Annotated in this window: 59 protein-coding genes and 1 pseudogene (2 of these 60 running past the window's edge); 13 read left to right on the forward strand and 47 right to left on the reverse strand. The window is 47.2% G+C overall.

Annotation, left to right across the window (positions count from 1 at the left end; translation table 11 throughout):
* On the forward strand, positions 1-381 hold the 3' portion of the coding sequence (locus tag SD450_RS04530; protein ID WP_318343444.1) for a glycerate kinase. It extends 756 nt beyond the left edge of the window; the window shows 381 of its 1,137 coding nt (coding positions 757-1,137); the start codon falls outside the window, past its left edge; its stop codon occupies positions 379-381.
* 13 nt (positions 382-394) lie between these two features.
* Here the strand turns inward: SD450_RS04530 and SD450_RS04535 are convergent, their stop codons facing one another.
* The 4 genes from SD450_RS04535 to SD450_RS04550 form a co-directional block, all read right to left on the reverse strand.
* Complete coding sequence (locus SD450_RS04535) at positions 395-997, reverse strand: GNAT family N-acetyltransferase (protein ID WP_318343445.1); 603 nt, start codon at positions 995-997, stop codon at positions 395-397.
* A 111-nt stretch (positions 998-1,108) separates the two neighbouring features.
* The gene (locus SD450_RS04540) at positions 1,109-1,585 is read right to left on the reverse strand and encodes a hypothetical protein (RefSeq protein WP_318343446.1); all 477 of its coding nucleotides are present in this window, start codon (positions 1,583-1,585) and stop codon (positions 1,109-1,111) included.
* Between the two features lie 46 nt (positions 1,586-1,631).
* Positions 1,632-2,126, reverse strand: a complete 495-nt coding sequence (locus SD450_RS04545) for a Dps family protein (protein ID WP_318343447.1) — start codon at positions 2,124-2,126, stop codon at positions 1,632-1,634.
* 254 nt (positions 2,127-2,380) lie between these two features.
* A complete protein-coding gene (locus SD450_RS04550) occupies positions 2,381-2,605 on the reverse strand; it encodes a hypothetical protein (RefSeq protein WP_318343448.1) in 225 nt (74 codons plus the stop codon).
* Positions 2,606-2,816: 211 nt separating this feature from the next.
* Here SD450_RS04550 and SD450_RS04555 point away from each other — a divergent pair, with 211 nt between their 5' ends.
* On the forward strand, positions 2,817-3,149 hold the full coding sequence (locus tag SD450_RS04555; protein ID WP_318343449.1) for a single-stranded DNA-binding protein: 333 nt from the start codon (positions 2,817-2,819) through the stop codon (positions 3,147-3,149).
* A 146-nt stretch (positions 3,150-3,295) separates the two neighbouring features.
* Positions 3,296-3,739, forward strand: coding sequence for a hypothetical protein (locus SD450_RS04560; RefSeq protein WP_318343450.1), 444 nt, complete (start codon positions 3,296-3,298; stop codon positions 3,737-3,739).
* Between the two features lie 62 nt (positions 3,740-3,801).
* Here the strand turns inward: SD450_RS04560 and SD450_RS04565 are convergent, their stop codons facing one another.
* The 7 genes from SD450_RS04565 to SD450_RS04595 form a co-directional block, all read right to left on the reverse strand.
* A complete protein-coding gene (locus SD450_RS04565) occupies positions 3,802-5,355 on the reverse strand; it encodes a M20/M25/M40 family metallo-hydrolase (RefSeq protein ID WP_318343451.1) in 1,554 nt (517 codons plus the stop codon).
* A gap of 330 nt (positions 5,356-5,685) precedes the next feature.
* Positions 5,686-6,525 carry a phosphatase PAP2 family protein gene (locus SD450_RS04570; RefSeq protein ID WP_318343452.1) on the reverse strand — a complete coding sequence of 280 codons (840 nt, stop codon included), beginning with the start codon at positions 6,523-6,525 and terminating at the stop codon, positions 5,686-5,688.
* A gap of 29 nt (positions 6,526-6,554) precedes the next feature.
* Positions 6,555-7,457: a histone deacetylase family protein gene (locus SD450_RS04575; protein WP_318343453.1), complete on the reverse strand. Its 903-nt coding sequence runs from the start codon at positions 7,455-7,457 to the stop codon at positions 6,555-6,557.
* A 10-nt stretch (positions 7,458-7,467) separates the two neighbouring features.
* A complete protein-coding gene (locus SD450_RS04580) occupies positions 7,468-9,591 on the reverse strand; it encodes a Tex family protein (protein ID WP_318343454.1) in 2,124 nt (707 codons plus the stop codon).
* 131 nt (positions 9,592-9,722) lie between these two features.
* The gene (gene metG / locus SD450_RS04585) at positions 9,723-11,852 is read right to left on the reverse strand and encodes a methionine--tRNA ligase (RefSeq protein ID WP_318343455.1); all 2,130 of its coding nucleotides are present in this window, start codon (positions 11,850-11,852) and stop codon (positions 9,723-9,725) included.
* Between the two features lie 144 nt (positions 11,853-11,996).
* Positions 11,997-13,715, reverse strand: coding sequence for a DUF1501 domain-containing protein (locus SD450_RS04590; RefSeq protein WP_318343456.1), 1,719 nt, complete (start codon positions 13,713-13,715; stop codon positions 11,997-11,999).
* 11 nt (positions 13,716-13,726) lie between these two features.
* Positions 13,727-15,217: a DUF1800 domain-containing protein gene (locus SD450_RS04595; protein ID WP_318343457.1), complete on the reverse strand. Its 1,491-nt coding sequence runs from the start codon at positions 15,215-15,217 to the stop codon at positions 13,727-13,729.
* Positions 15,218-15,387: 170 nt separating this feature from the next.
* Here SD450_RS04595 and SD450_RS04600 point away from each other — a divergent pair, with 170 nt between their 5' ends.
* From SD450_RS04600 to SD450_RS04610, 3 genes are all read left to right on the forward strand, one after another.
* Positions 15,388-15,747, forward strand: a complete 360-nt coding sequence (locus SD450_RS04600) for a YraN family protein (RefSeq protein ID WP_318343458.1) — start codon at positions 15,388-15,390, stop codon at positions 15,745-15,747.
* A gap of 54 nt (positions 15,748-15,801) precedes the next feature.
* Positions 15,802-16,461, forward strand: coding sequence for an aspartate kinase (locus SD450_RS04605; protein ID WP_318343459.1), 660 nt, complete (start codon positions 15,802-15,804; stop codon positions 16,459-16,461).
* 74 nt (positions 16,462-16,535) lie between these two features.
* Positions 16,536-18,518 (forward strand): DUF3352 domain-containing protein, encoded by a 1,983-nt coding sequence (locus tag SD450_RS04610; protein WP_318343460.1) that lies wholly within the window; start codon positions 16,536-16,538, stop codon positions 18,516-18,518.
* Here SD450_RS04610 and SD450_RS04615 read toward each other — a convergent pair.
* A complete protein-coding gene (locus tag SD450_RS04615; protein ID WP_318343461.1) occupies positions 18,515-19,018 on the reverse strand; it encodes a VOC family protein in 504 nt (167 codons plus the stop codon). The two genes, SD450_RS04610 and SD450_RS04615, sit on opposite strands and share 4 nt — an antisense overlap.
* A gap of 89 nt (positions 19,019-19,107) precedes the next feature.
* On the opposite strand from SD450_RS04615, the gene SD450_RS04620 reads away from it, so the two are divergent.
* Positions 19,108-20,262, forward strand: a complete 1,155-nt coding sequence (locus SD450_RS04620; RefSeq protein WP_318343462.1) for a serine hydrolase domain-containing protein — start codon at positions 19,108-19,110, stop codon at positions 20,260-20,262.
* Positions 20,263-20,286: 24 nt separating this feature from the next.
* Here the strand turns inward: SD450_RS04620 and SD450_RS04625 are convergent, their stop codons facing one another.
* From SD450_RS04625 to SD450_RS04675, 12 genes and pseudogenes are all read right to left on the reverse strand, one after another.
* Positions 20,287-20,604 (reverse strand): VOC family protein, encoded by a 318-nt coding sequence (locus tag SD450_RS04625; protein ID WP_318343463.1) that lies wholly within the window; start codon positions 20,602-20,604, stop codon positions 20,287-20,289.
* A 39-nt stretch (positions 20,605-20,643) separates the two neighbouring features.
* Positions 20,644-20,718 (reverse strand): annotated as a pseudogene (locus SD450_RS19520) (glyoxalase/bleomycin resistance/extradiol dioxygenase family protein); the annotation flags it as partial.
* Between the two features lie 5 nt (positions 20,719-20,723).
* On the reverse strand, positions 20,724-21,116 hold the full coding sequence (locus SD450_RS04630) for a VOC family protein (RefSeq protein ID WP_318343464.1): 393 nt from the start codon (positions 21,114-21,116) through the stop codon (positions 20,724-20,726).
* 31 nt (positions 21,117-21,147) lie between these two features.
* Positions 21,148-21,573, reverse strand: a complete 426-nt coding sequence (locus SD450_RS04635; RefSeq protein WP_318343465.1) for a VOC family protein — start codon at positions 21,571-21,573, stop codon at positions 21,148-21,150.
* Positions 21,574-21,579: 6 nt separating this feature from the next.
* Entirely contained in the window at positions 21,580-21,936 is a 357-nt protein-coding gene (locus SD450_RS04640) for a nuclear transport factor 2 family protein (RefSeq protein ID WP_318343466.1), read from the reverse strand.
* Between the two features lie 133 nt (positions 21,937-22,069).
* A complete protein-coding gene (gene mfd, locus SD450_RS04645) occupies positions 22,070-25,555 on the reverse strand; it encodes a transcription-repair coupling factor (protein ID WP_318343467.1) in 3,486 nt (1,161 codons plus the stop codon).
* A 179-nt stretch (positions 25,556-25,734) separates the two neighbouring features.
* Entirely contained in the window at positions 25,735-26,367 is a 633-nt protein-coding gene (gene pdeM / locus SD450_RS04650; protein WP_318343468.1) for a ligase-associated DNA damage response endonuclease PdeM, read from the reverse strand.
* Positions 26,368-26,661: a type II toxin-antitoxin system RelE/ParE family toxin gene (locus SD450_RS04655; protein ID WP_318343469.1), complete on the reverse strand. Its 294-nt coding sequence runs from the start codon at positions 26,659-26,661 to the stop codon at positions 26,368-26,370.
* Positions 26,646-26,879 carry a hypothetical protein gene (locus SD450_RS04660; RefSeq protein WP_318343470.1) on the reverse strand — a complete coding sequence of 78 codons (234 nt, stop codon included), beginning with the start codon at positions 26,877-26,879 and terminating at the stop codon, positions 26,646-26,648. The genes SD450_RS04655 and SD450_RS04660 overlap by 16 nt, the downstream gene beginning before the upstream one ends.
* A 39-nt stretch (positions 26,880-26,918) precedes the next feature.
* The gene (locus SD450_RS04665) at positions 26,919-29,381 is read right to left on the reverse strand and encodes a ligase-associated DNA damage response DEXH box helicase (RefSeq protein ID WP_318343471.1); all 2,463 of its coding nucleotides are present in this window, start codon (positions 29,379-29,381) and stop codon (positions 26,919-26,921) included.
* Between the two features lie 3 nt (positions 29,382-29,384).
* The gene (locus SD450_RS04670; protein WP_318343472.1) at positions 29,385-31,037 is read right to left on the reverse strand and encodes an ATP-dependent DNA ligase; all 1,653 of its coding nucleotides are present in this window, start codon (positions 31,035-31,037) and stop codon (positions 29,385-29,387) included.
* Positions 31,034-32,062, reverse strand: a complete 1,029-nt coding sequence (locus SD450_RS04675; RefSeq protein ID WP_318343473.1) for a ligase-associated DNA damage response exonuclease — start codon at positions 32,060-32,062, stop codon at positions 31,034-31,036. The genes SD450_RS04670 and SD450_RS04675 overlap by 4 nt, the downstream gene beginning before the upstream one ends.
* 87 nt (positions 32,063-32,149) lie before the next feature.
* Here SD450_RS04675 and SD450_RS04680 point away from each other — a divergent pair, with 87 nt between their 5' ends.
* A complete protein-coding gene (locus SD450_RS04680; RefSeq protein ID WP_318343474.1) occupies positions 32,150-32,578 on the forward strand; it encodes a tellurite resistance TerB family protein in 429 nt (142 codons plus the stop codon).
* On the opposite strand, the gene fbp is transcribed toward SD450_RS04680, so the two are convergent.
* The gene (gene fbp / locus SD450_RS04685) at positions 32,575-33,582 is read right to left on the reverse strand and encodes a class 1 fructose-bisphosphatase (protein WP_318343475.1); all 1,008 of its coding nucleotides are present in this window, start codon (positions 33,580-33,582) and stop codon (positions 32,575-32,577) included. The genes SD450_RS04680 and fbp overlap by 4 nt on opposite strands.
* Before the next feature lie 112 nt (positions 33,583-33,694).
* Here fbp and SD450_RS04690 point away from each other — a divergent pair, with 112 nt between their 5' ends.
* From SD450_RS04690 to SD450_RS04700, 3 genes are all read left to right on the forward strand, one after another.
* Complete coding sequence (locus SD450_RS04690; RefSeq protein ID WP_318343476.1) at positions 33,695-34,177, forward strand: GNAT family N-acetyltransferase; 483 nt, start codon at positions 33,695-33,697, stop codon at positions 34,175-34,177.
* A gap of 26 nt (positions 34,178-34,203) precedes the next feature.
* On the forward strand, positions 34,204-35,454 hold the full coding sequence (locus SD450_RS04695; RefSeq protein ID WP_318343477.1) for an aspartate kinase: 1,251 nt from the start codon (positions 34,204-34,206) through the stop codon (positions 35,452-35,454).
* An 80-nt stretch (positions 35,455-35,534) separates the two neighbouring features.
* The gene (locus SD450_RS04700) at positions 35,535-37,355 is read left to right on the forward strand and encodes a lysophospholipid acyltransferase family protein (protein ID WP_318343478.1); all 1,821 of its coding nucleotides are present in this window, start codon (positions 35,535-35,537) and stop codon (positions 37,353-37,355) included.
* A gap of 18 nt (positions 37,356-37,373) precedes the next feature.
* On the opposite strand, the gene SD450_RS04705 is transcribed toward SD450_RS04700, so the two are convergent.
* The 20 genes from SD450_RS04705 to SD450_RS04800 all read right to left on the reverse strand — a co-directional run bounded on the left by SD450_RS04705 (position 37,374) and on the right by SD450_RS04800 (position 51,663).
* A complete protein-coding gene (locus SD450_RS04705; RefSeq protein ID WP_318343479.1) occupies positions 37,374-37,796 on the reverse strand; it encodes an arsenate reductase ArsC in 423 nt (140 codons plus the stop codon).
* Between the two features lie 11 nt (positions 37,797-37,807).
* Complete coding sequence (locus SD450_RS04710; protein ID WP_318343480.1) at positions 37,808-38,302, reverse strand: GNAT family N-acetyltransferase; 495 nt, start codon at positions 38,300-38,302, stop codon at positions 37,808-37,810.
* A gap of 11 nt (positions 38,303-38,313) precedes the next feature.
* A complete protein-coding gene (locus tag SD450_RS04715) occupies positions 38,314-38,802 on the reverse strand; it encodes a DUF6428 family protein (protein ID WP_318343481.1) in 489 nt (162 codons plus the stop codon).
* 2 nt (positions 38,803-38,804) lie between these two features.
* On the reverse strand, positions 38,805-39,128 hold the full coding sequence (locus SD450_RS04720) for an ArsR/SmtB family transcription factor (protein WP_318343482.1): 324 nt from the start codon (positions 39,126-39,128) through the stop codon (positions 38,805-38,807).
* Positions 39,129-39,219: 91 nt separating this feature from the next.
* The gene (locus tag SD450_RS04725) at positions 39,220-39,600 is read right to left on the reverse strand and encodes a TM2 domain-containing protein (protein ID WP_318343483.1); all 381 of its coding nucleotides are present in this window, start codon (positions 39,598-39,600) and stop codon (positions 39,220-39,222) included.
* A gap of 51 nt (positions 39,601-39,651) precedes the next feature.
* Entirely contained in the window at positions 39,652-40,038 is a 387-nt protein-coding gene (locus SD450_RS04730; protein ID WP_318343484.1) for a VOC family protein, read from the reverse strand.
* Positions 40,035-40,493, reverse strand: coding sequence for a DUF1801 domain-containing protein (locus SD450_RS04735; RefSeq protein ID WP_318343485.1), 459 nt, complete (start codon positions 40,491-40,493; stop codon positions 40,035-40,037). Before SD450_RS04735 ends, SD450_RS04730 begins: the two co-directional genes overlap by 4 nt.
* A 7-nt stretch (positions 40,494-40,500) precedes the next feature.
* Positions 40,501-41,007, reverse strand: coding sequence for a DUF4199 domain-containing protein (locus SD450_RS04740; protein WP_318343486.1), 507 nt, complete (start codon positions 41,005-41,007; stop codon positions 40,501-40,503).
* A gap of 98 nt (positions 41,008-41,105) precedes the next feature.
* Positions 41,106-41,522: a response regulator transcription factor gene (locus tag SD450_RS04745; protein ID WP_318343487.1), complete on the reverse strand. Its 417-nt coding sequence runs from the start codon at positions 41,520-41,522 to the stop codon at positions 41,106-41,108.
* Positions 41,523-41,531: 9 nt separating this feature from the next.
* Positions 41,532-42,464 (reverse strand): 2-hydroxyacid dehydrogenase, encoded by a 933-nt coding sequence (locus tag SD450_RS04750; RefSeq protein ID WP_318343488.1) that lies wholly within the window; start codon positions 42,462-42,464, stop codon positions 41,532-41,534.
* Between the two features lie 19 nt (positions 42,465-42,483).
* The gene (locus SD450_RS04755) at positions 42,484-42,849 is read right to left on the reverse strand and encodes a cupin domain-containing protein (RefSeq protein WP_318343489.1); all 366 of its coding nucleotides are present in this window, start codon (positions 42,847-42,849) and stop codon (positions 42,484-42,486) included.
* Positions 42,850-42,859: 10 nt separating this feature from the next.
* Entirely contained in the window at positions 42,860-43,219 is a 360-nt protein-coding gene (locus SD450_RS04760; RefSeq protein ID WP_318343490.1) for a nuclear transport factor 2 family protein, read from the reverse strand.
* Positions 43,220-43,230: 11 nt separating this feature from the next.
* The gene (gene mgtE / locus SD450_RS04765) at positions 43,231-44,586 is read right to left on the reverse strand and encodes a magnesium transporter (protein ID WP_318343491.1); all 1,356 of its coding nucleotides are present in this window, start codon (positions 44,584-44,586) and stop codon (positions 43,231-43,233) included.
* Positions 44,573-45,433 carry a 16S rRNA (adenine(1518)-N(6)/adenine(1519)-N(6))-dimethyltransferase RsmA gene (rsmA, locus tag SD450_RS04770; protein WP_318343492.1) on the reverse strand — a complete coding sequence of 287 codons (861 nt, stop codon included), beginning with the start codon at positions 45,431-45,433 and terminating at the stop codon, positions 44,573-44,575. Before rsmA ends, mgtE begins: the two co-directional genes overlap by 14 nt.
* A gap of 18 nt (positions 45,434-45,451) precedes the next feature.
* Positions 45,452-45,760, reverse strand: a complete 309-nt coding sequence (locus SD450_RS04775) for a gamma-glutamylcyclotransferase family protein (RefSeq protein WP_318343493.1) — start codon at positions 45,758-45,760, stop codon at positions 45,452-45,454.
* A 2-nt stretch (positions 45,761-45,762) separates the two neighbouring features.
* Positions 45,763-46,080: a DUF4286 family protein gene (locus SD450_RS04780; RefSeq protein ID WP_318343494.1), complete on the reverse strand. Its 318-nt coding sequence runs from the start codon at positions 46,078-46,080 to the stop codon at positions 45,763-45,765.
* A gap of 146 nt (positions 46,081-46,226) precedes the next feature.
* Entirely contained in the window at positions 46,227-47,963 is a 1,737-nt protein-coding gene (locus tag SD450_RS04785) for a tetratricopeptide repeat protein (RefSeq protein ID WP_318343543.1), read from the reverse strand.
* Positions 47,964-48,092: 129 nt separating this feature from the next.
* A complete protein-coding gene (gene serS / locus SD450_RS04790) occupies positions 48,093-49,364 on the reverse strand; it encodes a serine--tRNA ligase (RefSeq protein WP_318343495.1) in 1,272 nt (423 codons plus the stop codon).
* 52 nt (positions 49,365-49,416) lie between these two features.
* A complete protein-coding gene (locus SD450_RS04795; protein WP_318343496.1) occupies positions 49,417-50,733 on the reverse strand; it encodes an HTTM domain-containing protein in 1,317 nt (438 codons plus the stop codon).
* Positions 50,734-51,663, reverse strand: a complete 930-nt coding sequence (locus SD450_RS04800; protein ID WP_318343497.1) for a bifunctional riboflavin kinase/FAD synthetase — start codon at positions 51,661-51,663, stop codon at positions 50,734-50,736.
* A gap of 56 nt (positions 51,664-51,719) precedes the next feature.
* Here SD450_RS04800 and SD450_RS04805 point away from each other — a divergent pair, with 56 nt between their 5' ends.
* Positions 51,720-55,490, forward strand: a complete 3,771-nt coding sequence (locus SD450_RS04805; protein WP_318343498.1) for a zinc-dependent metalloprotease — start codon at positions 51,720-51,722, stop codon at positions 55,488-55,490.
* Positions 55,487-56,173, forward strand: coding sequence for a hypothetical protein (locus SD450_RS04810; protein ID WP_318343499.1), 687 nt, complete (start codon positions 55,487-55,489; stop codon positions 56,171-56,173). Before SD450_RS04805 ends, SD450_RS04810 begins: the two co-directional genes overlap by 4 nt.
* A gap of 1 nt (position 56,174) precedes the next feature.
* Here SD450_RS04810 and pth read toward each other — a convergent pair whose 3' ends face one another.
* Both pth and SD450_RS04820 read right to left on the reverse strand, forming a co-directional pair.
* Complete coding sequence (gene pth, locus SD450_RS04815; protein WP_318343500.1) at positions 56,175-56,804, reverse strand: aminoacyl-tRNA hydrolase; 630 nt, start codon at positions 56,802-56,804, stop codon at positions 56,175-56,177.
* 319 nt (positions 56,805-57,123) lie between these two features.
* A protein-coding gene (locus SD450_RS04820) for a 50S ribosomal protein L25/general stress protein Ctc (protein ID WP_318343501.1) crosses the window boundary here: on the reverse strand, positions 57,124-57,339 show its final stretch. Its footprint extends 429 nt past the window's final position; the window shows 216 of its 645 coding nt (coding positions 430-645); its start codon lies off the right edge, out of view; it ends in the stop codon at positions 57,124-57,126.

Here is a 57,339-nt window from a genome sequence, read left to right on the forward strand (position 1 = left end):
GTGGGTGGCGGTGCCGTTGTCTTTTTGAATGCCGATTTGGTGTCAGGGGTAGATCTGGTGATGCAGATGGCCAATTTTGAGGAAATGTTGGTGGATGCGGATTGGGTGATCACCGGGGAAGGCCAATTGGACGGGCAGACCTTTTCGGGCAAGACCATCAATGGAGTGATCCGTGTCGCGCAGCAAAGAAGTATTCCCGTGGCCGCTTTTTGCGGATCGGTGAACCTTTCCATTGGGCAGATGCAGCAAATGGGGCTGGCCTATGCCGTCTCCATCCTCAATGAAGTAGGAAACTTGGACGAGGCCAAAACCAAAAGTCGTCAGAATCTGGAATTGGCGAGCTACAACTTTGCCCATCTTTTGAAGCTAAGCAAAGCTTAGACCCAAAACAGGCCTATTTGGAAGCGCCTTGCTTCATCCTGAATTCCAAGGAAGTCTTTACCGTTTTCCATTCACTGTCCAGGATGGAAAACACCACCGTGTCCCGCAGATTGCCATTTTCATCGGTTCTGTGGTTCCTCAAGATACCATCCTGTTTCGCGCCCAAGCGCAAAATGGCATTTCGGGACGGATGGTTGTGGAAGTGCGTCCGAAATTCCACGGCAATGCACTTTAAGGTCTCAAAGGCATGTTTCAGCAACAGATACTTGCATTCGGTGTTGAGTCCGGTGCGCTGTACCCGTTTGGCATACCAGGTCGCTCCGATCTCGACCCTTTTGTTGACGGCATCCACGTTCAAAAAGCGGGTGGTGCCCACCACGGTATTTGTTTTTTTGTCGATCACCGCAAAGGGAAGGGACAACCCGGCACGTTGTTCGGAAAGGGCCTTGTCCAGGTACTGGTCCACAGTGGCAGGGGAGGGCACCACGGTGTACCACAGCTCCCAAAGTTTACCGTCCGAAGTGGCAAATGCGAGGTCCACTTTGTGGGATTTTTCCAAAGGAACGAGCTTCACCAGCTCCCCTTCCAGCACAACGGGATGTAACCAAGGCTCCATAAGTTGGGTTTTTGAAGCCAAAGATAGGTGTTAATCCATCCAAAACGACAAACAAAAAGGCCGGGAGTTTCCCCCCGACCTTCTTGTCAATCAAAAAAACAAAATTTGAAATCACCCAATTTCCCTGAATTCTTCCACAGAGAAAAAATCTTGGTCTTTGTTTTCGATAAAATAGATGCCTTGCTTTACATCATAGTTCAATGTCCGGTCATCTACCCTTACGGCAAATCCCTTATCGGTGGCGACCACCGAGAAGTCGTCCGTGACGGACCTTTCGTATTTCAGCACCATATAGTGTTCATATACCTTATCGTTGTTGGAATCCACTGCAATGAGCTTGGTCACCATTGCAGGTTTGGAATTCCGGTCCTGGTCCCTTTTTTTTCTGTCACTTTCATCAAAGGACATGGGGTAATTCCGATGTTCCATGATTTTGACGTTATAGGCTTTCTCCGTTCCGTTCTCTTCCAGGGAGAAAGTTTTATAGATGGTGGCGTTCATCATCCCTGGACCGGTTTTTTGACCATAACTGCTGATGACAAAACATAGGAGCATGGGTATGGATAATATTGTTGTGAGTGTTTTCATGGGTGTGTTTTTATAGTTATAGCATCTTTTTAGGAATGTTCCTGGATTATTTAAGGTATGAGGTGAACATCCAGTTCCTCTTTTCCAGATGGGTAAGGAAATCGGTAAGGATCTGTTCCGTTACCACGTCCCCGCTATCCAAAGCGGCATTCACGCCATCCAGCATGTTGTTGTGCAAAGTCTCGTAATCTTTGAGCAGTTCCCTTACCATCTCAATGGCGGTGAGCTCCTTGGTGGGCTCTTTGATCTGGGAAAGCTCCATGGTCTTTTTCAAGGTGAACTTCGTCTTTACCCCAAATGCGCGGATACGCTCGGCCACGATGTCTATGTTTTCCTTGGTGGTGTTGTACTCCTTTTCGAACTCTTCGTGCAGTTCAAAAAATTCCGGCCCCTCAATGTTCCAGTGAAAGTTTCTCAACTTGTTGTAGAACACTTGGTAGTTGGCCAAAAGCGTGTTCAACGTCACCACGATCTCTGCCGTTTCCAGATACGTGAATCCTAATTTCTTAAAAGTCTTGTTTTTACTGCTTACAGTTTCCATTTTGTTTTAATTTTTGATTTGACAATAATTATGTGCGCAGAAGCGTGCGGTCCAAAGGATCGGTTTGCTGTGCACTGGTTTTTCTTGGGAGATGGGAAGAAAAATTCCCATAGGGATGTTAGGTCGGTCTGCTTGACCTAGAACACAAATTTCTTGAAGTGATTTCTTGTGCAATCCATACTATCAATATAAAGATATTTGACAGAAAATCAAGTATTTAACAGGATTTAACACTTTTCGGGAAAGGGTGTTCCTCAAGAATTTTCCGCATTCTGGACAATGAACCCCTTGCAGAGGGACAGGTACATATCCGCCGAGATATCGGTCACATATTCCTTATCGGCACTGAAGACTTTTTGGGGCTCCCGGTTCATGGAGTCGTGCTCTTGGATATAGATGACGTCCAGTTTGTCGTACATCCGTTTTCCGAGACTGAACCTTCGTACCACAGTATATTTATTGATGCTGCGAATGGGCATACGGTTGTTGTTTGGGTCACTTCATAGGACACCAAAAAAGGGGAGCGGGTCACATTTTAGGTGTTTGTTATTGCTTCCAATCATTTACATCCGTTTACAAACGAAAGCAAACAATTCAATACCGATTGGGCCGTTTCCCTGCCCCTAAGTTTGCCTCGTCGGACAATGAAGTTCGATGGTATTGACTGTTTAACGCTTAAATCACATCAAAATGAATTCACTGAAAAACAAAGTACAGTTGATTGGACACTTGGGCAGCGACCCGGAAATCATCACCCTGGAGAATGGGGGCAAATTGGCCAAGTTTTCCCTGGCCACCAACGAGACCTATAAAAATGCGGAGGGCGAAAAGGTGACAGATACCCAATGGCACAACATCGTGGCCTGGGGAAAAATGGCGGAGATCGCTGAAAATTACCTCTCCAAGGGTAAGGAAATCATGGTGGAGGGCAAACTGATGTCCCGCTCCTACGAGACCAAGGAAGGCGAGAAGAGGTACATCACCGAGATCAAGTGCAACGAGCTCTTGATGCTGGGGAAATAATACGCACCGCAACCAACGGATAAAGGGGCATTTGTGCCCCTTTTTGTATGGCCCCAATTAGGGTAAATCCATTTTGTGTTGTTATAGAACTGAATGCCGACCTATCCCGTATATAGGATAAGGACACTGATTAAAACGTTTACGCTATGAAACACATCGGATTTTTTATAACACTTTTGGTCCTGACATTCTCAACCGCATTGACCGCCCAGGAAAAGGAAACGCAGAACCCGGAACTGGACAGGGACTCCTATTACGAACAACGGGCCAAGGAAGATGCCGAATACGAACAGGCACTGGCGATGCGCAATGAGGAGGATGAAAAGGATTTTTGGAAAGACCAGGACAAATACGAGAAAGACCTCAGAAAGCGTGATAAAAAAGCATACAAGGCCTATATGAAAGGAAAAAGGGATGCTTATGCAGAACACGCGGCCCATTGTGACCACCACTGCCACCACAGCGATCACTACCATCGTCAGGCCCAAATGTACTTTACTTATCACGAGTACCACTACCCCCAAAGGAGCACTGTTGTGCAGACCGGGGTGAGAGTGAGCACCCCAAGAGTTGGACTTAGTGTCTTTTAGTTGAATTAGTTGGTTAATAAAAAACGCCCCAATTTATTGGGGCGTTTTTGTTTTTGTAGAATTTAATCCAAACCTCCTTTTCGTTGTGGCGAACGGGGAGTGGGCCATTCCAACTGTTCCCCTGTCCGGTTGCTGATGGGCAGTACGGCCTTTGTGCGTGGGGTTTTCTCTGGGTGCTCGCTGGCCATATACGCAAGGATGGCCGTTAGAATGGCGTTGTTCCTCACATCGTCAAAAATGATCTTGTCATAGGTGTCACGATTGGTATGCCAAGTGTAGTTCCAGTAGGACCAGTTGAGTGAGCTCAAACTAAAGGCAGGAGCCCCTGCAGCTTGGAACGAAGCATAATCGGAACCGCCACGGGCAGGTGTGCCCGGGAACGTGGTCTCTATTTCATCCGTGATTTCCTCGGGAACGGCATATAGCCATTTGCCCAAATAGTCATAGGCATCCAAGAATCCACCTCCTGAAATGCTCACTACCCTTCCTGTACCGTTATCTTGGTTGAAAAGTGCCTGAACACCGTCCACAATCTCGGGATGGTCCTCCACAAAGGCCCTGGAGCCGTTGAGTCCCTGTTCCTCACTGCCCCAATGCCCCACCAAGATGGTCCGCTTGGGATTGGGATAGGCTTTTTTGAGGATGCGCATGGCCTCCATCATCACCAAAGTTCCTGTTCCATTATCGGTGGCACCTGTACCTCCGTCCCAAGAATCAAAGTGGGCGGATAAGATCACATATTCGTCGGGTTTTTCGGAACCTTTGATTTCGGCGATGGTATTGAAAGTGGTCATCACACCCAAATCCTTGGACTCGGCCACAATATGCAATTGCGGTTTTTGTCCGGACTCCACCAATCGGTAGAGCATGCCATAATCCTCCAACTCTAGGTCCACCGTTGGGATGGTCTTGGTATAGGCGCCAAAAATTTTGTTCACCCCAAAACCTTGTGACCAGTAGGAAGCCACAATGCCCGCAGCACCTGCTTCTTCCAATGTGCCGGGCAATGATCGGGTGTTGTGGCCCATATTCTTCATGTTATCGTTCCAAGCTTTGGTCTGTTCCTCACGTTCCTCTTTCATGCGCGCAAAGGACTTTTCGGTGGCAAATTCCTCCCAGTTGTAATCGGGTCTACCTGTGGGCTGCATCATGGAGACCATGACCAGTTTTCCCTTCACATTGGGCAACCATTTTACAAATTCCATGGAATCCTTCACCATGGGCAATACCACCAACTCGGCAGTGATGCCTTTTTTGGGTGTGGCAGGGCTCCAGGCCAATTGTGTACCACGAAGGCTCTGTACCCGTGGGGATACCATATCGATATGGGAAATTCCGCGTTCCCAACCTTTCCATTCGCCCCATTGTTCGTTGCGGGCCGAGATTCCCCAACCGGCATATTTGGCGACCGCCCAATCGTGGGCCTTTTTCATTTGGGGCGTTCCCACCAATCGGGGACCGATACCATCCATAAGTTCGTGGCCAAGTGCCTCGAGTTGTGAATTTTCATTGGCCTCTTTGATGATGGCCTGGACAACAGGATCTTGTTCCTGGGCCAAAAGAAATACGCTGTTGGCCAGCAGCAATGCAATGAGCAGAGCAGTTTTTCGTATCATAGTTGATTTAATTTGTCCTAAAAATAGAACAATAAAAGCAGCTTTGGAAACACTGGTGGAAGGGCAAGGGAAACAAATGAAGGAAAAGGGCTAGGCCACCTTTTTCAGAAGGTCAAAACAAGGGCATTTCTTGCAGCGCTTGCTTTCTTTTTTCTTGTATTTCTCACAGCATTTTGACTTTAGATTGCCATGGGAGGACAATTCTTTCAATAATGCCTTTTTGAGTTTCTTTTTTTCCTTCTTCTTTCCCATGATGACTATAGAGAAGGCAAAGCTAATTATTTTAATTAAATCTAAATAAGAAATTAACACTAAAGTGTTAAGGTTGAATCAGAAGTGGAGGGAGACCCCCAACGTATTTGGCCCAAATGAAAGGTTCCAACTCACTTGTTTCGGACTGTCATTGTACTTTTCATCATATTTGGAATCCAAGTATCGGTCGATGGACTCCACAATGAATATGCTCAGCACCGTACTGAAGGCCACATCGGAGACCCAATGGAAATCATCCATCACCCGCACAAAACCGGGCACCAGACCGATGGCATAGATACCTCCCTTAACCCAGGGGTTCTTGAACTGTTTGGCAATGGCATAGGCATTGCTGAAGGCCAACATGGCATGTCCGGAAGGAAAGGAGTCGTAATCATAGACGCGATCCAGATGCAGGGGATCAAAAGTATCCGAACTCTCCCCGCTTTTGGGTCTGGCCCTACCAATGATGCGTTTGCTCACTTGCTGAAGAAAGCCACCCGCGGTGGCTGATGAAATCAACAATACCCCAGTCCGTCTCAACTTTTCATTCTTGGTGAACAGGCCCGCCAAATAGACCCCGCCGGTTAGCATGTAGTTGTTCTCCGGACTGCCATATTCGTGTCCATAATCCATCACCACATCGGGAATATCCTGTCTGAAACCATTTTTCCAGTCGTTCAGTTCATCGTCCACCGTAAATAGGAGCAGGGTGCCCGCGGTCAAATAGCCAAAGTTGGCCCAATCGTTCCCTTTCCAATGCACTGGGCGGGAATAGGCATAACCCACACCTCCGAACATGTTGCCCACGTCATAGGTGAAGTGGTTCCACATATTTTTTTCTTTTTCCGGGGTCTCTTCCTGTCCAAAAACAGGACAGATGAATAGGGCTACAAATAGAAGAACAGTTGCTTTCATGAGGTTGAATAAAAGAACAGTCGGCAAAATTACGCATAAATATCCTGCGCCAAGCGAAATGTGTTCGCATGGGCCTCCACGATGATTTTGATATCGGGCGAATACCCACCTCCCATGCTGCATTGCACGGGAATGTTGGCGTCGTGACAGGTTCGGAGCACGAAACGGTCCCGCTCCCGGCAACCTTCCAACGTCATGGCCAAGGTACCCAGTTTGTCGGAAGCCAACACATCCACCCCGCAGAGATAAAAGATGAAATCCGGGCGCACCTTTTCCAGCAGTTCCAGTAAGGTGTTCTTCAAGATGGACAGATACTCTTGATCAGTAGTACCCTTTTCCAGAGGGATATCCAAATCGGAAGTTTCCTTTTTAAAAGGATAATTGCCCTTTCCATGCATGGAAAAGGTAAAAACAGAACGGTCAGTCTGAAAAATCTCCGCAGTCCCGTTCCCTTGGTGCACATCCAGATCCACGATCAAGATGTTGTTGGCCAGATGGTTGTCCAAAAGATAACGGGCGCCGATGGCCTGGTCGTTCAGCATACAAAAAGCTTCCCCACGATCGGAATAGGCGTGGTGGGTTCCCCCAGCAATGTTCATGGCGATGCCGTGTTCCAAGGCAAACTTACACCCTTTGATGGTACCGTCGGCTATGATGCGCTCCCTTGTGACCAACTCATCGCTCAATGGAAAACCGATTTTTCGGACGGCACTTTTGGAGAGCTCCAATCCTACCAAATCCCGATAATAACCTTCATCGTGGGCCGCCAAAATGTGTTTGTCATCAGGAATGGAGGGCTCGAAGAAATTTTCTTCGGAACAAGTGCCTTCATGGAGCAATTGTTGGGGCAGCAGCTCATACTTGATCATCGGGAAACGGTGCCCCTCCGGTAATGGATGTCTGTAGATGGGGTGATAGGCAATTTTGAGCATTTCAAAATCCTTATTTGTGCAGCGCCAACTGTATCCGTTTTCTCGGCACATCCACATCCAACACCTTTACGATCACTTGTTGGTGAAGGCTCACATGTTCGTTGACATCCTTTACAAAGGTATCGGACAGATTGGAAATATGGATCAGGCCACTTTCCTTGATCCCAACATCCACAAAACACCCAAAGTTGGTGATGTTGTTCACGATGCCGGGCAGCAATTGTCCTTGCCGAAGGTCGGTGATTTCTCGGATATTCTGGTCAAACGTAAACACCTTGGCTTTTTCCCTGAGGTCCAGACCCGGTTTTTCCAATTCCTTTACAATATCCTCCAAAGTGGGCATGCCAATGGTTTCCGTGCAATAGGATTTCAGGTCAATGCGCTGCAGGGCAGCCTTGTTCCCGACAATTTCCTCAAGCGGAATGTTTTGGTCCTTGGCCATTTTCGCCACCAATGGGTAACTTTCGGGGTGTACCGAGGAATCGTCCAAGGGATTGTCCCCATTTTTGATGCGCAAAAAGCCAGCACTTTGCTCAAACGCCTTTCCACCCAAACGGGCCACTTTTTTGATTTCTTCCCGGTTCTTGAAAGCCCCATTTTCATTTCGATAGGTCACAATGTTTTCGGCGAGTTTGGGTCCGATGCCGGAAACATAACTCAGCAAGGGAACACTGGCGGTATTGATGTTAACGCCTACGGCGTTCACACAACTTTCCACCACGGTGTCCAAAGAGGTTTTCAATTTGGTTTGGTCCACATCGTGCTGGTATTGTCCCACCCCGATGGATTTCGCATCAATCTTGACCAGTTCGGCCAACGGATCGGCCAATCGGCGACCAATGGAAACTGCTCCCCGAACCGTCACATCATAATTGGGAAACTCGTCGCGGGCAATCTTGGAGGCCGAATAGATGGAGGCCCCTGCTTCGCTCACTACAAATACTTCAATCGGTTTTTTAAAAGGAATGCGTTTGATCAATTGCTCGGTTTCGCGCGATGCGGTCCCGTTGCCAATGGCAATGGCCTCAATTTTATAGGCATCCACCAAAGAACTTATTTTCTTGATGGCCCCGTTTCTGTCATTCTGTGGCGCGTGGGGATAAATGGTTTCGTTGTGCTTTAAATCGCCCTGTTCATCCAAACAGACCACTTTACACCCCGTCCGGAACCCAGGGTCGATGGCGAGAATGCGTTTTTCGCCCAAGGGAGCGCCCAAGAGCAATTGCTTTAGATTTTTGGAGAACACTTGAATGGCTGCCAAATCCGCTTTTTCCTTGGCAATGTTCAACAATTCGTTGGAAAGGGAGGGAAACAACAGCCTTTTGTAGGCATCGGCAATGGCCATTTGGATGTGTTCGGCACAGGCATTGTTCGATTTGATCAAACGACGTTCCATGTTCTGAAGGGCACGCTCCTCGTCAATTTCGATCTTCACCCGGATGAATCCTTCCTTTTCTGCCCTCATGATGGCCAAAAACCGGTGCGAAGGGCAGCGGTCCAGCGGTTCGTTCCAATCAAAATAATCCTGGAATTTTTGGGCCTTTTCATCGTCTTTTTTGGTTTTGATCACTTGGGTGGTGATGATGGCATGGCGTTCCAATTGGCCGCGGAGCTGGTTTCGGATATCACTCCGTTCGTTGATCCATTCGGCAATGATGTGGCGGGCACCTTCCAAGGCTTCATCCTCATTTTGGACTTCCTTGTTGAGGTATTTGGAGGCAATGAACTCGATTTCATCGGCGTTTTGCGCCATGATGATCTTCGCCAAGGGTTCCAGGCCATTTTTACGGGCCGTCTCCGCTTTGGTCTTTTTACTCTTTTTGAAAGGAAGGTATAGGTCTTCCAAGCTGGTCAGGTCCATACAGCCCAAAAACTTGGCCTTGAGGTCAGGCGTGAGGGCTCCTTGCTCTTCCACCGCTTTGATGATGGCCGCCTTTCTTTTTTCGAGGGCCTCAAACTGGGTTTTGTATTGCACAATGGCCCCAATCTGGACTTCATCCAGATTTCCCGTGCGTTCCTTTCGGTATCGGGAAATAAAGGGAATGGTACAATCCTCGTTCAAAAGTGTGACGGTATTCTCGACACTTTTTTCGGATAATTGAGTGTGCTGAACGATATAGGGGATGAGTTGCATGATGTTTGTTTAGTAGTTGTCACTTCGAGCCTGCCTTTGTCGGCAGACAGGCGCAGTCGAGAAGTCTTACCATCGAATTTTTTAAAGCTGGTCTCGACTGCGCTCGACCGGACAGTTTCTTTGGATATGAGTTAACTTATACCTTCCCCATTTTTAACCCCATCCTCATCGGGATTCATAAAAACGAGTTTGCCCTCTTGGTTTTCGGTCATCAAGATCATGCCCTCGCTTTCCACACCACGTAGTTTTCGTGGGGCCAAGTTCACGAGAACGGTCACTTTTTTACCGATGATTTCTTCGGGTTTAAAACTTTCGGCAATTCCGGAAACAATGGTTCGGGTGTCGAGACCTGTATCGATTTTCAACATCAAGAGTTTGTCGGCCTTCGGCATTTTTTCCGCTTCCAAAATGGTGCCTACCCGCATGTCCAATTTGGCAAAATCATCGTACGTGATGGTTTCTTTTTGTGGCATGATTTCTTTTTCAGTTTCACCTGCGCTGAGCGTAGCCGAAGCGTTGGATTTTTTAGTGGCTTCCAGTTTGTCCAATTGTTTTTGGATCTCGTCATCCTCAATCTTTCGGAAGAGCAGTTCGCTTTTTCCTAATTGATGTGGTTCACTCAATAGAGGAATATTTCCAGCTACATCGTTCCAAGATAATTTATCGACTAATTGACTATTACGATAGGGATTATCATTTTTACTTGAAGCAATATTCAATATTTTTTTAAGTTTTGCAGAAGTAAAAGGCAGAAACGGCTCGCTCAATAGGGCAAGCCCGGCTGCGATCTGCAATGCCACATACATGATGGTGTTTACACGCTCTTCATCCGTTTTGATGAGTTTCCAAGGCTCTTCGTCGGCCAAATATTTGTTGCCCAATCGCGCGAGGTTCATCAATTCCTGACTGCCTTCACGGAAACGGTAACGCTCCAAGGAGTTGGACAGGATTTCAGGAAAACCTTTCAGGGCCTCCAAAGTCTCTTTGTCCACTTCTGAAAAAGCACCGGGGGTGGGGACCACTCCGTTGTAATATTTTTGGGTGAGGACGGCGACCCGGTTCACGAAATTGCCAAAAATGGCCACCAGTTCGTTGTTGTTGCGCGCCTGAAAATCCTTCCAGGTAAAGTCGTTGTCCTTGGTCTCTGGCGCATTGGCCGTCAAGGCATAACGTAGCACGTCCTGCATATCGGGGAATTCTTCCAAATACTCGTGCAACCAAACGGCCCAATTCTTTGAGGTGGACAGTTTGTTTCCTTCCAGGTTTAAAAACTCGTTGGCAGGCACGTTTTCGGGCAAAATGAAATCACCGTGGGCCTTCAGCATGCTGGGGAACACAATGCAGTGGAACACAATGTTGTCCTTGCCTATAAAGTGCACCAATTTGGTGCTTTGGTCCATCCAGTAGGGTTTCCAGTCCTTGCCCTCACGTTCGGCCCATTCCTTGGTGGACGAAATATACCCAATCGGCGCATCGAACCACACATAGAGCACCTTGCCTTCGCCCCCTTTCACGGGCACGGGGATGCCCCAATCGAGGTCACGTGTCACCGCGCGGGGTTTTAGGCCATCATCGATCCAGGATTTGCACTGGCCATACACGTTGGGTTTCCAATCGGATTTGTGCCCTTCCAAAATCCATTCTTTTAAAAAATCCTCATACCTGTCCAAAGGCAAAAACCAGTGTTTGGTGGTCTTCAGAATAGGGACTGCACCGGTAATGGTCGATTTTGGGTTGATGAGGTCGGTGGCGTTCAGGGAAGAGCCACAGCGCTCACATTGGTCGCCATAGGCCTCTCCGTTTCCACATTTGGGGCAGGTACCGATCACAAATCGGTCCGCCAGAAATTGTTTGGCCTCATCGTCGTACAATTGTTCGGTCTCCTCTTCGATAAAGTCGCCCTGATCATACATTTTTCGGAAAAAATCGGAAGCCGTTTTATGGTGTACCTCGGCCGAGGTCCTAGAATAGTTGTCAAAGGAAATCCCAAAATCCGCAAAGGACTTTTTGATGATCCCGTGGTACTTGTCAATGATTTCTTTGGGGGTAACCCCTTCCTTCTTGGCCTTCATTGGTATGGCCACCCCATGCTCGTCGCTACCGCAAATGAATGCCACATCGTTGCCCTTGAGCCTTAAATAGCGTGAATAGATGTCCGCAGGAACATAGACGCCGGCCAAATGCCCAATGTGGATGGGACCGTTGGTGTAGGGGAGTGCCGCAGTGATGGTATATCGTGAAGGATGGGTATTCTGGGTCATGAAAATTCTAAATTAGGCCCCAAAAATACTGATTTTAACGGGATCGGTCATAAAAAAGGAAACCCCCGAAGATGCGACCCAATTTGGGGTGTGGGGTACATCATCGAGGGAATCCCGAAATAGATAACAAAGTGTCCCGCTTCTTTAGGAAATCATAACTGATTTACTCATTTTTTTACCTCCGACCGAAATCCTATAAATATATTTTCCTGTGGAAAGGCTGTCCCGCATCTGTTCACGGATGTTGATCTCCATAGGGCCTTCCGGCATGATTTGATTCAAGAGTGTGCCGACCCGTTGTCCCAAAATATTGAACAGTTCTATATCCACGTGTGCCGTTGTGGGCATATTCAGGTAGATGTTTGGGTTTCGGGGGGATGTCACTGGATAAACTGCCGCATGTACGATACCGTCCAGAATATCCGGGCTCGGATTGTTCGGGTCTTGTCCCGGAGGGGTTTCCGGCAAGATGGGCGGATCGTTGTCCATGGCAATGTCCTCCAAGGTCTCCCCACTACAGTTAAAACCTAGGTCAATGGCCCGGTAGGGGTGGCCCAAAAGGTGCTGCTCCACGGAAGCCCTGGGCACGCACAGCCATTCGGCCAAAACGGTGCCATAAAGGTCCCTAAAGTCCATGGTGTACTCCAGGTTGCCCCTATTGTTCGGTTCGTCAAGGGACGGATGTTCGCCCACAAAGGCACTTCCACTCAGCCCGGATCCAAAGAACAGGGTTGGGGCGGCCTTACCGTGATCGGTACCGTTAGATCCGTTTTCAAAGATCCTACGGCCAAATTCAGAAAAGGTCATGCTCAATACCTTGTCGTCCTGTTGGGTGAAGGCAATATCCTCATAAAAATTGTTGATGGCTATGGACAGGTTGGACATCAATCGCTCGTGGACCAAAGGCTGGTTGCCATGGGTGTCAAACCCGCCCATGGAGATCATATAGACCTTGGTGCCCAAATTTCCTTTGATCAATCGGGCCAAAAGAGCCAATTGTCTGGCAAAGCCGTTGTCCTGATATTCCACTTGGTTCTGCCCACGCATGTATGCCTCATGGATTATCCCCGCATATTCGTAGGTGGTGTTGGCCACACCGCGAAGGAAACGGAGCTGATCGCCGTACATACAGTTGTCGAAAGGTGCGTTCTCAATTTCATAGAAGGCACCCGTTTGGGCAATCTGTTCCAACTGGTCCACATTGTTGGTCACAAAGGCATAGTTGGTTTCTTCGCCTTGAAAGACCAAGTTGGCCAAGTTCCCGATTTGGATGGCCGCAGGGGCCGCTGGCGGATTGATAAGGTAATCGGGGTAAAGCTCTTCAAAATGTCTGCCCATCCAACCCGTATTTTCCCCAGAAAATCCAGTGGTGGTGAGGTCGGTATTGGCAAAAATATCCGATCCCGTAAAGTGGGAAAGGCTTTGGTTCTGATAGCCTACTCCATGTACTGCTTTGAACTGCCCATCACCCCAAAGGGATTCCAGGGCACTCATATAGGTGGGCACGCCAAAATCGTCGGTAAGTTTCAGGACCTTGCTCTCAGGGATATAGATATTGGGCCTGGCATTGGCATAGGTGTCATATTGTTGGATGGGAATCACGGTACTGAGACCGTCATTTCCACCTGATAATCTGATCAAGATCAAAATATTGTCTGTTTCAGCAGCTGCAACTGCTGCTGTCAAAGGTGATGGAGCGGAGGCCGAGATCAAGTGGCTGCCGAGGAACATGGATCCGGAACCGGCTATACCTAGTGCCTGGAGGAACGAGCGTCTGCTCCATTTGGTGTGCTCCAGGTCATGGCCCTCATGCTCAAGGCCTTTGTATGGAGATGTATCGTGGGTGTGGTGGGTATCGCACATGGCTGTTGGGGTTATTTAAGTTGAAATTCAGGTTGCCGGACAATATTCAATAGCAATAAATACACCTGATAGTCAGCATCCTCTAAAGTCATGTTCCAACTGTTTGTCTCATAAACGTTGTTGTCTTTATAAGGTTCACGAAAAACGGTGAATGCTGCTGAATAATCATCTTCCGTCAATAATCCTTTGGGCAACATAAAGTCAATTATTGCCCTCGCAACTACATCGGGGTCACTGACAGTGGCCCCATTGGCGCCGGTAGCAGCGATTCCAAAATCTCGAAATTGTTCGGAGTCTGCTTGGAAGAAACGCTCCAAAAATACTTCGGTGGTCAACCAACGACCGATCATAAAATTGGTGTTGATCCATTGTCGGTCACGTTGCCAACCTTCCACTTCGGGTGGATTGAAGAGTTCTTGACCAATCAGCGATGCCGAATCGATCATGTTCAACACCGTGGTGTCGTCATAGGTGAACCCGGTTTCTTTCAATAGGTTGTAATACAGGTCAAAAGGACTCTTTATGATGACGCCAATGGCGGTTTCATCAAAAAAGTGCTGGCTTTTTAAAAGCTGGCGGATCACCGGGGCTATTTCAAACCCGCTGGAGATAAAAGTCTGCGCCATCCCATCGATGATCTGTGGGGCAATGCCATTGCCTTCCTCGTCCGTTGAATCAGGGTGCACAAAAAACTCATACAGTTTCTTGCAGATGAACCATGCCGTTTCGTTGGCCCTTTCATTGAAAAGGATGTCGATCACATCATCATAACCCCAATTCCCGGTCTGCCCGAAGACGGTCTTGTTATCGGTGTTGAACTCGGTAGGGTCAAAAGTGACCTGCGTACAGCCTTCTTCACCCCTTTCGGTATATCCGGAAAGCGCTTTGGCCGTCTCAATAATATCCTGTTCGGTATAATTGTTTCCTTCGCCCATGGTAAAGAGTTCATAGAGCTCACGGGCATAGTTTTCGTTGGGATTGTTCCCTCGGTTTCTGGCACCGTCCAAATAATACAGCATGGCACTGGTGAGGCCCACCTCACTGGTCAGTGTCTTGAAATTGCCCAACGCATTCCGTTGGAGACAATTGATGTAATAGTATAGGAACTGGTTACAGTTATAAACTTCCAGTTGGGTCACGAAGTGGTTGCTCCAAAAGAAGCTCATCCGGTCCAGAAGACCATTGTCCAACAAAGCGTTCCCGTAAGTGGTGGAATATTCCTGTAGTTGTGCCCTGCGCATCTGTCCGGCAAGATCATCGTCAGCAGGATAATTAGAATCGTTCCAATCCGCCCATGCGGGAGGAGGGATCAAAGGAGTGGCCAAGGCTTGGTCCACAAGATTGTCCACAAGGGAAACGGCTGATTGTCCGACCGCGGCATTCACGGTCTGTACGGAAGCACTGAAACCGAGCCTGCGGTACAAGTGGGCCGCACGAACCTCGTCCAATGGGGTAGTATAGGGCGCCAAAGTTGAGGTATTGCAATTGACGAAGTACTCCATAGCAATGTTTGGGGTTATTTAGTACATAGTTCGGGGTCAACTATATGTTTATGCTAATGTTGGGTGTGGTTCAATTGAGCCAGCAAATTACAATGATAACGTCAGTTTGTCCTTGAACTACCAATTTTTTCGATGAACTGCACACATTTTTTTGATATTTTTCCAACCGTATGGAATCAAGCAACGATTTTGGAAAGTTGGGGGAGCAAAAGGCCGTGGAGCATTTGTTGGGAAAAGGATATGCTATCTTGGAACGGAACTACCTATACCTCAAGGCAGAAATAGACATCATTGCCCGACATGGGGACACCTTGGCCATAGTGGAGGTAAAGTCAAGAAACACGGGCTTTTTGGAAGATATTATGGATACGGTGAATGCCAAAAAAGTGAAACTTTTGACCATGGCGGCCGACCACTACGTACAGAAAAATGAGCTTGATGTAGAGGTCAGGTTCGATGTGATCACCGTCATCAAAACAGGTCGTGAAATCCAGTTGGAGCATCTCGAAAATGCATTTTATCATTTTTAACCATTTGTTTGTTTTGTAACAATATGTTATTTTTGTTCAAAACCAGCCTTAGAAATGAAAACTATATCCGCCGTAGTTGAGCACTACATCAAGAAAAAGCCGTTTTTGCAAACCGCCTTGGCACAAGGGATTATCAACCTTACATCGCTTTCAAGACAAATAAAGCCCGAGATTGCCGACGAACTGGGCAAGGATGTGAAGGATGGTGCCATTGTGATGGCGCTCAAGCGACTTTCGGATGATCTTGAGTTCAGGGCCACACACAAAATTGTAAAGGTACTGAAGAACATCGGTGAGATCACCGTGCGGTCCAACCTCTCCGATTACACCTTCTTGGCCTCGGATACCATTTTGCAGCAACAGGCCAAACTGCTTGAGGAAGTGAACGAGAACCAGGATGTGTTCTACACCTCTTCCCGTGGGGTGAACGAGATCAATATCGTGATCAGCAACATCATGGACAAAGTGGTGGAAAAATATTTCAAACAGGAGCGGTGCACCCAAAAGGCGGAGGGCCTGTCGTCCATCACAGTAAAACTGCCCGCCGAGAACGTCTCCGTGCCTGGGATCTATTACTTTATTTTCCAGCGCTTGGCCTGGGAAGGGATTGTGCTCTATGAGGTCATCTCCACGACCAATGAGTTTACCATTGTGGTGAACGATGAGCAGGTGGATGTAGCCTTCAAGACCATCAAGGACCTCAAATTGTTATAAGAGCGGCTACTCTTTTCGTGGGTCTAAACTAAAATGCTGACTCTTTCGTTTTAGAAGGAGACACTTTCAGTAGAATGACCAAAAAAAGGATTCTTTACGGTTTTTTGGCCCTTTTTGCGCTCTATCTGTGCTATCTGGCCTATATTTTTCTGCTCTCCCCTAAGACCAATCTACAATCCATCTACCTGATTCCCAAGGATGCTGTTTTCATTGTGGAATCCGAACAGCCCGTGGAAAGTTGGAAAAAGGTAAGCGAGAGCGATGCTTGGCACCACCTCAGGAAGAACGATTACTTTTCCGAACTCACGGAGAACATTCAAAAGGTGGATACCGTCTTTAACAACAACCATAAGTTGTTCGAGTTTTTTGATGGACGGTCGTTGTTCATCTCCGTCCACATGATCTCCCCGAAGGACTATGGCATCTTTTACGTGCTCGACCTCAAGCGGATTGCCAAACTGCAACTGCTGAAGACCTACCTGAACACCTTGCTGAATGATGATTATGTGATGAGCAAGCGCATGTACCACAACCATGAGATCTTGGAGGTGCACGATCGCGAGAGCAAGGAAACCATGTACCTGGCCTTTATCAAAAACCAATTGGTGGCCTCTTACACGCATACTTTGGTGGAAGCTTCCATAGATCAGTACCAAGAGCCGGTGCTGGGCAGGAACCTCAATTTTATTGAGGTCAACCAAAAAGTTGGCCATGAGGACCTCTTCCGGATGTATGTCCAGTACCATTATTTTGATGACTACATAAAACGGTTTACCAACACCCCATCGGATTGGGTGCGACGGGTGAGCGAGAATTTTTTGTTTTCGGGCTTTTACTTTGACCTTGACAAGAACAGTACCTTGACGGCCAATGGGTTCACCAACATCAGCGGGACCAATGAGTATTATTTGGAGGCCCTGCAAAAATCGGGAACTGCCGAACGGACCATCCCGACCATTGTGCCCAAACGTACCGCGCTCTACATCAGTTATGGGTTCGATAGTTTTTCCGAGTTCTATAAGAATTTTGAAAAGGTACAGCAGAACGACCCCCAGCAGTTTGAAAGCTATCAAAACGGCATCGAAAAGGTGGAAAAGTTCCTGAAGATCGATGTGAAGGAGAACTTTGTGAGTTGGATTGATGATGAGATAGCCGTATTGCAGATCCAGTCGCGCATTTCCAAAGGAAAAAACGATATGGCGCTGGTACTGAAGGCCAATGATGCGGAAAAGGCCCGGACGAATCTAAACTTTGTGCTGGAGCAGATCCGGAGGAAAACCCCGGTCAAGTTCAAGACGGTGGAATACAAGAAATACGACATCAATTTCCTTTCCATTAAAGGTTTTTTCAAGATGTTGTTGGGCGGTCGATTCGATGAATTTGACAAGCCCTATTTTACACAGATCGATGAGTTTGTGATCTTCAGTGACAACCCCAACACGCTCAAAAGTATCATCGATGATGCTTTGGAAGGGGAGACGCTGGCCACTTCAAAGGAGTTCCGTGATTTTGACGACAAGTTTGAATCGGAATCCAGTGTGTTCGTGTACAGCAATGTGCCTCTGTTTTTTGACAATATGTATGCGTTGGCCGATGCAGACACCAAACAAAAAATGCGCAAGAACAAGGATTTCATCATCTGCTTTCCACAGTTCGGGATGCAATTGACGCCCGAGGACGACCTGTTCGAAAGTAGGTTGGTGATCAACTATCAAGATGTGCAAGAGGTGAAAAAGAATGCACAGTTTGAAGACAAGGCCCAAATCCCAAATTCCAAATCCCAAAGTTCCGACCCGATCGAGATCACGGAAGCCGTTTTCAACTTAAAACCTATCTACCCCACAGACCTCAATGCGAAAACTTTCAGCGTGAAATATCCCAACGGGACCATCAAGTTTGAAGTGGAACTGAAGGATGGCCTCAAGCACGGCCGCTATACGGAATACTATCCCGATGGCACCGAAAAAATGACAGGCCGTTTCCGAAAGGACCAGCAAGTGGGCACTTGGCGGTACTACGACAAACAAGGGGAACAGGTCGTTAAGAAACGGTTTTAGGCCGTTTGGAGTTCCCCTAAAAGATTGTTGAGGTCAAGCGGACGTGTGTACATTTCCAACGAACCATCCTCTTTTTGTGGCCAATCCGCTTTGGGACGGTCCCAGTAGAGTTCCACGCCATTCCCATCAGGATCGTCAAGATATAGGGCCTCGGAAACGCCATGGTCGGCGGCACCGGTCAAGTCATATTTTGCTTCCAACAATCGGTTCAGGATGGTGGCCAAGTCTTTTCGTGTAGGGTACAAAATGGCTGTATGGAAAAGCCCGGTCGTGTTCTTGGGTGCTGGCGGACCATTTTTGCTGTACCAGGTGTTCAGCCCGATATGGTGATGGTAACCACCCGCCGAAATGAAGGCCGCCTGGTCGCCGTAGGTTGTGGTGACCTCCAAGCCCAATAGGCCACAATAAAAATCCAAAGCTCGCTGCAGATCGGAAACTTTAAGGTGCACATGGCCGATTTTGGTCTGGGGAGGAGCAATATATTCAGGAGTTTTGTCCATGGTTTTAAAATTGAAATACAAAGGTAGCCATTGGAGCCGTTCCAAGAACAATCATTAACTTGAGGGAATTTTTAAACCAGACCCTCAACATGAAACCAACTTCACGATGGTATGTGCTCCTTTTTTGGGGCCTCCTGAACACCGTATCCGCCCAAGACCTTTATTTTCCCGAACGGAATGAAACATGGAAGTCCGCTGGGAAAAATCAATTCAAACATGATGCCCAACAATTGGCCGAAGCAGTGGATTTCGCCAAGGCACACGAATATTCCGGGTCCAGGGATTTGAGGATCGCCATTCTGGAAGGGTTCAAGCAAGAACCTTTTCATGACATATTGGGCCCGACCAGAAAAAGGGGAGGCCCTGCGGGCATAATCTTGAAAAACGGGTATGTGATGGCCTCTTGGGGCGATACCAAACGCGTGGATATGACCTTTAGCGTTACCAAAAGTTTTCTCTCCACTGTGGCCGGATTGGCCGAAGATGAAGGGTTAATCGTGGACACCCAGGACAAAGTGGGTGACTATGTTTGGGACGGCACATTTGATGGGGAACACAACGCCAAGATCACTTGGGAACATCTGTTGCAACAAAACTCCGATTGGTCGGGGGAACTTTGGGGCGGCAAGGATTGGGCGGATCGCCCACCACGGGAAGGCGGTCTGGACGACTGGAAATTCCGAAAGCTCAACGAACCCGGTACTGTGATGGAATACAACGATGTGCGCGTAAATGTACTGGCTTATTCCCTGACCCATGTGTGGCGAAAGCCCTTGCCCATGGTTCTAAAAGAGCAGATCATGGACAACATAGGTGCCACACCCACATGGCGCTGGTTTGGGTATGACCATGCGTGGACAGAGATTGATGGCATCCAAATGAAATCCGTGACGGGTGGGGGACACTCAGGAGCCGGATTGTTTATTTCCACGGAAGATATGGCCCGTTTTGGCTTGTTGTTCCTCAACAACGGAAAATGGAAGGACCAGCAATTGGTCAGTGAGCGGTGGATTACAAAAGCAACAACACCTTCGGTGCCCAATGTAAATTATGGGTATATGTGGTGGTTGAACCAAAAAGGCTCCCGCCATTGGGAGGGCGTGCCAGAGCATGTGTTTTACGCAGCCGGATTTGGCGGCAATTTTATTGTGGTGGACCAAAAGAGCGGATTGCTTATCGTGACCCGTTGGTTGGAACCCTCACAAATAGGAGCGTTTGTCAAACAGGTGTATGGAGCCTTCTAAATAGTTCCTTGGTTCCTTGCTTACCTATTGCAGGAGGGACTTGTTCTTATTTTTAAACTCAAGAAACTTTTCCATATCCAAATGGATGATACTCCACGAATGGCCATCTGGGTCTTCCATGGTTCTGATTTTCATGAAACCTTCATCACGAACTGGAATGGGCTCATTTCCACCGGCACGTATGCCTTTTTCAACCATGCGGTTCAATACTTCCATGCTATCCACAGGCAATGTAAAGGAGGCCGTTATGCTGTTTTTCGGGTTTGCAACGGACTTGTCACTCCCGGAATTGAAAAAAGCAAAGGATTGCAGCATCACATAAATAGTGTCTCCCCACTTCATGCATATTTGGTTTTCACCCGTAAACAAAGCATGTTCAGAAAATCCCAACTCCCGATAAAATGCTTGTGATGCACCAAGGTCTTTTGTGGGTAGGTTTATAAAAATCTGCTTCATATATGTTAAGCCAAGGAATGGAGACCGAACATATTTCCTTCGGTATCGGTTGCAAGGGCAATGAACCCATATTCCCCTATGGAAAATTTAGGCTTGAACACTTTTCCTCCAGCTTTTTCAATTCTGGCTTCCTCAATACTGCAATCCTTACTGCCAAAATAGACCAAGGTGCTGTTACCTCCTGCGGCAACACCTTCCATTTTGCAGAGTGCACCGCCAGCGCCAAAATTGTTCATGTCGTTCGGAAAGAATTTCATGGCCAACCCTTCTTCATTGGAAGGCATGGGAAGGTCATCAAATTTGATGTTGAGGACAGTTTCGTAGAACTTTTGCGCACGGGGCAAATCGTTCACATAAATTTCAAACCATACAGCGGGATTGAATTTTTGGTTTTCCATGTTTGAGTGTTTTTGGATTATAGTGTAACTTTTACTTTGGTAATTTGGACATGTCCATGTAAAGCATTCCCCAGCGGTGGCCATCCAGGTCGATAAAGCCCATGACATACATCCAACCATCCACTTCAGCTGGTGCTGCATATACGGTTCCGCCAGCATTCTTGACCATTTCAGCAAATTCATCCACATATTCCTTGTTAGGAGCGTCAAGGTTCAAGTACACTTCGGTTCCTTTGGAGGTATCTGCAATGGGGTTTCCGGCAAAGTGTGCAAAACGTTCTTCGGGAAAGAGCATCAACACCGTTTTGGTCTCATCCAGATAAAAACCGGCATATTCATTGTTTTTGGGTTGATTTTCGGTTTCTTGAAAGCCGAGTTTATTGAAAAATTCTTTCGATTTTTTCACGTCTTTTACGGGAAGATTCACCCAAAACGTCTTTACTTTATTTGTCTTCATCCTATTCTATTTAATCTTTGTTATATACGATTTCATTTCCTTGATCTTGGGATTTTTGAACCCGCTTAAGGTGTACACATCACAAAAAGCATAGGTGGCAGGATTCCCGTTTTGGTCATTGGCATGGATAACGCCATTCACCGCAGCAGTGTTTCCGTGGGTAATGATTTTATCCAGTTCCAGCCCCGATTCCGATTGCACCATCGACTCAATTTCTTTTTTGAATTCCTCCAAACCATGAACGGTTTTACCGCCAAACATGGTCCATTGTATATACTGGGTCACGCTTTCAGCAATAAATTGGGTGTCTGCTTTGGCGAAAGCCTCATTGAATTTTTTCAAAAACTTGCCCTTTTCTGTCATGGGATGAATGATTTACAGTTATTCAAATATACAGGAGACAAAAAAGTGTGGGCATGTGCAAAAACGACAATCCTGCGGGGCGATTCCGCCACATTTTATTTAAAACCGAACGAAGTGGGTGTGAGGAATCGATTTATTGGGACGGTGCCCATTCATAGGAAAAGGGTTTCAAAACCTTCAATGCCTTATCCACGCTGGTGATCTTTTCAAAAACCAATAACAAGCGCAATCCACTACGGGTCTGTTTTTCCTTGAGTCTGGCCTGTTGGGAATGGCTCTGCACATACTGCAATACTCGGGTGAACACTGGGGTCTGATAAAAATTGGACTGCTGGTCCGCAATAAAATATCCCATGAACTTGCCCTGTTTCATCACCACTTTTTCCAGCCCAATATGGGTGGCGATCCATTTGATGCGAACGGAATTCAATAAATCCTGTGCCTGATCGGGCAGTTCCCCAAAACGGTCCACCAAGTCGGCCTCAAATTTTTGGAGTCCTTCCTCATCCTTCACCTCATTGAGTTGGGTGTAGAGGTTCAGCCGTTCCGTAATGTTGTTGATGTAGTCATCGGGAAAGAGCAGTTCAAAATCGGTATCCAGTTGAATGTCTTTCACATAGACCTTCTCTTTGTGGCCTTCCACTTCTTCATATAGATCCTTGAACTCATTTTCCTTGAGCTCGTCAATGGCCTCCGTCAATATTTTTTGGTAGGTCTCAAACCCGATTTCGTTGATGAACCCACTCTGTTCCCCTCCCAAAAGGTCACCAGCACCTCGGATTTCGAGATCCTTCATGGCGATGTTGAACCCGCTGCCCAGGTCGGTGAACTGTTCCAAGGCCTCGATACGTTTCCGTGCATCGGGCGTCATCACTTCGTAGGGCGGGGTAATGAAAAAACAGAACGCTTTTTTGTTGCTTCGACCCACACGCCCACGCATCTGGTGGAGGTCGCTCAACCCAAAATTATTGGCGTTGTTGATGAAAATGGTGTTCGCATTGGTCACGTCCAGCCCACTTTCCACAATGGTGGTGGAGACGAGCACATCAAACTCCCCATTCATGAAGGCGAGCATGAGCTGTTCCAGTTTTTTGCCCTCCATTTGCCCATGGCCAATGCCAATCTTGGCATCTGGGACCAAGCGTTGGATCATTCCGGCCACTTCTTTGATGTTCTCGATGCGGTTATGGATAAAGAACACCTGTCCGCCCCGTTGGATTTCATACGAAACCGCATCCCGAATGATCTCCTCATTGAAGCGGATCACCTGACTCTCGATGGGGTAACGGTTGGGCGGTGGGGTGTTGATGACAGAAAGGTCCCTGGCTGCCATCAAACTAAATTGAAGTGTGCGCGGAATAGGTGTTGCCGTTAAGGTGAGCACATCCACATTTTCCTTGATGGAACGCAGTTTTTCTTTCACCGAGACACCAAATTTCTGCTCTTCGTCCACAATGAGCAATCCCATATCCTTGAACTGCACATTTTTGTTCACCAATTGGTGCGTGCCGATGATGATATCTATTTTGCCAGCGGCCAATCGTTCCAGGATGTCCTTTTTTTCCTTCGCTGTACGGAAGCGGTTGAGGTAATCCACCGTCACAGGCATATCCTTCAGTCGTTCCTTAAACGTGCGATTGTGTTGGAAGGCCAAAATGGTGGTAGGTACCAAAACGGCCACTTGTTTGCCATTGTCCACCGCCTTGAAAGCTGCACGGATGGCCACCTCGGTCTTTCCAAAACCAACATCGCCACAGATGAGTCGGTCCATCGGGCGTTCGCTCTCCATGTCCGTTTTCACATCTTGGGTCGATTTTTCCTGATCGGGAGTGTCCTCATATAGGAAGGATGCCTCCAATTCGTACTGCAAATAACTGTCCGGGGCATATTGGAAACCTTTTTCCAGACGCCGTTTCGCATACACTTGGATAAGATCAAAGGCAATCTGCTTGACCCGGCTCTTCGTCTTTTGTTTTAAATTTTTCCAAGCCGCGGAACCCAGTTTATAAATTTTGGGAGGGGCTCCGTCCTTGCCATTGTATTTCGATATTTTATGGAGCGAATGGATGCTGACGTACAGGATATCGCGGTCACCATAGATCAACTTGATGGCTTCCTGCTTTTTGCCCTCCACATCAATTTTTTGGAGTCCGCCAAATTTCCCAATGCCATGGTCAATGTGGGTGACATAATCGCCGATTTCAAGCTTGTTGAGTTCCTTTAAAGTGATGGTCTGTTTTTTGGCGTAGCCATTTTTTAAATGGAACTTGTGGTATCGCTCAAAGATTTGATGGTCGGTGTAGCAGGCCAGTTTTAAATCAGGGTCGATGAAACCTTGATAAAGCGGAAATACAATTATTTGGTAATGCACGCTTCGACTGCGCTCAGTGTCCTCGCTGCTTTCATTTTTTGGTTGGCTGAGCGTAGTCGAAGCCAAATCGTCAAAAATATCATGAAAACGCTTGGCCTGTTGCTCGGTAGAACAGAAAATATAGTTGGTGAAACCTGCTTCCCGGTTCTCGTTCAGGTTCTCGATGAGCAGGTCGAACTTTTTATTGAAGGAAGGTTGTGGTTTGGTGTTGAATTGAATGATGTCACTTCGACTCCGCTCAGTGACCATATTGCCTGAATTTTGGGGGCTGAGCGGAGTCGAAGCCACAATCTCCACACATAAAAAATCCTCCAACTGCTCTTTCAGCAAAGCTGAATCCGCAAAAAGCTCCTTGGGTTCGGCATGCTTGATTTCCTTGCCCAATTTGGCAAAACTTTCTTCCGCCTTGGCAAAAAAGGAATCGATGCGGTCGTAGATCAAAGCTGGGTTTTTGGCAAAGACCACTGTTTTTGGGGAGATATATTTAAGGAAACTTTCCCGTGATTCCTGTAAGAACTTGTTTTCCACATTGGGGATAATGGTGATTTTCTTCACCTTGTCCGTGGAAAGTTGGGTCTCCACGTCAAACGTTCGGATGCTATCCACTTCGTCCCCAAAAAATTCGATGCGATACGGTTCGTCATGCGAAAAGGAAAACACGTCCACAATACCCCCGCGAACGGAAAATTCGCCGGGCTCGGTGACAAAATCCACCCGTTTGAATTGGTATTCAAAAAGAACCTCGTTCAAAAAATCGAGGGAAAGGGTGTCCTCCAACTTTATTTTGAACGTGTTTTTGTCCAGTTCCTTTCGGGTGACCACTTTTTCAAACAGCGCATCAGGGTAAGTGACGATCACCGCAGGTTTTTTTCGGGAATTGATGCGGTTCAGTACTTCGGCACGAAGCAGTACATTGGCATTGTCGGTTTCTTCAATCTGATAGGGCCTCCGGTAACTTCCGGGATAGAACAACACATCGTTTTCCCCGATCAACTGTTCCAAATCGTTCAGGTGATAAGCAGCTTCCTCTTTATCGTTGAGAATCAATAGAAAAGGGGTGTCAGCTGATTGAAATACCTCAGAAACCACAAAGGAAAGGGAGGAACCCACCAATCCTTTTAGGTTGATTTTTTGGTTAGAGGGAGACTTCTCGACTGCGCTCGAAGTGACAAATTGGGCAATAGTGCCCCGCAGTTTCCCGAGTTGGGGAGACTGTGCAAAAAGCTGGGAAATTGGGGTTTTGGTCAATCCAAAAACTTTGCGGCAAAGATAAAATGAAATGTTTTTATGAAAAATGTTTTTTTAGTCTTTAGTCGTCATGTTGAAATTCCTGCCCGTCCAGCAGGCGGGGTTTCAGCATCTTACTCAAATGGGATTCCGTGTCGGAGCACGGAATGACAAGCACACCGCTGAGCGGAGCGAAGAATCTAAACTTTTACCACAACATCCTCCACAATGGCATAGACCTCATCATTTTTTGAAGGGTTCATGGTATAGGTTCCGGTAAACTCCCCAAAAGCGGGCAAGATCATCTGGTTCTTGCTTTTAAAAAAACAAGGAAGTTTAAGCTTTTGGCGCCCAAATCCATGCAATTTCACGGCAGGGTGAATGTGCCCGCAAAAGGTGAACAGCCCTTCGCGTTCTTCAGGGTGGTGGGTCAATAAAAAATCATCGATGATGAGTTCGGGAAAGATTTCAACGTTGAGCTGTCTGTATTTTTCCGGGGCGATGATGTCGTGGTTGCCCGACACCAGAATAATTTCTGCCGGGGTTTTGCCCACCCAGTTTTCGAACAATTCCCATTCTTTGTTCAAGGAGGAGTGGAACAAATCGCCCAAAAAACAAATTTGAAAAGGTTGAAAATCGGACACGATCTTATCCAGCAACACAAAATTCTTGTGGATGGCTTTTCTAGGGACAGCCGCCCCAAACTTTCTGAAGTGCGAAACCTTGCCCAAATGCACATCACTGATCAGCAACAACGATTTCTCTTTCCAGAAAAGGCCACCCAAAGGGTGGAGGTGGAACTCCTTGCCTTGTATGTGGATGTCCAAGGTCATTTACAAGCTTAGGTTTGAGGGGTCCTGCCTTGAATCCCAAACCAAATGGATCACAATTTCGGCGGTTCGTATTTCATAAAAAATCTTGAGATCGCCCTTGATGAGCACCCGAATGTTTTCCATGTCCGTCTTTAAACCGATAAGGGGGTATTTTGCCAATAGTTTTACAGTCTCGTAAATTTCCTTGTTGAGTTTTCTGCTATACGTATTGGAATGATTTCTTTGGCAGTAGAATTCAAGAATTTTGGTGAAGAGGTTGGTTGCTTTGGGAGTCCAGACTATTTTTTTAGCCATTCTTCATTTTTTTTGAAAACGGCATCATTGGAAATTATATGGTTGGATTTGTACTCCGAAATGCTCTCAGCTATAAAGTTTTGTTCAAATTTTGAAAGCTTGTACTCTTTTTTTACATCATGGGACGCGAGTATTTCCTTCAGAAGCAAAAGCGTTTCCTTGTCCTTAATTGACAACAAATTTTTGATGATATCCGTCTGAAGCTCAGCAATGCCCATACCTAGTTTTTATGTAAAGTTAATGATTTGATGGATTTATCACTTCATCAAAAGTTTTGTCATCCTTTTAATGCGGTCTGCCAATTTTTCATTGGACAATTTTTCCCGAAGTCTGTCCGTAATGATCGGAAAGGAAAACGGAGTGGCATTTTTGCATTGCTTCCAAACGATTTCCTGTTGGGCAATGCGTTCCAAGGCCAGTCGTAAACGACCTTCTTCCAATTGGTGCTCAAAAGTTTCGGTATAGGCTTGTTGGTACAATAGGTTGTCGTCCTCAAAATCCTTGAACACATCGAACAACAATTCAGAACTGCTTTGCAGGTGCTTCATTTTCACCCCTTTTTCGGGATAGCCGGTAAATACCATTCCACTGATCACGGCAATATCCCGAAACTTTCGGCGGGCCATTTCGTTGGAGTTCAAACTTTTTTGAAGGTCGGACAGCATATACTCCGCTGTGAACAGATTGTTGTCCAAAATTGACTGAATATCGATGGGTTTGTCGGACAACAGTTCAAAACCATAGTCATTAAAGGCTAGGGAGCAGGTAATGGGCGTCAACAAACTGATGCGATAGGCCAACAAGCTGCTCATGCCCTCGTGAATACTCCTTCCTTCAAATGGATAAAAAATGTGATGATACCCGTCCGAGGTCTTAAAGGTCTCGATCAAAAATTGATGAGGCAGTGGCACAATACTTTCTTCACGTTGTTTGGCGAACATGGGGGCCAACGATTGAATTTCCTTGGATTGTTCCGAAAAAGGGACCTCTGCTGTGTACAGTTCTTGCCGTAGCAGTTCTGACATCTTTGCAGAAAAACTCAAACGCCCGCCCATCCAACTAGGCACTTTATTGGTGCGTTTGGAAGAATTCCGAACGTGGGCCGCCATGCCCTTTATCCGAATGAATTCCAAATTCCGGCCTGCAAACGTAAACACATCCCCTGGACTCAATTTGGAAATGAAATACTCCTCAATGGAGCCAATGTACCCTCCTTTTTGGTAGCGCACATGAATGGTGGCATCGCCCACAATGGTCCCGATCTGGAATCGGTGCCGCATGGCAACTGCTCGGCTGTTCACTTTGAACCTGCCATCCGCTTCTACCTCCACTTTTTTGTACTCGTCATAACTTTTCAGGCTTTGGCTGCCCATCACCAAAAAATTGAGCAACCACTGCCATTGTTCATCGCTTATGGCCTGGTAACAGAAGGTCTGCTTGATTTCAGGATAAATTTCATCGGGATAAAACCCATCAGAAACCGCCAAAGTGGTCAAGTATTGAATGAGCACATCAAAACTGTTCAGGTAGGGGATGCGGTCCTCAACGGCACTGTTCAGAACCGCTTTTTGCATGGCCGAAGCTTCAATGAGTTCCATCGCATGCGTGGGCAAAAAGTAAATCACGCTTTCCTTGCCGGGACGATGCCCGCTACGCCCTGCCCGTTGTAAAAATCGGGCGACGCCTTTGGGTCCCCCGATCTGGACCACGGTTTCCACTGGGGCAAAATCCACGCCCAAATCCAAACTGGAAGTACAGACCACGGCCTTTAAGCTTTCATTTCTAATCGCCTGCTCCACCCACAATCGGGTTTCTTTGTTGATGCTGCCGTGGTGCATGGCGATTTCACCCGCAAACTCAGGGTATTTTTCCAATATTTTTTGGAACCATATTTCGCACTGGCTTCGGGTGTTGGTAAAAAGCAAAGTGGTCTTGCTGTTGTGGATAATGGGCACCACGTCGTCCAATAAATGCAATCCCAAATGGCCGCGCCAGGGAAAGGTCTCCATTTCTTTGGGGATGATACTTTTGACGGTGATGATTTTGTTGAGATTGGCCTTCACCAAAACCGAGTTTTCCAATGCTGCGGAAAAGGGTCCGAGCAAGACCTCACGTGCCTGTTCCAAATTGCCAATGGTGGCCGAGATGCCCCAAATCCGAAGATTTTTACATACGGATTTCAATCGGGATAGCCCCAGCTCCATTTGAACGCCACGCTTGGTGCCCAATAATTCATGCCACTCGTCCACCACAATGGCGGAGCAATCCTTAAAAATTTTGGCGTACCCTTTTGAGGAAAGCAACAATTGCAGACTTTCCGGGGTGGTGATCAAAAGATCGGGCATGGTGTTCTTTTGTCTTGCCCGTTCCTTGGTTGAAGTGTCGCCAGTACGAATGCCCACCGTCATTTGCGTCTCCAAATCTTGGGTGATTCGCTCTGCGGATTGTTTGATTTCTTGGGAAAGGGCCCGAAGTGGTGTGATCCAAATGGCCTTTAATCCTTTCTTGTGCTTGCTTTTATAATCCGGATGGTTTTTGATGTAGTTCAACACAATGGGAAACCAGAGCGCATAGGTTTTTCCGCTGCCGGTGGGAGCATTCAACAGCCCGTGTTTTCCATCCAAAAAGGCATGCCAAGTCTCCTTTTGAAAGGGAAAGGGTTCCCAGTTTTGTTGGTGGAACCAAGTTTCAGCAATATGGAAAAGCTCCTTGTTGTTCATTTTTTACACAATCAAGCCCTTAAGATCGTCCAAAGAATTGGCTTCTTCTATTGTTTTATCCTTTCGCCACCTTAAAATTCTGGGAAAGCGTGTTGCAATACCACTTTTATGCCGTTTTGATGGGGCAATTCCTTCAAAGGCGATTTCAAAAACATGGTGTGGGGTCACGCTTCTGACCGGGCCAAAGCGTTCCAAGGTGTTTTTTTTGATCCAGGCATCCACTTCCTTGAACTCTTTGTCCGTTAGCCCGGAATAGGCCTTGGCAAAGGTCACCAATTCTTTTTCACCATTTTCATTGGTGTCCCACAGCGCAAAGGTATAGTCCGTGAAGAGGTTGCTACGCCTTCCATGCCCTCTCATGGCGTAAGTGAGCACGGCATCGATGGTCAACGGGTCCACCTTCCATTTCCACCACCCTCCTTTTTTTCGGCCAACTTGGTACGGGGCGTTGTTCTTTTTAAGCATGAGTCCTTCGCTATGCTTTTCCCTGGACAATTCCCGTTCATTTGCAACCTCCATCCAAGAATCGAATTGCATTCGTTCGGACAGGAGTATGGGTAGTTGACTGAGCGTAGTCGAAGTGGCCTTGTTGTTTTTCTCTTGATGGTTGAGCGGAGTGGAAACCACGGAAGAATAAAGCTTCTCCAGAAGCTCCCTTCGTTTTAGGTAAGCCATATTTCGGATATCCTTTCCTTGCCATTCCAAAAGATCATAGACTTTTAATCGTACCGGAATTTTTTCCAAGAGCGATTTTGAAATGTTCTTTCGACCTATTCGGGTCTGAAGATCATTGAAAGTCCCCATTTTTCCTTTGGGAAAGGGAAGTAACTCACCGTCGAGTACGGTGCCATTGGGAACCACTCCCACCAAAGATCCAAATTCCGGATACTTGTCGGTCACCAGTTCTTCACCCCGGCTCCAAATATGGATTTCATGGTTTCGTATAATGACCTGCGCACGAATGCCATCCCATTTATGCTCCACGGACCAGTCCTGCACATCCCCTAAATCTTCTACTTCACCTTCCAGAGCGTAGGCCAAAAAGAAGGGATAAGGTCTGGAGAGCTGATCACTTTCCCTTTCTTCCAAAACCAATTCTTGAAATGAAATGTGGTTTGGGTCCCAATCGCCCATAAGTTTGTAGGCAAGAATGTCTTCCTCAATGTTTGTGGCTTGTGAAAGGGCACGGGTCATCAATTTTTGGCTTACCCCTATCCTAAAACTGCCGGTAATCAATTTGGTGAAGACAAACCGTTCGTAATAATCCAATACCGACCAATTTTGGAAGAGGTAGTTCTTTTTTTCTGCTTCTGTTTGGGGCTTAAGGGCGATCATTTCTTCTAAAAAGTCCGTCAATGACTTTTTTGTTCCTTTTTCTGATGAGGGAACCACCAAGGCAATGGTTTCGGCAAGATCGCCCACAATGTGGTAGCTTTCTTCGAACAACCAAAGGGGAATTTGGGAAAGTTCCGCTGCCCACGTCCGTAACAAGGTGGTGTTCACGGGGCGGGAAGGCCTTCTGTGCGACAAAATGGCGATGGTCCAAACCTTGTCCTTGTCATCCGCCATTTCAAAATATTCGGCCAAAGCCGAAACCTTGATATTGGTCTTATTGGTACTGTCCAAGGTTTTTATGAGTTGGGCAAACTGTTTCATTCCGCATCAAATTTTTCATTTTCGGAAGCACTGATTTCGGACAGTTCCCCTTCATATTGCGTGTTTTCGGTCCGGGCATCATACCCCAGCTCCCTTAAATATTTGGAAAAGATATCGGTATACCCATGGGTGCAGATAATTGTATCGGCCTGTGTGGCCCGAATGGTTTTCAAAAGACCTGCCCAATCACAATGGTCACTCAAAACAAAACCTTTGTCAACGGCCCTTCTTCTGCGCGCACCCCGGAATGCCATCCAACCGCTTGCCGTAGCGGTGACATAGGGCACCATTTTTCGTATCCAAACGCTGCCGTGGGCACTTGGGGGAGCTACCACAATGTTTCCCAGAAGTTCTTCTTTTTTGGTTTCTTTGGTGATGAGGTGGGTTGGAGGCAAGTCCACCATGGAGCGAAGTACTTGGGTCATGTTCTCGACTGCTCCGTGGGTATAGATTTTTCCAATGGAGGTGTCCAAGTATTTGATCAGGCGTTGCGCCTTGCCCAAGGTATATCCGAACAAGATGGAGGTTCTGCCTTCGGACTTGTTCTGGGCCCACCACTGATTAATGTCATGAAACACCTCTTGCTGTGGGCGCCATTGAAAGGCAGGCAATCCAAAGGTACATTCGGTGATGAACGTGTTGCATTTTACCAGTTCAAATGGGGTGGTCAGCCCGTCGTCCTCAATTTTGTAATCACCCGTGAACACCCAAACCTCACCCTTGTGTTCTACCCGAATTTGCGAGGAACCCACAATATGCCCCGCAGGATGCAGGCTGAATTTAACCCCATTCACCACAAAGGTTTCTCCCCATTCTCTGCCAGATACGGAAATGTCACCCAACCGATGCTTGATCACCGGTATGTTTTTCTCTTGGGTGATATAGTGCTTATGGCCCCAACGACTATGGTCGGCATGGCCATGGGAGATGATGGCTTTGTTCACAGGCTGCCAAGGATCGAGATAGACATCGGCCTTTTCGCAATAAATTCCTTTAGGGGTAAATTGTAGCAGCGGTGTTTTCATAGCAATGGAAAATTACGAATTTCTTTTGTGGCGATTTACACTCCTTTTTTGCGATAAGATTTATATTTGTCCCACAAAATTTGAGATATGCCCATTTTAGACCTTTACGAGCACGGAGACCATAGAAGAAACTTGGCCCATTTTGCCACTTTGGCCAGCTTGGCTGCCATTGATGGAGAAATCAACTCCGAAGAGCGGGCGATACTGCAAAAGTTTGCCTTCAAGCTCGACATTACCGAGGATGAGTTCAAGGAGGTCATGAAAAAAGAGAACAAATATCCCATTGAGACCCCGCACAGTGGGGAGAAAAGATATCAGCGACTGTTCGATTTTTTCCAGATCATCTTTTCAGACCACGATATTGACGATCAGGAGCGCAGAATGGTCGAAAAATATGCCATCGGCCTTGGGTTCTCACCCAAAAAGGCAGCTCTTATCATTGACAAATCCATTGCCATTTTCAAGGGGAAGATTGCCTTTGAGGATTATCACACCATCGTTAGAAGGGAAGACTAGGAGTTTGACATAAACTCTTCGGCTTTTTCCACCATTTTTTTGCTTCCGCAGAAAAAGGGTACCCTCTCATGGAGTTCTTTGGGCTGAATGTCAAGAATACGCCGGAACCCATCGCTGGCCTTGCCATTGGCCTGTTCTGCCAAAAATGCCATGGGGTTGCATTCGTAGAGTAACCGCAATTTACCACTTTGTGCCTTGCTAGTCTTTGGATATATATAGATGCCCCCTTTGATCATGTTCCGGTGAAAATCCGATACCAATGATCCAATATATCGAGAGGTGTAGGGCCTGTCGCCTTCTTCCATTTGACAATATTTGATATAGTCCTTCACCCCTTGCGGAAAATGGATGTAGTTCCCTTCGTTCACCGAATAAATCTGGCCATTTTCAGGGAACTGCATATTGGGGTGGGACAGGTAAAAAGTTCCCAGGGCAGGGTTCAGGGTAAAACCGTTTACACCGTCCCCAGTGGTATAGACCAGCATGGTGGAGGTCCCATAGATGATATAGCCTGCTGCAATCTGGTTTTTTCCTGGCTGAAGAAAATCCTCTAGGGTCACAGGGGTACCTACGGGGGTGACCCTCCGGTAAATGGAAAAAATAGTACCCACGGAAACGTTCACGTCAATGTTCGAGGAACCGTCCAAAGGATCGATGAGCACTACATATTTATTTTGGTGCTGTTTGTCAAAGCTGTTGATGCTGATAAAATCATCCTCTTCCTCGGAGGCTATCCCACACACGATTTCCCGGTTCTTCAAAGTCTGTATGAACTTTTCGTTCGCCAGGACATCCAGCTTCTGCTGGTCCTCACCCTGTACATTTGTGTCCCCAGCATTGCCGATGATGTCCACAAGTCCTGCCTTGTTCACTTCGTGGTTGACTACTTTGGCGGCCAATCGGATGCCGTTCAGTAAGCGGGAAAGTTCCCCGGAGGTATATTGAAATGAATTTTGATTGGCGATAATGAACTCACCCAAGGTGCGGTGTTGTTTTTCAAACATGAAAAAGGTTGTTTTATTTGTGGACAAATATCGTGCATTTTGTGAAACTACAACGATTTCGCTACTGCCAATTTTTGTAATTTTATAACTTTGAGTTTTATTTGTAACAATTATGGAATACGCAATCAGAGATGCCCGTCCCGAGGACATGGAACAAGTACTGGCCCTTGTCCAGGAACTGGCCGATTTTGAAAAGGAACCCGATGCCGTTGAAATTACCAAGGAGGATCTGGTGAAAGATGGTTTTGGGGAAACCAAGCTGTTCCATTGCTTTGTGGCCGAGACAGATGGGGGCATAGCCGGCATCGCCTTGGTATATCCCCGATATTCCACTTGGAAAGGACCTGTCATCCATTTGGAGGATTTGATCGTTTCCAAAAAGATGAGGGGAAGCGGTCTTGGGACTGCCCTGTTGGATGAGGTGGTGCGCTATGGCCATGGTCTGGGCGTGAAGCGGATATGCTGGGAGGTTCTGGACTGGAACGAGCCTGCCATTGCATTTTATGAGAAAAAAGGCGCCAATGTGCTACGGGATTGGGATGTGGTACAATTGGACGAGAACGGAATCAAAAAATATATGGAAAGTCTGAATTGATCTTTCCCAAAAAGAACATACTGTACATGAGAGTTTTTAAATTTGGGGGTGCCTCTGTGAAGGATGCGGAAGGGGTGCAGAATGTAGTGAAGGTGTTGAAAGAGGTAGGCTATCAGGACACTTTGGTAGTGATCTCGGCCATGGGAAAGACCACCAACGCCATGGAAAAAGTGGTCGAGGCCTATTTTAATGACAAGAACGCACTTTCTGCGGCCATCCAGGAAGTGATCGAGTATCATAATGGAATATTGTCCGATCTGTTCAAAAACCCCAAGCACCCCATCCACGAAAAGGTGAAACTGCTTTTTGAAGAAGTAAAGGGTTTTTTGGCATGGAACAAGTCTCCCAAATATGCTTTTGTATATGATCAAGTGGTAGGATATGGGGAACTGTTCTCCACCACCATCATGAGTGCCTACCTTAACGAAGTGGGACTTTCCAATACGTGGCTGGATGTGAGGAATTTGATCAAGACGGACAATAATTATCGGGATGCCCAGATCAATTGGGAGCGGACCCAAGCCGAGGTGTCGTCAAAGGTGGATATGTCCAAATTGAACATCACCCAGGGTTTTTTGGGAAGCGACGATAACAATTTCACCACGACCTTGGGCAGGGAGGGATCGGACTACACCGCCGCCATTTTGGCCTATTGCCTCAATGCGGAATCCGTGACCATCTGGAAGGATGTCCCTGGAGTGCTGAATGCAGATCCAAGAAATTTTGAAAAGGCACAGTTGTTGGACCTGATTTCCTATCGAGAGGCCATTGAATTGGCTTTTTATGGCGCTTCGGTAATCCACCCCAAAACATTACAGCCCTTACAACGAAAGGAAATTCCACTTCACGTGAAATCCTTCATCAACCCTAAGGACAAAGGCACCACAGTGGGCAAGGGTGTAGGGATCGTTCCAAAAGTGCCCTGTTTCATCGTGAAAAAGAACCAGGTCCTGCTCAAACTCTCCACATTGGATTTTTCCTTCATCGTTGAGGACAGTATCAGTGAAATATTCAAGCTGTTCCACGACCATCGATTGAAGGTGGACCTCATCCAGAATTCCGCCATCAGCTTTTCGGTATGTTTGGACAACAAGTTCAATGGATTGAACCCGATGCTGGAAGAATTGAAACGAAAGTTCAAAGTGGTCTGCCACGAAGATGTATCGCTCTACACCATTCGCCATTTTGATGACGATGCAGTGAAATCCCTACAAAACGGTAAATCCGTATTGGTGGAGCAGCGCGGCAAGGAAACGGTGCAACTTGTTGTTAAATAGCAACTTCCATTCATAAGTAGGGCCTAAAAAGACAATGCCCGTAATTTTCTATCTTTACCCCTACCTAAATACACACATGCATGGGGTTGGTTACTGCGAAAGAAGTGGCAAAAGTGGTCCATCTGGACAAATATGGCTTTTTGGGAACTTTTGTGGGATGGCTTTTGATGGTTGCCACCAAGATCACCACCATTAATCGATTCTATAACAAGAACAAAGAGCTTCCGGGGCCGGAATTTCTTGATGCCATCCTGGAGCATTATGAAATAGACTTTGAAATCCCCGAAGAGGACCTAAAAAGGCTCCCGAAGTCGGGTCCCTACATCACTATAAGCAATCATCCCTTGGGGGGTATTGATGGGGTATTGCTTCTCAAACTGATGCTGAACGAGCGTCCCGACTTCAAGATCATCGCCAATTTTCTGCTGCATAGAATAGAGCCATTGAGGCCCTACATCATGCCCGTAAACCCCTTTGAGAGCCATAAAGATGCCAAGAGTAGCATCACTGGTTTCAAGAATGCGCTCAACCATTTGCGGGAAGGCCATCCACTGGGGATTTTCCCGGCAGGGGAAGTGTCCACCTACAAGGATGGAAAATTGGTGGTGGACAGGCCTTGGGAGGAAGCCGCCATCAAACTAATCCGAAAGGCGGAAGTGCCGGTAGTGCCCATTTATTTCCATGCCCGGAACAGCCGACTTTTTTATACCCTTTCCAAAATGAACGAGGTGTTCCGGACGGCCAAACTGCCATCGGAGCTCACCTCACAGCGGATGCGGCCCATAAAGGTGCGTATTGGTCAGCCCATTTCGGTGGCCACCCAAAACGAGGAGGAGACCTTGGAATCATTCACCGAACTGCTCAGAAAAAAGACCTATCTGCTGGCCAATGCTTTTGAAAAGGAACGGTTGATCGATAAGGTCCCGACCTCTTTGAAGATTCCGAAACCGCCCCAAAAAATCGCAACGCCTATCAATGCGAAGGTGCTTGCTGAAGAAATTGAACGATTGCGCGAAAAGGATTGTCGTGTGCTCCAGAGCAAAAATTATGAGGTGTTCCTGGCCAAACAAGAGGATATGCCCTTCTGCCTGAACGAAATCGGGAGGCAACGCGAAGTGACCTTCAGGGAAGTGGGAGAGGGGACCAACAATGCCATCGACCTGGACAAGTTTGATTCCTATTACCACCATCTGTTTCTTTGGGACGATGATGAAAAGGCGATTGTCGGGGCCTACCGGATGGGCTTGGGCTCTGAAATATTTGAGAAATATGGGATAGATGGGTTCTATCTTCAGGATCTCTTCCGATTTGAGCCCGAACTGTATGGGATGATGGCCAAGTCCATAGAAATGGGAAGGGCCTACATCATCAAGGAATACCAACAAAAACCCATGCCGTTATTCTTACTGTGGAAGGGAATCGTGCATACCACATTGAGGCACCCGGAGCATAAATATTTGATCGGAGGGGTGAGCATCAGCAACCAGTTCTCCAATTTTTCAAAATCGCTGATGATCGAGTTCATGAAGTCCAACTATTGGGATCCTTATGTGGCCCAGTACATCCGCCCTAAAAAGGAGTTCAAGGTAAAGCTCAAGGATGCCGACAAGGAGTTTGTTTTTGATGAGACCCAAGCCGACCTGAACAAGTTCGATAAGCTCATCAGCGAGGTAGAGCCAGGGAACTTAAGGTTGCCGGTATTGATCAAAAAGTACATCAAACAGAATGCAAAAGTGGTGGCCTTCAATGTAGATCCGCTGTTCAACAATTCCGTGGACGGGCTTATGTACATCAGGATTGCCGACCTGCCCGAAAGCACAGTAAAACCGGTCATGGAAGAGTTCCAGGCCGAATTGGAACGAAAAATGGCAGAGGGCAACGGCCCAACTGCCATTAACTAAACAGATACTTAGCTGGGTTTAGTTTGCCAATTCGTCCTTTACAAAATCGTGACAGAATTCCTTTATGCTGTTTCTGGCTTGGGTAAAGGCGTTATGAATATCTTCTTCAGAACCTTTGATTTTCGAGGGATCTAGAAAGTTTTGGTGGATTCTTCGTGCATTTTTTGAAGGGATGTACGGGCAATGTTCCTTGGCGTGGTCGCACACCGTGATGATATAGTCCCATTCAATACCCTGATATTCATCTACATGGTTGGAGGTATGATGGGAAATGTCAATACCATCTTCTTTCATAATTGCGACAGCTCCGGGGTTCAGGCCATGGGTCTCTATCCCGGCACTATAGATTTTGGCCAGATTGTCCTGAAAATGGTTCAGGTAGCCATGGGCCATCTGGCTTCTGCAAGAATTTCCTGTACAAAGTACCAATACGTTTTTCATATTTTTTGGTGTTATTGATCTAATCCTACTGATCTGCTCCTTTTTTCAAACAACAGGTTATCTTTCCATACCCCATTGATCTTGCCTATCCGCTCACGCTTGCCAATATATCGGAACCCCATTTTTTCATGGAGTTTGATACTGCCTATGTTTTCAGGGAAGATTCCGGACTGTATCGTCCAAAACCCAGCTTTTTCACTTTCTTCGATCAAGCGTTCCATCAACAATCGGCCTATTCCCTTGCCCCGGCTCTGGGCGGAAATATAGATGCTGACCTCACCGACACCGCCATACACACAGCGGCTGGATACCGGTGAGAGGGCCGCCCAGCCCAAAACGGTTCCGTTATCCTCGGCAACCAATCTGGAATGTGTGGTGTGGGAACTGTCCCATTGCCCATAATCAGGGGCACTGGTCTCAAATGTGGCAAACCCTGTAGCTATTCCTTCGGAATAGATGTTGGCAACCTGCTCCCAATCGGAAGCGATCATGTTTCGGATTATCATATCTTGGTGGATTAACAACATCCTGATCCAGGAGTGCAACACGCCTTTTCCTCAATGGGGTCTTCGGTGACGACACCACAGGTCTCCTTGGCCTTGCAGTCCGTTTTTTCGACGGAAAGTTTAAAGATGAGGGACTTGTTGTCCAAGGCATGATCGCTCACAAAAAGTTGGGCGGTATGGAATTCAGGATTGCTATACTCAAATTTGATCTCGGCATCTTGGACCATAGGTTTGATACGGTCCACCTTGTTCAGGATGCCCAATGCCTTATAGGCCGACATGAATTCGGTCTTGCCCTTCTCTTTGGGGCTTTCCCAAAGCTGTACAATGGTCTCTTTCCAAAAATCTGTATTGGCGCCACAGTCAACAGCGTCAATGGTGATGTTTTTCACTTCGGTGATGTGGTAGTTGGCCCCAACGAATCGGTGCGGTGCATATTCGAAGAGCAGGCTTTTGTCTTGGTGTTGTTTTAAAAGGGATAAGAATTCGGATGTTTTCATGTTTAACAGCAATTACGGTTAATATTGGAAAAGAACAGATGGAAGGACTGTTGCAGTTCGTCCCAACGTTCTTGGTTGATACAATAGCAAAGATTCTTTCCTTCGAAGGTCCCTTTGAGAAGACCTATTTTTTTGATTTCATTCAAATGTTGCGATATGGTGGGCTGCGAAAGACCGATGACATCCACAAGGTCGTTGCAGATGCAATTGTCCTGTTTGCTGATATACTCCAAGATGGCAATCCTGGCAGGATGCGCCATGACCTTCGCGATTTTGGCCAGTTCATTATGGGTTGCGGAAAAAATATGTGTTTTGGAGGCGCCCATGAATTGTCTATGAATGAAAATTTAATATTGCAATATTACGATGATATATTGAAATAAAAAAGCCGAACAAAAAAATATCCGGCTTTTTTTATTAGAACCAAGGTTTTTTGCCCACCTGATATGTCATATAAAACTCTTCATCAGATTTGGTTAGGTAAATGATACCTTCGATCAAACCAATTAGGGGTGGAATCCATACCAAAAATGCGCCGATTACAAGACATACAAGTAGATATGACAACAATGTGATGCCCAATAGGATGAAACCTTCCTTGTTATAGCCCAAGATGAATTTGTGTACACCTAGTGAACCTACAACAATGGCTAAAATGCCTGCTAGGATCTTTTTATTGTCACCACCGGCGCCTTGGAGGCCTTCTTTGAATTCGTGAGCGGTTTTTTTGGCACCTTCAGTGAAATCTTTGGCAGCTTCTTCAGCTTTATCCCCAAAGTCTTTTTTTTCTTCTGACATTGTTTTAATGTGTTGGTTAATGAAAGTTAAATGTAGGAAATAAATCGATATCTAAAGGAATGCTTTATCAACAGGCTCCCAAAGTTCCAGTTTGTTTCCCTCGGGGTCCATGATCCAACCAAATTTTCCATACTCATATTCTTCAATTTCCCCTATCACCTCAACTCCTTCTTTTTTGAGGACTTCCAACAGTTCCACAAGGTTTTCCACCCGAAAGTTCATCATGAACTGTTTTTCGCTGGGTTGGAAATAGGACGTTTTTTCGTCCATGGGACTCCATTGGGTCATACAGTCGTTTCCCTCCTTGTCCTTCCACCAAAAGGAGCAGCCGTATGGGTCTGTGTTGAGGCCCAAATGGGACTTGTACCATTCCTTGATTTTGTCCGGGTCCTTGGTCTTGAAGAAAAATCCGCCCAATCCTGTCACTCTATTTTTCATGATTTTTTGATGTTTTGTTCATAGATCCTGATCCATTCCTGTGGGGTCATCTTTTGGCACAGTTCCCCTATGAGCGTATAGGGAATGTTCTGGATGTTCTTGAAACGGATGCAGCTTTTGCCCATGTCCAGTTTCGTGCTCACATGTTTGGGATATTCGCCCACAAACCAATCGTGTATGTCTTTATCGGCATAGATGGCCGAATGGTACAAGGCCACAAAATTTTTCTGTGAGGCAATGTTGGCAAAGGGCAGGGGAGACTTTGGATCGCAGTGATAACCATCCGGATAGAGGGAGTGGGGCACCACAAAACCGATCATCCCATAATTGATGCATTCCTCAAAGCCCTTGGGGAGGTTGGTTTTTACGGTCTCCCGCAATTTTGAAAAGGCTTCTTTGCGCTCTTCGGGCACTATGCTGATGTATTCTTCCGGAGTTTTGGCATCTATGGTCATATTGGAATTATTTTCGATGTAAGATCAATGAAGAAAGCAAGCTGATGATGAACCCTACGACGAAAACCGTAAGCGCCATGATTGTGAAGGACATCAAAGGATTGGAAAATTGTTCGCGCTCCGCTTCCAGTCGGGCCAACTGTGCCTCCAGCTGATCCGCAGGAAGGGACGCCCTCAAGTTGTCGGCGGCATTTTCATAGTATTCGGCCATGAAGTCAGGGTTCAACACCTCGGTGTAAAAGACATCCAAAAGCCCAAATACAAGGGCGGTGATTAGGCTGATCAGCATGCCGATGACCAATGCATCTTTGAAACTTACCTTGCCCTCGTTTTCCTTATCCCTATACTGTTTGATCCCAAAATAGACAAAACTCAGGGAAAGGATAATGGACACATAGCCCAAAACTTCCTGTACCTGCAAGGAGAAATCATCCAGGACAAACCAACTGATCAGAAAAAGGGCACAAATGGTGATGGCACCATACGCTCCAAACTTTACTACTGTTTTTTTCATGGTATTCAATTTAAATGGTTGGACCAAAAGTAGCGGTGCGGTACAGTTGAGGGCTCATACTAAAGTACCAAAATCGGGGAAAACTCCTCTGAAAAAGTCTAGATGGATAAAATTTGCAGGTCTTTGGCCTTTTGTATGGCCTGAGTTCTCCGTTTGGCATCGAGCTTTACAAGAAGGTTGGAAACGTGGGTCTTGATGGTACTTTCAGAAACAAAAAGGATGTTCGCGATTTCCCTATTGGACAATCCTTTGGAAATGTGGACCAGCACTTCATATTCCCTTTTGCTTATGCCGAGCTGTTCCACTTTTTTATGGTCGATGGAACTACTTGGATCTGTGGATGGACGAATGGTTTTTCTGTTGATATATATCCCGACGAAGAAAAAAACAAGGGCTATGCCGGAAAGGATGATCTCAATGGAAGCATCCCCTGAAAAATAGGCATAGGAACTCAACTTGAAGAGCGCCAACAAGGCAATGATCAATGCAGAGAAAACAAAAATCGTTTTTTTCACCCCATAAAATTAGCAAAATTTGGCCTTGACCTTGTCCACAATGGTCTGAGCCAGCTTTTCCTTGCTTTCTACGGTCCATCCTGCCACATGGGGGGTCAGCAGAACGTTCTTTGCCTTTCGGAGGTATTTGAAGGCCTTTGGTTTTTGGACGAACATGTTCTCAAAGGATTTTTTCTCATACTCCAACACATCCAGCCCAGCGCCCAATACTTTTCCAGATTTTAATGCCGTGACGAGGTCCTCGGTCACCACACATTTGCCCCGGGCGGTATTCAACAGCCAAAAAGGCTTGTGGAATGCATTGATGAACTCGGAATTCACCATGCCTTGGGTAAGTTCCGTTTGGGGAACGTGCAGGCTCACCACGTCGGATTTTTGTTGGAATTCCATGATCCCTACTTGACGGGCATTGTCGTCGTCCACGCCGCCCACGATATCATAACAGATGACCTCCACATCAAAGCCCCTGAGTTTTTTGGCAAATGCCTTGCCCATGTTTCCATACCCGATGATCCCGACGGTCTTGCCGTCCAGTTCCACACCGCGGTTACCCTCACGGTCCCATTTGCCCTTTTTCACCTCGCGATTGGCCTTGCACATATGGTTCATGAGGGAGAGCAACATGCCTAAAGCATGTTCGCCAACAGCGTTGCGGTTGCCCTCGGGCGCAGAAGCGAGATATATGCCCCTGTGTTTGGCATAGCGGACATCGATGTTTTCCAATCCAGCCCCGACCCTGCCAATGAACTTCAGGTTGGTCGCCTTTTCCAAAAATTGCTGGTCCAGCGTGAACCGGCTCCTGATGATCACTCCATCGTACAAGTGGATTTTTTTTTCCACTTCTTCTTTGGTAGAGGTATAGTCTTCGTGGTTTTCAAATCCCAATTGGGCAAATTGCTCCAGGAGCAATGGGTGGTTGGTGTCAACGTGGAGAATTTTCATGGGGTCAAAGATACGATTCCTAGATTTTTGGATAGTGGGTCTGGGTCTTTTCGTGCTGGACCTTGCCGGTATGCGAAGTGGACAGTTTTTCAAAGAGCAGCACATGCACCTCTTCGCCGTTCTTGGTCATCGGTTTGTGCTCCACCCCTTTGGGCACTACAATGATCTCACCTTCGCGAACCACTTCGGTCCTGTCCCTAAATTGCATATAGAGGGTCCCTTTGATCACTTGGAACAGCTCATCCTCGTTTTCGTGGGAATGCCAGACAAATTCGCCCTGCAGCTTGGCAAGCAGCACCTGCATATCGTCCACAACGGCTATTTGGTGCGGATGCCATTGCTTCGTGAATTCGGCATGTTTTTGTTTTAGGTTGATGGGTTTCATTTTCTGAAGATTAATTAATGGGTATAGGTAGATTATGCATTTTCAAGAAAGACAGTTTGTCCCAATAACCCCGTTGGAATTTGATTTTTCCATCCACAACGTGAAAGAAGCCACATCCCCTGAGGCCCAAAGGGTCTTTCCACTCTAAAATGGCCCATTCGCCATCTTCGAAGATATTTTCTATGATACAGACCATGTCAGCGGTCGCAAATTCATTCCTGAACATTTCAAGGATAGCTTCCTTTCCTTCTACGGGGTCATTTGCCACCTGATGGTTTATGGCGTCAGGATGGTATAGCTCTGCCAAGGCATCTGCATTGGCCGAATTGAAAATCTTTACCCATTGCGCTATCAATTCCTTTGGTGTCATACCTTACTTATTTATATTCCCAATATCAATTTGGCGATGGAGAAATAGATCAAGATTCCAAAAATATCGTTGCTTGTTGTGATGAATGGTCCTGTGGCAATGGCGGGGTCAATGCCTCGCCGGTCCAAGAACACGGGAATAAAGGTCCCGATGAGGGCCGCAATGATGATAACCAGTATAACGGCAATCCCAATGGTAATGGAAACCATATAGGGCGTACCGAACAAAAAGTGGCTGACCAATAACACCACCGCAGCAATGGCAATACCATTGATGAGTCCAATGGCAAATTCTTTCAAAAGCCGTTTCATGACCTCCCCTTTGACGGTATCGTTGGCCAATCCCTGCACCATAATGGCCGAAGATTGAACCCCAACGTTCCCAGCTGTTGCCTGGATCAAGGGCACAAAAATGAGCAATATGGGAAAATTTCCCATCAAAGGCTGGAAGCTGTTGATGATGCTCGCCGCACCGATACCTCCGAACATGCCTATGAGCAGCCAGGGCAGACGTGCACGGGTGAGTTCCCAGATGCTGTCGTCGGCCTCTACCTCTCGGGAGATACCGGCGGCCAATTGATAATCCTTGTCGGCCTCTTCCCGGATCACGTCCACAATGTCATCAATGGTGATACGCCCCACCAATCTGCCGATTTCGTCCACCACTGGAATGGCCTCCAAGTCGTACTTCGACATAATCTTGGCCACATCCTCGGCGTTTTCGTTCACATTGACATAATCGACCTTGGGAATATACACATCTTTGATGTTCGTCTTGGTGGAAGTGGTGAGCAGGTCTTTCAAGGAGAGCCTTCCTTTGAGTAATCCCTCATCGTCCACCACATAAATGGAGTGCACACGGGTCACATTTTCGGCCTGGGCCCGCATCTCCTTCACACAGGTAAGCACGTTCCAGTTCTCGTTCACCTTCACAAGCTCTTTGGCCATCAATCCTCCCGCGGTGTCCTCGTCATAGCGCAACAGATCCACAATATGCTTGGCATGCTCCCTGTCCTCGATCTCGGAGATGACCTCTTGGATGATCTCCTTTGGCAGCTCGTTGATGATGTCGGCGGCGTCATCGGTATCCAGTTCCTCCAACTCGCTCGCGATCTCCTTTGCGGTAAGGTTGTTCAATACCGCTTCCCGGATATCCTCGTGCATTTCCGCAAGAATATCGGAGGTCTTCTCACTGTCCAGCAGCTTGATGAGATAGGTGGCCTCGTCCACATCCAGTTCATCGGCAATTTCTGCGATGTCGGCATAGTGGAATTCCTGCATCATCGACTGGAGCTCGGCATTCTTCTGCTCCGCGATCAGTTGCTGGATCTCTTCTAAAAGCTCGTCTGTAAGTTTAAACGGGGTCATTGGCTATCTTTTGGGTCAACGTTACAAAATCTGCCACACTGAGCTGTTCCGGGCGTTGGTCAAAGATAGCATCTTCTTTGAGATTATTGGATAGGTCGAAGGTTTTAAGACTGTTGCGGATGGTCTTCCGCCTTTGGTTGAAGGCTGTTTTCACCACTTTGAAAAAAAGGCGTTCGTCGCAGGCCAATTTTTGTTCATTCCTTCGGATCAGGCGCAATACACCGGAATCCACCTTTGGTGGAGGGTCAAAAACAGTGGGCGGCACGGTGAACAGGTATTCGGCCTCATAGAAAGCCTGTACCAGCACGGACAGGATACCATAGGTTTTGCTCCCCGGTCTTTCACAGATGCGCTGGGCCACTTCTTTTTGGAACATCCCTGAAAATTCCGGGATCTGAGCCCGCATCTCCAGCATTTTGAAAACAATCTGGCTGGAAATGTTGTACGGGAAGTTCCCCGTGATGGCAAATGGCTCATCGCCATAAAGCTCCGTCAGGTCGAACTTCAAAAAATCGGCCTCGATGACGTTCAGCCGATTGTTTTTTTTGAGGATTTCCGAATGTTCCAAGGGGAAACTATGGTTCAGGTACACGACGGATTCCGCATCGAGGTCCATGGCCACCAGATCTAGGTCGCGTTTGAGGAGGTGTTTGGTAAGCACGCCCATTCCAGGACCGATCTCCAGCACGTTTTTGTACCCTTTTAGGGTAAGGGTCCCTGCTATCTGTTCGGCAATGGTCTCATCCTTGAGAAAATGCTGCCCCAAATGCTTCTTGGCCCGAACGGCACCTTCTTCCTGTTTTTTGGCTCCGCCTTGGGCAGACCATTTTTTCTTCTTTTTGGACACGGCCGGTTTTTTTGCAAGTTACTGGGAATTTTCGATATAGACCCATGCCTCCAGCCCAGATTCCAAAGGGAATTTTTCCCGTTTGTAGGCATCGGTCTCATAGGCATCTGCCTTTTCCAGATCGGCGGTGGAGATGGTATACACGGTTCCTTTCACCTTGTCCTTGTCATCTTTTGTCCGAATGACCACAGGGTACTGGCCGTAAACGGCATTTTCCATCTTTTTGAAACCCAACAGTGTATCGGGATGGCCTTCCAGTGGATGCCCAAAGACATCTTGCTGTACCTGCCCTTCTTGCAGGGTGCCATACGTAAAGAGGTGTTCCAATGTCAGGGAATTTGTTGGCTGATGACCTCCAATTCTGTCCTGAAGGCCACAAATTTGTTGGGAAAGTTTTTTTGTGCCTCGGCCCGTAGGCGGGTTGCATCTTCCCGATAATAGGCCTCGAGGGTCTGCCTGTCCTGTGTGGTGTATTGGATGGAATAGGTGATACCGCCCATATCATCCTCCACCAGGACCTTGACCATTTTGGCGTGGGAGAATTTACCGGTTTCCAACATATCGGGAATGTGTTTGTCCCTCATCCATACCAACCACTGGTCATGGACACTTTCATCAATATTGATGGTGACGTTGTATATGAGCATGCTTTGTCTGTTTCTATGCGGATGAAATTAGTGTATTTTTTAGGAAATCGGCAGCTATTTTGAGCCATTTCGCATGGAGTGCCCATGGATACGGTTACGATTCCTCATTCTACGAGATTCCCGCCTTCGCGGGAACGACGACGTAATCAATTAATGGCATCCCCGCGGAGCTTTCTAAAATTGGTCCGGGCCTGTGGGAAATAATAACTGTCCTGATAGTCGTAGATGATCTTTTCAAAATGGGCCTTGGCCTTTTCGGGATCGTTCAGGATGTTTTGGTAGAGTTCCCCAAGGGCAAAATGGGCATCATCGGCCAAAATGCCATCCGCATAGAACTCCACGATTTTTTTATAGTTGAACTCGGCACTTTCATACTCCTTTTGTTCCTCCAAGAGCTGGGCTTGTTTCAGCAGGGCCTCGTCCTCTATCTTTTCCCCTTTGTGGTTCAGCAAAATGTCCTCTAGGGTCTCAATCGCCTCTTTGTTCTTGTTCTGGTAGGCGAGCAGATCCGCCCGGGCATATTTTTTCAAAGCCGTCTGGGTTGAATCTTCCAGTGAATTATCGGATATCAAAAGGCTCAACTGCATGGCGTCGTTGGCGATGAGTTGGGAGGTGGAGCCCCTGAGCACCTTCAATTGGGTAAGTGCCCAATCAAAATCCCCTTTGTAGAAACTGGTCTGTGCCACCTTGAAGCGGGCATCTTGTCCGAGCACGTCGTTTTTAAGGCTTTTTTGTACTTGGGTATAGAGGATGAGGGCCTCATTGAACCGCTGATCGTACACCAGAATATCCCCAAGGGCCAATTTTACATAGGCCATCGCCAACCTTCCCATGGGCAGTTCCAAACTTTCCTTGAGTATGCCGATGGCGGGTTCGGGCCTTTCCCGTTTGAAAGTGAGAAAATTGGCATAAGCTATTTGCAGCTGCAACGTTTGGCTTTGGTTCCCATATTCTGCCACGAGGTCCTTGAACTGTTTTTCCACATCGTCCAGTGTTTTTTGTGTGGGATTTTCCAGCACAATATCAATGAGTTGGAGTTGGGCATTCAATTTTACTCTTGGGTCGTCGCTGTTGTCCACAATGTACTGGAAAATAGAGGTGGCGGTGTCAAGGTCCTTGTCTTCCAGGGCAATATCCCCCAGATTTTCCAAGCGGTCCATGTTGGTTCCTTCGGCACGCTTATATATGGCCTTTTCCTGTCCAAAGGCGCTGTTGTACTGTTTTTGCTGCACAAAGAGCCAACTCAGGAGTTCGTTCCAGAGCACATCGGGGTTCTGTTGTGCATTTTTGAGGAGCACTTTTCGCAGTAGTGCGTTGTTTTCGTCCGTGGGGTCTTCGGAAATAAAATCATCGATGTTGCGAAGTACATTGGAGCGCGACGTCTTTCCTTCCCAAATCAGGTTGAGATAGGATTGGTACATTTTCTCTATATCGCCCTGTTCCCCGTAGATGCGTGCCAGTTGAAAATCGTAGTTCAGGTCCGGTTTGAGTTCCATGGCCCTGGAGTAGGCCCGTATGGCATAGTCGAGCAGGGCATATTGTTGAAAACGATACCCCACACTGTATCCATAATTGGGATTTTCATCTATTTTTTGGATGGCCTGTTCATAGTGCACTGCTGCTTTTTCAGATTGATTCTGAAGGGTGTAATTGTAGCCCAGTTCAATAAAGAAAGTGGGAAAGGCGTAGGGGTCGGCTATCTTCTCCAGCAAAAAGGCCTCGGCCTCATCGTAGCGTTCCAACTGTTGGTAGCAGGCCACCAGTCCCTCGGCATAATCGGTCCGTCTGGGATTGTTCTCCGCCAATTTTTCATAGAAGACTACCGCCTTTTCATAATCCCCATCATTGAAGTACTGTTTGGCCAAAAAGTCCTCTTGGGCCATGGTCGAGATGTGGAGCAAGCAGAATGATATGAGAAACAAAAAGTGCCGCAATCGCTTGTTTTTATTTCAAATATAACGTAGAAATGCCCGGGATTCTGTTAAGCGAATCCAAATAATCGATTGAAAACCCTAGTCGATCACATCAAAACCACAATAGGGAACCAGCACTTCGGGAATCTGGATACCGTTTTCGGTCTGGTAATTTTCCAAGATGCCCGCCAAGACCCTGGGCAATGCCAAAGAGCTACCGTTCAGGGTGTGGGCCAACTGGCTCTTCCCTGACTCGTCCTTGTAGCGTAGCTTAAGGCGATTGGCCTGGAAGGTCTCGAAATTGGAAACGGAACTGATTTCCAACCAGCGGTCCTGCGCGGTGGAAAAGACTTCAAAATCGTAGGTGAGGGCAGAGGTGAACCCCAGATCGCCCCCACAAAGGCGAAGGATACGGTAGGGCAATTTCAGTTCCCTAAGGATGTTCTTCACGTGCTCCACCATTTCGTCCAAGGCCTTGTAGGAATTGTCGGGATGTTCCAAGCGCACAATTTCCACCTTGTCGAACTGGTGCAAGCGGTTGAGTCCGCGCACATGGGCGCCATAGCTTCCGGCCTCTCTTCTAAAACAAGGGGTGTAGCCTGTATATTTGATAGGAAAATCGCTTTCGGCCAATAGGTCGTCCCGGTGCAGGTTGGTCACGGGGACCTCGGCGGTCGGGATAAGGTATAGGTCATCGGCCTGCACGTGGTACATTTGCCCTTCCTTGTCGGGCAATTGTCCCGTACCATAGCCAGAGGCTTCGTTGACCAAGTGCGGCACCTGCATTTCGGTATATCCCGCTTCGGTGTTCTTGTCCAAGAAATAGGAGATCAGGGCCCGTTGCAGACGGGCACCCTTGCCTTTATAGACGGGAAACCCAGCACCTGTGATCTTGACCCCCAGTTCAAAATCGATGATGTCGTATTTTTTGGCCAGTTCCCAGTGCGGCAATGCCCCTTCGGATAGTTTGGGAACATCGCCCTCCCGATACACCTCCTCGTTGTCGGCATCAGAATTCCCGGCGGGAACAGAAGCATGGGGAAGGTTGGGAATCAGGTACAATTGCTCCTGTAGGGCAGCAGCAGTGGCGTTCAGGTCGTCGCCCAATTGTTTTGAGGCTTCCTTCAAACCAGCGGTCTTCTCTTTCAGCTTGTTGGCTTCCTGTGCCTTTCCAGATTTGAAGAGCATTCCGATTTCCTTGGAAAGTTTGTTGGATTCGGCCAGGGTATTGTCCAATTGGGTCTGTATGGCACGTCGTTTTTCATCGAGTTCCAAAACCTTGGACACCATGGGTCCTGCATCGATATTGCGCTTTTTTAGAGCGGTGATGACATTTTCCTTGTTTTCCCTGAGAATTTGTAATTGAAGCATGGCCTTATTTTGAGCCGCAAATTTAATCGAATATTAAGAAGTCCCCAACTTATTATTCCTTGGGTGAAGGGAGAATCCATTCGTTGTGGGAGAAATGCTTCCATGGCACACTGGCCAGATCTACCTCGGGGTCGATGAACTCATGGTACGACCCTTGGTTCACCTTTACCTTGTTGTCCACAAAAACTTGGACATCTTCCCCTTTGTCAGCAAACTCCTTTTTGAGACGTTGGGCAAATTGCCATGAAAAATCGGGATAGCAGGCCACCCGATTGCGTTGTTTGGCGGTGAGGTATTCTTTAAGGTCGATGTAGGTCACCTTTTCAGTTTCCTTGTTCACGACCCGGTAGCGGATGGTGCCTGTGCGGCTGCGCAGCATCATGCGCCAGCTCAATCGATGCCCTTCCTCGGTCCAGAGCACATCATCTACAAAAAAATGGTGCCTCAGCGGTAAGGCGATCTGGATCACAAAGTAAATCCCCAAAATGGACAGAATGCGGTTTTTGTTTTTTGGGAAGACAAAGGCCTCGTCCATTTCAACGGTCTTGGTCTTTAGAAAAATGTTCCGGATGGTCTGTGGTTCAAAAAAGAACAGGGTGAAAGCAAGGGACAGATAGGGAAATATCCCAATCTGGAACACAATACTGTTGAAAAGATGGAAGAATATGGACAGCACAAAGGCAATTTTCCGTGTGGGTTTCCACAAGAGCGCGGGAACGATGAGCAGATCAAAGAGAATGCCGAAGATGGCCACAATTTTGTGCACCCACTTTTGCTGGAGCAGCTCACCAATCAAAAAATAATCCTTTTTGGACTGCATCAACACTTCTATCATGCTGAAATCCAACCAATCGGCATACAGTTTGGCGACGGATGCGTAGGTATATACGATGAACAATTGCAGGATGATGGTCCACCGTATCCAGTTGGACATGCTGTGCGACCGAATTTCGGGATGGAACCTGGCATCCAATGAAGCATCTTTGTGGGCAGGAAAGAAGGCCATGATGTAGGCGAGCAACATCAACAGGTAATAGTGGTTGTTGTAGGACGTCTTTTGCATGAGATAGACCCCGGTCCACATCACGGCGAAGGCAAGTGCCGCAAAGCGGTACCGATAGCCCAAGGCGATCATAAGGCCCAAAGTGCCCATAACGGCGAAATAGATGTACATGCCATTGCCTGGAAGGGGCTGTAACCATTCAAAACCGATAAAGGAGAAGGTGAACTTGGGTTCCACCAAGGTTCTCCGTACCCAACCGGTGGCTATGGCGCCATAGCATTCCGCACTCACCAAAAGCCCGTAGAAAATGCGAAAGACGATGAGTTGGGCGTTGTCTATCTTTTTGAACAGGAAATGGGCCAGCATCTATTTGGAGATTAGTTCCAACGAGTAGTCTTTGTCCTTTTTCAGTTGCTCCTTGAGTTCTTCAATGGAACCGAATTTTTGTTCGTCACGGATCCGATGGAGGAGGGATACCTGTATCTTTTGGTCGTAGAGGTCGCCTTCAAAATCGAAAAAATTGACCTCGATGCTCTTTTCGGTGCCATCCACTGTGGGATTGAACCCTATGTTCATCATCCCAAAATGGACTTTCCCGTTGATGGTACTGCTCACCACGTAGGCCCCTGTCTTGGGAATGAGTTTATACGTTTCGGCAATGTGCAGATTGGCAGTGGGAAAACCAAAATCCCTGCCCATTCCCTTACCTTTTTTTATGGTTCCGGTGAGCATATAGGCATAGCTCAGGTAATTGTTGGCCGTGGTGATGTCGCCTTCCAAAAGTGCCTTTCTGATTTTTGTGGAACTTACCGAGATGTCGTCCACTTCCTGGGCCGGGATTTCCTCCACCTCAAAATCCAATGTCTTCCCAAAGGTAATGAGGTCTTGGATGTTGGCATTTCTGTTGCGCCCGAACCTATGATCGTACCCAATGATGATTTTTTTGGTCTTGAGGCCGTCCACCAAAATATCGTTCACAAAATCAGTGGCGGACAACCTTGAAAATTCCTTTGTAAATGGATGCACGATCAAATAATCCAAGCCCAAGGTTTCCAATATCTGGGTCTTTTCCTCCAGGGTATTCAACAGTTTGATGTCCACATCTTTTTGCAACACCATTCGCGGATGGGGGAAAAAGGTGAGCACGGTGGATTTCAGCCCTGTTTTTTTGGCATTGTTTGTGAGGCGTTCCAATATCTTTCGGTGACCAAGGTGCACACCATCAAAAGTGCCAATGGTCGTAACCGTTTGGAATGGAATATCATTGAAGTGAGAAATGTTCTGGATTGTTTCCAACTGATCAAGAAATAAAAAAGGCTTACATTTGAATTAATACTACGCCCTGAATCGGTATGAAAGCTAAATTACACCTTGTTTTTTCAATAACCATAATTTTTAGCTGCTTTTACGTTCACGGGCAGCAGGGGTATTGGAAATCCATCCCCAAACAATCTTATCTGAAGAGTGCGTCCATCAAGGACATGGGAAAGGCCGAAAAGGTCTTTACGTTGGACAGGACCCTTTTTGCCAAAGAAGTGGAGTCAATGTCCTCTTCCAAAGGAAAACAAGTGGTCTATCTGCCGGGTACCGATGGGGAGGTCGTTCCTTTCTATTTGGAGGAAACCCCTGTACTCCACCCCGATCTCGCAAAAAAATATCCGGACATCAAGTCCTACACCGGGGTAAGCCCCGATGGAAAATACAAGATCAAACTCAGTAGCTCCCCAAAGGGCCTTGAAGGCATGGTGGTGGACCTGGGCACGCATAAAAAGACCTTTATGGAGCCTGTGTCCAATGCCGCGGACACCTATGTTGTTTATGATGAAGGATCCGGAGCGGCCGAAAAGGACAATTTTATCTGTGAGACTGAAAAATCCGTAATGGCCACGGCAAAGACCATTGTGCCCTTAGTGGATGATCAGGTATTGCGAAAGTTCAGGATAGCTGTTTCCACCACAGGGGAGTACACTTCTTTTCATGGGGGCACCGTTGCAGGGGCCTTGGCGGCCATCAACGCCACCATTACACGGGTGAACGAGGTTTTTGAGACCGATTTGGGGGTCACTTTGGAACTGGTCGCCAACAACGATGAGATTATTTTCACCAATGCCACCTCGGATCCCTACGGAAGCAGTTTAAATTCGCAGGTGCAATCTACCCTCACCTCGGTCATAGGAGAGGCCAATTATGATGTTGGACATCTGTTCCATAAGGTGCAGTTGCCCTCCCAGAACAATGGGAATGCAGGTTTTATTGGATCTGTTTGCGTCAACAACAAAAAAGGAAGTGCCTTTTCATCCTCTTCCACCCCGCAGGGAGATGTCTTTGACCTGGATTTTGTCGCGCATGAACTCGGGCATCAGTTTGGGGCCAACCATACCTGGTCCTTTGAATCTGAGGGTACTGGGGTACAGGCCGAACCCGCCAGTGGGAGCACCATCATGGGCTATGCAGGAATCGTGTCAGGGAATAATGTGGCTTCAAATGGCGATGATTATTTTCATTATAACAGTATTCTGCAAATATCCGCTTATCTGGAAACGGTTTCCTGTGCCGTGACAACACCATTGACCAATTTACCTCCTGTGCTGACGCCGGTGGACGATTTTATCATACCCAGAGGTACGGCTTTTGTGCTGGAAGGAAACGCAACAGACCCAGATGTAGGGGATGTGCTCACCTATACGTGGGAACAAATAGATGATGGGGTAGTGACCACGGCCAATTTTGGTCCCACGAACCCCAGCGGTGCCATTTTTAGGTCATTGCCACCCAATACAGATCCTGCCCGTTATTTTCCCAGACTTTCGGAAGTGGCCCAGGGCAATTTGACCCAGATAACGCCTGAAGAAGGCAGCGCATGGGAAACAGTTTCCGAAATAGAACGAGATCTTCGCTTTGCCTGTACCGTTAGGGACAATGCGGCCGGTAGTGGACAGGTCATTTCCGATGTGTTGGAGGTAAAGGTGGTCAAAGCCGCTGGTCCCTTTGTGGTCACTTCACAAACTTCGAACGAAATTTACGAGGCTGGTTCCGTACAGGAAATCACATGGGATGTGGCCCATACCAATATCTTGCCCATAGATGCCAAGACCGTGGATATTTTCCTTTCCTTGGATGGGGGGGTGAGCTTTCCCATTACGCTGTTGGAAAATACCCTCAACGACGGAAGCGAGGAAGTCCTTTTGCCTGGAAACGTTACCAGTTCGGCCAGAATTATGGTGAAAGCAAGCGACAATATCTTCCTTGCCATGAACGCATCCAACTTTACCATTGAAGAATCACAGGTGGTATTGAATTTTGATGTCCTGGACTTTGAGGTCTGCCAGCCAGATGATATCGTAATCCCATTCGTCTATGAAACCTATGCGGGCTTTGCCGAAACATCCACCTTTTCTGCGGATGTCCCTGTGGGCCTCAACGCCATTTTCGCCCCCTTGGATGCCAGTGCCAATGACACGGCCGTGAACCTGACCCTATCCAATACGGGCAGTGTCGCTCCTGGGGTATATGATATCACAGTGACTTCCACTTCCGCCTCCGTGACGAAGAGCGTGGTCCTCTCCCTGACGGTACAGGATGGCATGTTTGCTGATGTGCTGCCCACTTCTCCTGCCAACGGAGAGACCGGGGTGTCCTTGAACGCCCAACTTCTTTGGGAGGAAAACCCCCTTTATTCAAGTTATGATGTGGAAATTGCCACGGACATTGGTTTTGTGGATGTGATTGAATCTGTCACAGTACCTTTCAATTTATACAAGACCACGGCCCTGCAACCAGAAACCGAATATTTTTGGAGGGTTCGCCCAAGTAATGGCTGTGGCACGGGAACCTATGGCACTCCTTTTAGCTTTACCACTTCGCAGGTCAATTGCAAGAGTTCCGAGGCCAGGAACGTCCCTGAGGATATTTCATCCGTGGGAACACCTTTGGTGACCTCTTCCATCCAATTTTTTGAAGACCTCCCGATTTCGGACATCAATGTAAACCTGGAAATTGACCATACCTATTTGGAAGATCTCATTGTCACTTTGATTTCGCCAGCCGGAACAAGGGTGGCCTTGATTTCCAATACCTGTGGCGAACTGAACAACCTCAATGCAATCTTCGATGACGACGGAGACCCCATTTCATGTTCCGGTAGCCCTGCCATCTCGGGTACGGTACAGCCTTTGGGTTCGTTGGGTTCGTTGCAGGGTGAATCCATTTTGGGAGAATGGACGTTGGAAGTCCAGGATACCGCTTCGAGTGATGGTGGGGCGTTGGTAGCATTTTCCCTTGATATTTGTGTGGAGGGTGTTTACAGGCCGGACGTTGATGAAGACGGGGTTTTTGATGATGGCGATGACCTTTGTTTGGGAACGCCGAAAGGTGTCGAGGTGGACACCAATGGGTGCGCCATTTATCGGTTTGCTTCAGATAATTTTGGTATAGAGGTTCAAAGCGAAAGCTGTAGGAGCAGCAATAATGGCACCATTACCATTGTTCCAGAGAATACATCCATTGCCTATACCGCTACTTTGGAAGGTGGGGGAGCCCCAGTGATTGTTGATTTTACCAATTCGCATATTTTTGAGAATCTTATTGCGGGCGAATATTCCCTCTGCATCACAGGAACCAATGGAATGATCACCTATGAAGAAGTATGCTTCGCAGCGGTGGTCACCCAGCCTGATGAGTTGGACGTCGAGGCCCTGTTGGATTCCAATGCTCTGGACCTTACCTTAAGCGGGGCGACCTTGTTCAACGTAGAACTCAACGGTCTGGTCACCCAAACAGAATCATCCAAAATGCAACTGACATTGAAGGAAGGCGTAAATACGCTGAGGGTATATTCCAATCTGCCCTGCCAAGGCGTTTATGAAGAGTCGTTTTTCTATTCATCAAGGCCCATACTTTCCCCCAATCCTGTCGATGCTGTTACAGAAGTCTATTTGGGTGGGTTTGAAGGAAATGTGGGTATCGAGATTTTTTCGGTCAATGGACGATTGGTCTTTACGGATACCAAGAATGCAATAGGGGAAAACCTTCAACTGGATCTGTCCATGTTGCCAAAGGGGATCTATTACCTCGCCCTGGATAAAAATGGAGTGCGTGAAATGTTTAAATTCATAAAAAGATGATTCGGAAGATAGTAGGACTGTCCTTATTGGCCTTGTTGGTTTCATGCGGAGGAGATGATGGTCCACCACCTGCACCCGAGGGGGCAGAATTGGTGTTTCCGGATGAAAACTCCGAATGTACCACGGGAACCAGTGTCAACGAGACGTTGAGCCAGGTCACTTTTCAATGGAAGGCTTCCCAGAATACGGAAAGTTATACCTTGAGTGTGGTCAATCTTGACACCAATGTGCCGCAGACCATTTCAACCACCACCACGTCGGCCAGCTTGTCCATTGCCAAAGGCACCCCTTTTGCATGGTCGGTGACTTCCAGAAGCTCCCGGTCCGATCAAGTGGCCTCAAGCGAGACATGGCTGTTCTACAATGCGGGATCACAGACCACATATCCTCCTTTTCCTGCCCAATTGATGAACCCGTTGTCGGGATCTACGGTAATCAAAAATATCGCTAATGAAGTGGTCCTGGAATGGCAGGGTGCCGATGTGGACAACGATATTGCTTCTTTTGAAGTGTTCTTTTCAACGAATAACCCTCCGGAAAGCGCCGTGGGCACAACGAATGCCTCTACGATGGAATTTCCAGTGAGTGTGGAATCGGCTACGGTATATTATTGGAAGGTCATCACCACCGATCAGGAAGGGAATACTTCGGATTCCGGGGTGTTCGAGTTCAAGGTGTACTAGACTACTTGCCGTTGAACTGGTTCATGGTGTTCTTCACACCGGCAAAAACGAAGGAACGGACAAGCTCGGTCGCTATTTTTAAACGCTCGGGCATGGCCTTCGTCTCTTCTTCGTTCCATTCGCCCAATACGTAATCTACCTGTTTTCCTTTGCCAAAATCTGCCCCTACACCAAACCTAAAACGGTTGTATTGGACCGTTTGCAATACATTTTGGATGTCCTTGAGCCCATTGTGGCCCCCATCACTTCCTTTGGTCTTCAGTCGGATGGTGCCAAAGGGGAGATTGATGTCGTCCGTGATGATAAGGACATTGTCGAGGGCAATGCCCTCTTTGTCCATCCAATATTTGACCGCCTTGCCACTTAGGTTCATATACGTTGATGGCTTCAGGCAGATGATGCTCTTTCCCTTATGTTTAAAAGTGGCCACTGCGCCCAGTTTGGCGTCCTCAAAAGTAAAATCTTCCTGTTCCGCCAAAAAATCCAGGACTTTGAACCCGATGTTGTGGCGTGTTTCGGCATACTTGGGGCCAATGTTCCCAAGGCCTACGACGAGAAATTTTTTCATGGGGTCTTTTTCTTGCAATAGCTGCTTTGGTGTGCCAAAAAGCTTGTTGATGAAATTGAACACTCGGTGAATGGAATTTTCTTAAAAATATCCGTTGTGCATTTTGACTGTAATTTGTCAGTTCGAGTGATTTTTCGGAAGAAAAATTGTATCGAGAACCAGAATTTCAAACCAAAAACCGATTAGCTACGCTGAATCTTCGATTTCTCGATACAAAATTCCTTCGGAATTTCACTCGACCCGAGGCAAAGCCGAACTGAGCGAAGCTAATTGACGGCTTTGGTATAAAAACCTTCAAAATGTACAACAGGTTAAAAATACAAAAGCATCCCAAATTTTACCGAAATAAAAACAGGGATGCTCTTGAAAAAGGTTATCTGGACTATTCCGTAGCCTCTGCCTCGGTAGTGGCTTCGCCACCTTCAGCAGCTTCGGCTCCCTCAGCTCCTTCTTCTTCATCTTCCGCCTCATCGGCAATGGAAGTTCTGGAAGCTTTCACCTGTACAATGGCGGTGCTGTCCGGGTGAAGAATGGTGTAATCGTCGCTCAACACGGTTTCCACGGCAATGGTTCCGCCTATCCTCAACTTGGAGATATC

Origin of the sequence: Flagellimonas baculiformis (genome assembly GCF_033441575.1) — a bacterium.
Taxonomy (GTDB): Bacteria; Bacteroidota; Bacteroidia; order Flavobacteriales; family Flavobacteriaceae; genus Flagellimonas; species Flagellimonas baculiformis.

Excerpts from the sequence above, each read along its gene's own strand:
- SD450_RS04730 (WP_318343484.1), bottom strand. The coding sequence starts at position 40,038 with ATGAAAAATAGAGTGACAGGATTGGGCGGATTTTTCTTCAAGACCAAG.
- metG (WP_318343455.1), bottom strand. The coding sequence starts at position 11,852 with ATGACCCAGAATACCCATCCTTCACGATATACCATCACTGCGGCACTC.
- SD450_RS04640 (WP_318343466.1), bottom strand. The coding sequence starts at position 21,936 with ATGACAGAAAAGGGCAAGTTTTTGAAAAAATTCAATGAGGCTTTCGCC.
- SD450_RS04715 (WP_318343481.1), bottom strand. The coding sequence starts at position 38,802 with ATGAAAACATCCGAATTCTTATCCCTTTTAAAACAACACCAAGACAAA.
- SD450_RS04680 (WP_318343474.1), top strand. The coding sequence starts at position 32,150 with ATGCCCATTTTAGACCTTTACGAGCACGGAGACCATAGAAGAAACTTG.
- SD450_RS04595 (WP_318343457.1), bottom strand. The coding sequence starts at position 15,217 with ATGGAGTACTTCGTCAATTGCAATACCTCAACTTTGGCGCCCTATACT.
- SD450_RS04755 (WP_318343489.1), bottom strand. The coding sequence starts at position 42,849 with ATGAAACCCATCAACCTAAAACAAAAACATGCCGAATTCACGAAGCAA.
- SD450_RS04670 (WP_318343472.1), bottom strand. The coding sequence starts at position 31,037 with ATGAAACAGTTTGCCCAACTCATAAAAACCTTGGACAGTACCAATAAG.
- pdeM (WP_318343468.1), bottom strand. The coding sequence starts at position 26,367 with ATGACCTTGGACATCCACATACAAGGCAAGGAGTTCCACCTCCACCCT.
- SD450_RS04785 (WP_318343543.1), bottom strand. The coding sequence starts at position 47,963 with ATGGCCCAAGAGGACTTTTTGGCCAAACAGTACTTCAATGATGGGGAT.
- SD450_RS04690 (WP_318343476.1), top strand. The coding sequence starts at position 33,695 with ATGGAATACGCAATCAGAGATGCCCGTCCCGAGGACATGGAACAAGTA.
- serS (WP_318343495.1), bottom strand. The coding sequence starts at position 49,364 with ATGCTTCAATTACAAATTCTCAGGGAAAACAAGGAAAATGTCATCACC.
- SD450_RS04655 (WP_318343469.1), bottom strand. The coding sequence starts at position 26,661 with ATGGCTAAAAAAATAGTCTGGACTCCCAAAGCAACCAACCTCTTCACC.
- SD450_RS04590 (WP_318343456.1), bottom strand. The coding sequence starts at position 13,715 with ATGTGCGATACCCACCACACCCACGATACATCTCCATACAAAGGCCTT.
- SD450_RS04605 (WP_318343459.1), top strand. The coding sequence starts at position 15,802 with ATGAAAACTATATCCGCCGTAGTTGAGCACTACATCAAGAAAAAGCCG.
- SD450_RS04580 (WP_318343454.1), bottom strand. The coding sequence starts at position 9,591 with ATGCAACTCATCCCCTATATCGTTCAGCACACTCAATTATCCGAAAAA.
- SD450_RS04780 (WP_318343494.1), bottom strand. The coding sequence starts at position 46,080 with ATGCTCATATACAACGTCACCATCAATATTGATGAAAGTGTCCATGAC.
- SD450_RS04710 (WP_318343480.1), bottom strand. The coding sequence starts at position 38,302 with ATGATAATCCGAAACATGATCGCTTCCGATTGGGAGCAGGTTGCCAAC.
- SD450_RS04810 (WP_318343499.1), top strand. The coding sequence starts at position 55,487 with ATGATTCGGAAGATAGTAGGACTGTCCTTATTGGCCTTGTTGGTTTCA.
- SD450_RS04600 (WP_318343458.1), top strand. The coding sequence starts at position 15,388 with ATGGAATCAAGCAACGATTTTGGAAAGTTGGGGGAGCAAAAGGCCGTG.
- SD450_RS04565 (WP_318343451.1), bottom strand. The coding sequence starts at position 5,355 with ATGATACGAAAAACTGCTCTGCTCATTGCATTGCTGCTGGCCAACAGC.
- SD450_RS04660 (WP_318343470.1), bottom strand. The coding sequence starts at position 26,879 with ATGGGCATTGCTGAGCTTCAGACGGATATCATCAAAAATTTGTTGTCA.
- SD450_RS04575 (WP_318343453.1), bottom strand. The coding sequence starts at position 7,457 with ATGCTCAAAATTGCCTATCACCCCATCTACAGACATCCATTACCGGAG.
- fbp (WP_318343475.1), bottom strand. The coding sequence starts at position 33,582 with ATGTTTGAAAAACAACACCGCACCTTGGGTGAGTTCATTATCGCCAAT.
- SD450_RS04615 (WP_318343461.1), bottom strand. The coding sequence starts at position 19,018 with ATGGACAAAACTCCTGAATATATTGCTCCTCCCCAGACCAAAATCGGC.
- SD450_RS04700 (WP_318343478.1), top strand. The coding sequence starts at position 35,535 with ATGGGGTTGGTTACTGCGAAAGAAGTGGCAAAAGTGGTCCATCTGGAC.
- SD450_RS04630 (WP_318343464.1), bottom strand. The coding sequence starts at position 21,116 with ATGGAAAACCAAAAATTCAATCCCGCTGTATGGTTTGAAATTTATGTG.
- SD450_RS04635 (WP_318343465.1), bottom strand. The coding sequence starts at position 21,573 with ATGAAGACAAATAAAGTAAAGACGTTTTGGGTGAATCTTCCCGTAAAA.
- SD450_RS04570 (WP_318343452.1), bottom strand. The coding sequence starts at position 6,525 with ATGAAAGCAACTGTTCTTCTATTTGTAGCCCTATTCATCTGTCCTGTT.
- mgtE (WP_318343491.1), bottom strand. The coding sequence starts at position 44,586 with ATGACCCCGTTTAAACTTACAGACGAGCTTTTAGAAGAGATCCAGCAA.
- SD450_RS04705 (WP_318343479.1), bottom strand. The coding sequence starts at position 37,796 with ATGAAAAACGTATTGGTACTTTGTACAGGAAATTCTTGCAGAAGCCAG.
- SD450_RS04675 (WP_318343473.1), bottom strand. The coding sequence starts at position 32,062 with ATGAAAACACCGCTGCTACAATTTACCCCTAAAGGAATTTATTGCGAA.
- SD450_RS04720 (WP_318343482.1), bottom strand. The coding sequence starts at position 39,128 with ATGGGCGCCTCCAAAACACATATTTTTTCCGCAACCCATAATGAACTG.
- SD450_RS04625 (WP_318343463.1), bottom strand. The coding sequence starts at position 20,604 with ATGAAGTGGGGAGACACTATTTATGTGATGCTGCAATCCTTTGCTTTT.
- SD450_RS04610 (WP_318343460.1), top strand. The coding sequence starts at position 16,536 with ATGACCAAAAAAAGGATTCTTTACGGTTTTTTGGCCCTTTTTGCGCTC.
- SD450_RS04805 (WP_318343498.1), top strand. The coding sequence starts at position 51,720 with ATGAAAGCTAAATTACACCTTGTTTTTTCAATAACCATAATTTTTAGC.
- SD450_RS04555 (WP_318343449.1), top strand. The coding sequence starts at position 2,817 with ATGAATTCACTGAAAAACAAAGTACAGTTGATTGGACACTTGGGCAGC.
- SD450_RS04795 (WP_318343496.1), bottom strand. The coding sequence starts at position 50,733 with ATGCTGGCCCATTTCCTGTTCAAAAAGATAGACAACGCCCAACTCATC.
- SD450_RS04665 (WP_318343471.1), bottom strand. The coding sequence starts at position 29,381 with ATGAACAACAAGGAGCTTTTCCATATTGCTGAAACTTGGTTCCACCAA.
- SD450_RS04695 (WP_318343477.1), top strand. The coding sequence starts at position 34,204 with ATGAGAGTTTTTAAATTTGGGGGTGCCTCTGTGAAGGATGCGGAAGGG.
- SD450_RS04725 (WP_318343483.1), bottom strand. The coding sequence starts at position 39,600 with ATGTCAGAAGAAAAAAAAGACTTTGGGGATAAAGCTGAAGAAGCTGCC.
- SD450_RS04535 (WP_318343445.1), bottom strand. The coding sequence starts at position 997 with ATGGAGCCTTGGTTACATCCCGTTGTGCTGGAAGGGGAGCTGGTGAAG.
- SD450_RS04735 (WP_318343485.1), bottom strand. The coding sequence starts at position 40,493 with ATGACCATAGATGCCAAAACTCCGGAAGAATACATCAGCATAGTGCCC.
- SD450_RS04560 (WP_318343450.1), top strand. The coding sequence starts at position 3,296 with ATGAAACACATCGGATTTTTTATAACACTTTTGGTCCTGACATTCTCA.
- SD450_RS04550 (WP_318343448.1), bottom strand. The coding sequence starts at position 2,605 with ATGCCCATTCGCAGCATCAATAAATATACTGTGGTACGAAGGTTCAGT.
- SD450_RS04760 (WP_318343490.1), bottom strand. The coding sequence starts at position 43,219 with ATGACACCAAAGGAATTGATAGCGCAATGGGTAAAGATTTTCAATTCG.
- SD450_RS04545 (WP_318343447.1), bottom strand. The coding sequence starts at position 2,126 with ATGGAAACTGTAAGCAGTAAAAACAAGACTTTTAAGAAATTAGGATTC.
- SD450_RS04740 (WP_318343486.1), bottom strand. The coding sequence starts at position 41,007 with ATGAAAAAAACAGTAGTAAAGTTTGGAGCGTATGGTGCCATCACCATT.
- SD450_RS04750 (WP_318343488.1), bottom strand. The coding sequence starts at position 42,464 with ATGAAAATTCTCCACGTTGACACCAACCACCCATTGCTCCTGGAGCAA.
- SD450_RS04540 (WP_318343446.1), bottom strand. The coding sequence starts at position 1,585 with ATGAAAACACTCACAACAATATTATCCATACCCATGCTCCTATGTTTT.
- SD450_RS04620 (WP_318343462.1), top strand. The coding sequence starts at position 19,108 with ATGAAACCAACTTCACGATGGTATGTGCTCCTTTTTTGGGGCCTCCTG.